Annotated in this window: 42 protein-coding genes and 3 pseudogenes (1 of these 45 running past the window's edge); 30 read left to right on the forward strand and 15 right to left on the reverse strand. The window is 67.0% G+C overall.

From position 1 onward, the window contains the following. On the reverse strand, positions 1 to 652 hold a 652-nt coding region (locus tag ACAH41_RS15785; RefSeq protein WP_370538365.1), incomplete at its 3' end, for an NADPH-dependent FMN reductase. Between the two features lie 44 nt (positions 653 to 696). Between ACAH41_RS15785 and ACAH41_RS15790 the strand changes: the two genes are divergently transcribed. Both ACAH41_RS15790 and ACAH41_RS15795 read left to right on the forward strand, forming a co-directional pair. Continuing rightward, the gene (locus tag ACAH41_RS15790) at positions 697 to 2,625 is read left to right on the forward strand and encodes a gamma-glutamyltransferase family protein (protein ID WP_325650035.1); all 1,929 of its coding nucleotides are present in this window, start codon (positions 697 to 699) and stop codon (positions 2,623 to 2,625) included. A gap of 131 nt (positions 2,626 to 2,756) precedes the next feature. After that, positions 2,757 to 3,974, forward strand: coding sequence for a hypothetical protein (locus ACAH41_RS15795; protein ID WP_325650033.1), 1,218 nt, complete (start codon positions 2,757 to 2,759; stop codon positions 3,972 to 3,974). 136 nt (positions 3,975 to 4,110) lie between these two features. Here ACAH41_RS15795 and ACAH41_RS15800 read toward each other — a convergent pair whose 3' ends face one another. From ACAH41_RS15800 to ACAH41_RS15815, 4 genes are all read right to left on the reverse strand, one after another. Continuing rightward, complete coding sequence (locus ACAH41_RS15800) at positions 4,111 to 5,841, reverse strand: methyl-accepting chemotaxis protein (protein ID WP_325650032.1); 1,731 nt, start codon at positions 5,839 to 5,841, stop codon at positions 4,111 to 4,113. A 193-nt stretch (positions 5,842 to 6,034) separates the two neighbouring features. Then, positions 6,035 to 6,925, reverse strand: coding sequence for an ABC transporter permease (locus ACAH41_RS15805; protein WP_325650031.1), 891 nt, complete (start codon positions 6,923 to 6,925; stop codon positions 6,035 to 6,037). A 23-nt stretch (positions 6,926 to 6,948) separates the two neighbouring features. Next, positions 6,949 to 7,758: an ABC transporter ATP-binding protein gene (locus ACAH41_RS15810; RefSeq protein WP_325650029.1), complete on the reverse strand. Its 810-nt coding sequence runs from the start codon at positions 7,756 to 7,758 to the stop codon at positions 6,949 to 6,951. Positions 7,759 to 7,778: 20 nt separating this feature from the next. Further along, positions 7,779 to 8,786, reverse strand: a complete 1,008-nt coding sequence (locus ACAH41_RS15815) for an ABC transporter substrate-binding protein (protein ID WP_325650028.1) — start codon at positions 8,784 to 8,786, stop codon at positions 7,779 to 7,781. A 199-nt stretch (positions 8,787 to 8,985) separates the two neighbouring features. On the opposite strand from ACAH41_RS15815, the gene ACAH41_RS15820 reads away from it, so the two are divergent. Beyond that, positions 8,986 to 9,660, forward strand: a complete 675-nt coding sequence (locus ACAH41_RS15820; protein WP_325650026.1) for a response regulator transcription factor — start codon at positions 8,986 to 8,988, stop codon at positions 9,658 to 9,660. Positions 9,661 to 9,745: 85 nt separating this feature from the next. Then, the gene (locus ACAH41_RS15825; protein ID WP_325650025.1) at positions 9,746 to 11,152 is read left to right on the forward strand and encodes a sensor histidine kinase N-terminal domain-containing protein; all 1,407 of its coding nucleotides are present in this window, start codon (positions 9,746 to 9,748) and stop codon (positions 11,150 to 11,152) included. Positions 11,153 to 11,158: 6 nt separating this feature from the next. On the opposite strand, the gene ACAH41_RS15830 is transcribed toward ACAH41_RS15825, so the two are convergent. Continuing rightward, entirely contained in the window at positions 11,159 to 12,112 is a 954-nt protein-coding gene (locus ACAH41_RS15830) for a zinc-binding alcohol dehydrogenase family protein (RefSeq protein WP_325650023.1), read from the reverse strand. A gap of 107 nt (positions 12,113 to 12,219) precedes the next feature. Between ACAH41_RS15830 and ACAH41_RS15835 the strand changes: the two genes are divergently transcribed. After that, on the forward strand, positions 12,220 to 12,687 hold the full coding sequence (locus ACAH41_RS15835; RefSeq protein WP_325650021.1) for a MarR family transcriptional regulator: 468 nt from the start codon (positions 12,220 to 12,222) through the stop codon (positions 12,685 to 12,687). Between the two features lie 25 nt (positions 12,688 to 12,712). On the opposite strand, the gene ACAH41_RS15840 is transcribed toward ACAH41_RS15835, so the two are convergent. From ACAH41_RS15840 to ACAH41_RS15855, 4 genes and pseudogenes are all read right to left on the reverse strand, one after another. Then, a complete protein-coding gene (locus tag ACAH41_RS15840; RefSeq protein ID WP_325650116.1) occupies positions 12,713 to 13,075 on the reverse strand; it encodes an FKBP-type peptidyl-prolyl cis-trans isomerase in 363 nt (120 codons plus the stop codon). Continuing rightward, positions 13,070 to 13,417 (reverse strand): annotated as a pseudogene (locus tag ACAH41_RS15845) (FKBP-type peptidyl-prolyl cis-trans isomerase); the annotation flags it as partial. The pseudogene ACAH41_RS15845 and the gene ACAH41_RS15840, both read right to left, overlap by 6 nt. Before the next feature lie 92 nt (positions 13,418 to 13,509). Next, entirely contained in the window at positions 13,510 to 14,409 is a 900-nt protein-coding gene (gene gluQRS, locus ACAH41_RS15850; RefSeq protein ID WP_325650019.1) for a tRNA glutamyl-Q(34) synthetase GluQRS, read from the reverse strand. A 109-nt stretch (positions 14,410 to 14,518) separates the two neighbouring features. After that, a complete protein-coding gene (locus ACAH41_RS15855; RefSeq protein ID WP_325650018.1) occupies positions 14,519 to 15,511 on the reverse strand; it encodes a LysR family transcriptional regulator in 993 nt (330 codons plus the stop codon). A 179-nt stretch (positions 15,512 to 15,690) separates the two neighbouring features. On the opposite strand from ACAH41_RS15855, the gene ACAH41_RS15860 reads away from it, so the two are divergent. From ACAH41_RS15860 to ACAH41_RS15885, 6 genes are all read left to right on the forward strand, one after another. Beyond that, positions 15,691 to 16,392 (forward strand): pirin family protein, encoded by a 702-nt coding sequence (locus ACAH41_RS15860; protein WP_325650017.1) that lies wholly within the window; start codon positions 15,691 to 15,693, stop codon positions 16,390 to 16,392. Between the two features lie 147 nt (positions 16,393 to 16,539). Further along, a complete protein-coding gene (locus tag ACAH41_RS15865; protein ID WP_325650016.1) occupies positions 16,540 to 17,760 on the forward strand; it encodes a glycoside hydrolase family 5 protein in 1,221 nt (406 codons plus the stop codon). A 44-nt stretch (positions 17,761 to 17,804) separates the two neighbouring features. Beyond that, entirely contained in the window at positions 17,805 to 18,515 is a 711-nt protein-coding gene (locus ACAH41_RS15870) for a DUF599 domain-containing protein (RefSeq protein WP_325650015.1), read from the forward strand. 113 nt (positions 18,516 to 18,628) lie between these two features. Continuing rightward, complete coding sequence (locus tag ACAH41_RS15875) at positions 18,629 to 19,081, forward strand: DUF305 domain-containing protein (RefSeq protein ID WP_325650014.1); 453 nt, start codon at positions 18,629 to 18,631, stop codon at positions 19,079 to 19,081. Between the two features lie 124 nt (positions 19,082 to 19,205). Beyond that, complete coding sequence (locus ACAH41_RS15880; RefSeq protein ID WP_325650013.1) at positions 19,206 to 19,418, forward strand: AbrB/MazE/SpoVT family DNA-binding domain-containing protein; 213 nt, start codon at positions 19,206 to 19,208, stop codon at positions 19,416 to 19,418. Further along, positions 19,418 to 19,804, forward strand: coding sequence for a type II toxin-antitoxin system VapC family toxin (locus ACAH41_RS15885; RefSeq protein WP_325650012.1), 387 nt, complete (start codon positions 19,418 to 19,420; stop codon positions 19,802 to 19,804). The genes ACAH41_RS15880 and ACAH41_RS15885 overlap by 1 nt, the downstream gene beginning before the upstream one ends. 12 nt (positions 19,805 to 19,816) lie before the next feature. Here ACAH41_RS15885 and ACAH41_RS15890 read toward each other — a convergent pair. Next, positions 19,817 to 20,296 (reverse strand): annotated as a pseudogene (locus ACAH41_RS15890) (AAA family ATPase). A gap of 153 nt (positions 20,297 to 20,449) precedes the next feature. Continuing rightward, the gene (locus ACAH41_RS15895; protein ID WP_325650011.1) at positions 20,450 to 20,983 is read right to left on the reverse strand and encodes a hypothetical protein; all 534 of its coding nucleotides are present in this window, start codon (positions 20,981 to 20,983) and stop codon (positions 20,450 to 20,452) included. Between the two features lie 253 nt (positions 20,984 to 21,236). Between ACAH41_RS15895 and ACAH41_RS15900 the strand changes: the two genes are divergently transcribed. The 18 genes and pseudogenes from ACAH41_RS15900 to ACAH41_RS15985 all read left to right on the forward strand — a co-directional run bounded on the left by ACAH41_RS15900 (position 21,237) and on the right by ACAH41_RS15985 (position 51,538). After that, a complete protein-coding gene (locus tag ACAH41_RS15900; protein ID WP_325650009.1) occupies positions 21,237 to 21,989 on the forward strand; it encodes a DUF4422 domain-containing protein in 753 nt (250 codons plus the stop codon). A gap of 46 nt (positions 21,990 to 22,035) precedes the next feature. After that, positions 22,036 to 22,902 (forward strand): hypothetical protein, encoded by an 867-nt coding sequence (locus ACAH41_RS15905; protein ID WP_325650007.1) that lies wholly within the window; start codon positions 22,036 to 22,038, stop codon positions 22,900 to 22,902. Positions 22,903 to 22,916: 14 nt separating this feature from the next. Next, positions 22,917 to 24,005, forward strand: a complete 1,089-nt coding sequence (locus tag ACAH41_RS15910; protein WP_325650005.1) for a GSCFA domain-containing protein — start codon at positions 22,917 to 22,919, stop codon at positions 24,003 to 24,005. Between the two features lie 347 nt (positions 24,006 to 24,352). Continuing rightward, entirely contained in the window at positions 24,353 to 38,224 is a 13,872-nt protein-coding gene (locus tag ACAH41_RS15915; RefSeq protein WP_325650004.1) for a hypothetical protein, read from the forward strand. A gap of 298 nt (positions 38,225 to 38,522) precedes the next feature. Further along, the gene (locus ACAH41_RS15920) at positions 38,523 to 40,001 is read left to right on the forward strand and encodes a serine hydrolase domain-containing protein (RefSeq protein WP_325650002.1); all 1,479 of its coding nucleotides are present in this window, start codon (positions 38,523 to 38,525) and stop codon (positions 39,999 to 40,001) included. An 85-nt stretch (positions 40,002 to 40,086) separates the two neighbouring features. After that, positions 40,087 to 41,316, forward strand: coding sequence for a serine hydrolase domain-containing protein (locus tag ACAH41_RS15925; protein ID WP_325650001.1), 1,230 nt, complete (start codon positions 40,087 to 40,089; stop codon positions 41,314 to 41,316). 66 nt (positions 41,317 to 41,382) lie between these two features. Next, positions 41,383 to 41,822 (forward strand): annotated as a pseudogene (locus tag ACAH41_RS15930) (VOC family protein). 126 nt (positions 41,823 to 41,948) lie between these two features. Continuing rightward, positions 41,949 to 42,347 (forward strand): MAPEG family protein, encoded by a 399-nt coding sequence (locus ACAH41_RS15935; RefSeq protein WP_325649999.1) that lies wholly within the window; start codon positions 41,949 to 41,951, stop codon positions 42,345 to 42,347. Between the two features lie 63 nt (positions 42,348 to 42,410). Further along, a complete protein-coding gene (locus tag ACAH41_RS15940) occupies positions 42,411 to 42,848 on the forward strand; it encodes a nuclear transport factor 2 family protein (protein ID WP_325649997.1) in 438 nt (145 codons plus the stop codon). 202 nt (positions 42,849 to 43,050) lie between these two features. Then, a complete protein-coding gene (locus ACAH41_RS15945; RefSeq protein WP_325649995.1) occupies positions 43,051 to 43,371 on the forward strand; it encodes a hypothetical protein in 321 nt (106 codons plus the stop codon). Positions 43,372 to 43,393: 22 nt separating this feature from the next. After that, on the forward strand, positions 43,394 to 43,840 hold the full coding sequence (locus tag ACAH41_RS15950) for a DUF1801 domain-containing protein (RefSeq protein WP_325649993.1): 447 nt from the start codon (positions 43,394 to 43,396) through the stop codon (positions 43,838 to 43,840). 25 nt (positions 43,841 to 43,865) lie between these two features. Then, positions 43,866 to 44,375: a GFA family protein gene (locus ACAH41_RS15955; RefSeq protein ID WP_325649991.1), complete on the forward strand. Its 510-nt coding sequence runs from the start codon at positions 43,866 to 43,868 to the stop codon at positions 44,373 to 44,375. Positions 44,376 to 44,437: 62 nt separating this feature from the next. Continuing rightward, positions 44,438 to 44,890 carry a DUF2214 family protein gene (locus tag ACAH41_RS15960; protein ID WP_325649989.1) on the forward strand — a complete coding sequence of 151 codons (453 nt, stop codon included), beginning with the start codon at positions 44,438 to 44,440 and terminating at the stop codon, positions 44,888 to 44,890. 17 nt (positions 44,891 to 44,907) lie between these two features. Further along, entirely contained in the window at positions 44,908 to 45,108 is a 201-nt protein-coding gene (locus ACAH41_RS15965; protein ID WP_325649988.1) for a VOC family protein, read from the forward strand. A 142-nt stretch (positions 45,109 to 45,250) separates the two neighbouring features. Beyond that, a complete protein-coding gene (locus tag ACAH41_RS15970) occupies positions 45,251 to 46,336 on the forward strand; it encodes a serine hydrolase domain-containing protein (protein WP_325649986.1) in 1,086 nt (361 codons plus the stop codon). A gap of 258 nt (positions 46,337 to 46,594) precedes the next feature. Next, positions 46,595 to 49,120, forward strand: a complete 2,526-nt coding sequence (gene mprF, locus ACAH41_RS15975; RefSeq protein WP_325649985.1) for a bifunctional lysylphosphatidylglycerol flippase/synthetase MprF — start codon at positions 46,595 to 46,597, stop codon at positions 49,118 to 49,120. A 47-nt stretch (positions 49,121 to 49,167) separates the two neighbouring features. Further along, complete coding sequence (locus tag ACAH41_RS15980) at positions 49,168 to 50,643, forward strand: AcvB/VirJ family lysyl-phosphatidylglycerol hydrolase (protein ID WP_325649984.1); 1,476 nt, start codon at positions 49,168 to 49,170, stop codon at positions 50,641 to 50,643. Between the two features lie 82 nt (positions 50,644 to 50,725). Further along, the gene (locus ACAH41_RS15985; RefSeq protein WP_325649983.1) at positions 50,726 to 51,538 is read left to right on the forward strand and encodes an FkbM family methyltransferase; all 813 of its coding nucleotides are present in this window, start codon (positions 50,726 to 50,728) and stop codon (positions 51,536 to 51,538) included. Positions 51,539 to 51,600: 62 nt separating this feature from the next. Here ACAH41_RS15985 and ACAH41_RS15990 read toward each other — a convergent pair whose 3' ends face one another. From ACAH41_RS15990 to cydD, 3 genes are all read right to left on the reverse strand, one after another. After that, positions 51,601 to 52,947, reverse strand: a complete 1,347-nt coding sequence (locus tag ACAH41_RS15990) for a TolC family protein (RefSeq protein WP_325649981.1) — start codon at positions 52,945 to 52,947, stop codon at positions 51,601 to 51,603. Positions 52,948 to 53,009: 62 nt separating this feature from the next. Further along, positions 53,010 to 54,779: an ATP-binding cassette domain-containing protein gene (locus ACAH41_RS15995; protein ID WP_325649979.1), complete on the reverse strand. Its 1,770-nt coding sequence runs from the start codon at positions 54,777 to 54,779 to the stop codon at positions 53,010 to 53,012. Beyond that, positions 54,776 to 56,467 (reverse strand): thiol reductant ABC exporter subunit CydD, encoded by a 1,692-nt coding sequence (gene cydD / locus ACAH41_RS16000; RefSeq protein WP_325649977.1) that lies wholly within the window; start codon positions 56,465 to 56,467, stop codon positions 54,776 to 54,778. The genes ACAH41_RS15995 and cydD overlap by 4 nt, the downstream gene beginning before the upstream one ends. A gap of 136 nt (positions 56,468 to 56,603) precedes the next feature. Here cydD and ACAH41_RS16005 point away from each other — a divergent pair, with 136 nt between their 5' ends. Continuing rightward, on the forward strand, positions 56,604 to 57,671 hold the 5' portion of the coding sequence (locus ACAH41_RS16005) for a cytochrome ubiquinol oxidase subunit I (RefSeq protein WP_325649976.1). The gene runs 507 nt beyond the window's last position; only the first 1,068 of its 1,575 coding nucleotides appear in the window; the start codon lies at positions 56,604 to 56,606; its stop codon lies off the right edge, out of view.

Below are 57,671 nucleotides of genomic sequence, written 5' to 3' on the forward strand. Positions count from 1 at the left end.
CGGCCTCGGTCCACCAGGCCAGGTCGTCGGCGAATCGCCCGAACGAGCGCTCGAGCGATTCGCCCGGGCTACCGGTGGGCTTGCCGCCCGCATCCAGCGTCTGCGAGATGGGGCCGACGGCCAGCGTGCTCGAGATGACGACCATTCCCATCTCGGACAGGATCGAATGCCACAAGGTGCCCGAGCGCACACCGGAAAAACGCCCCGCCGAATAGCTGGCCACAGCGGCGGGACGCCAGAACCATTCCTCCAGGAAGTGGTCGGTCAGGTTCTTCAAGCCGGGCTGCGGGCCCCAGTTGTATTCGCCGGTCACGAAGACGAAGGCATCGGCCGTGCGGATCTTCTCCGCCAGTGCCTCCATGGCAGCCGGTGCCTCGCCCTTGGGGTACTCCTTGTACATGCGGTCCAGCATTGGCAGGTTCACCGCCTTCGCGTCGACCAGTTCGGCGGACGCGCCACGGGCGCCCAGTTCCTTGACGAGGTAGTCCGCCAGCCGGATGCCCATGCGGTCGGAGCGGTAGGAGCCATAAAACACCAGCACTTTGTCGGCCATGCAGTTCCTCCAGAATGTTTTGACGCGGCCCATCATCTTCGGGTTTGCGGCCTGCTTGTGAATCTCCCGGACGAGCACCCGGGCATCGTCCGGATGCATGACCTGCGGCGGGCTTTGCCGCAACCACGAGCAGAATCGCCGGCATGTCTGCTTTGCCATTGCGATTTTTCGGGCGCTGCGCCGCAGGGCTGCTGCTTGGCCTGCTGAGCCATGCGGCTGCGGCGAAGGCGCCGCTTCCCATCCTGCCGGCATCGGCGGCTTCCGAAGCCGCGCCCGTGGCCATGCCAGAAGCCGCAACCGGCTTCACTGCCAAGCCCGGCTGGTACTACCCACATGCGGCGGTGGCTGCAGCCAACCCGCTGGCGGCGGACGCGGGTGCGCGCATGTTGCGCGAGGGCGGCAGCGCGGCGGATGCGGCGGTCGCGGTTCAGATGGTGCTGGGCCTGGTCGAGCCGCAGTCCAGCGGCATTGGCGGTGGTGGTTTCCTGCTGTACTGGGACGGCAAGCAGGTGCAGGCCTGGGACGGGCGAGAGACGGCGCCTGCCGCGGCCGACGAGAAACTGTTCCTGCGGCCCGACGGCCAGCCCTCGAGCCTGCCGGGCCGCCCCAAGGGCGAAGCCGAAGCGCATCAGCGCGAAGGGATTCCCATGAGCATGGGCGAGGCAGTGCCGGGTGGCCGCGCGGTGGGTGTGCCTGGCGTGCTGCGCATGCTGGAAGCGATGCATCGCGAGCACGGCAAGCTGCCCTGGGCGCGGCTGTTCCAGCCGGCCATTGAGCTGGCCGAAGCCGGTTTCGAGCTGACGCCGCGGCCGGTGGCCTTGCTGGCCGAGGCCGATGCGGCCAAGCGCGACCCCGCCGCGCGCGCCTTCTACTACCAGCCCGGCCCGCCGGGCGCGGACCCGCAACCCTGGCCCGTCGGCCACCGGCTGCGCAACCCGGCGCTGGCCGAGATCCTGCGCCGCATTGCAAAGGACGGCAGCGCGGCGTTTTACCAGGGACCGGTGGCCACCGACCTGGTGCGCCGTGTGCGCGGCCACCCGAGCAACCCCGGCCGCATCACCGAGGCAGATCTCGCGGCTTACCAGCCCATCAAGCGCGAGGCCATCTGCACCGACTGGCGCGCGGTCTGGCGCGTCTGTGGTGTGCCGCCACCGTCGTCGGGTCACATCGCGATGATGCAGATCCTCGGCATGCTGGACGAACTGCCGCCTCTGCCCGGCAAGCCGCTGGACGCTGGCGGCCTGCCATCACCGGCCTTCCTGCATCGCTACGTCGAAGCCTCGCGCCTGGCCTTTGCCGACCGCGCGCAGTTCCTCGGCGACCCGGCCTTCGTGGCCGCGCCTGCTGGCGGTTGGCAAAGCCTGCTGGCGCCAGCCTACCTGCGCCAACGTGCGCTGCTGATCGGCGAACGGGCGGCCACCTCACCCGTCGCCGCTGGCCGCCCTGGCGATGAACGCGGTGCCTACGCGCCGCAGGCCGAGCAGCCCGAATACGGCACCAGCCACATCAGCATCGTCGACGCGCAAGGCAACGCCGTGTCGTTCACCACCACGGTCGAAGCCAGCTTCGGCACTGGCCTGCTGGCCGACGGTGGCACCGGCCTGGCCGGCGGGTACATCCTGAACAACCAGCTGACCGACTTCTCGTTCCGGCCAACCGACGCGCAGGGCAGGCCTGTGGCCAACCGCGTGCAGCCTGGCAAACGCCCGCGCTCCAGCATGAGCCCCACGCTGGTCTTCGACCGGCGCGATGGCCGGCTGCAGCTCAGCACCGGCGCAGCAGGCGGCGCGGTCATCATCCACTACACCGCCAAAGTGTTGCTGGGCATGCTGGCCTGGGACCTGGACCCGCAACAAGCCGCCAACCTGCCGAACTTCGGCAACTTCAACGGCAGCAGCACGCTGCTCGAAACCGGCCGCTTCCCACCGGCCACGGTGCAGGCCCTGAGCCAGCGCGGCCAGCAGGTCCAGCGGGTCGACCTGACCAGCGGCATCCAGGCACTGCAACGCCGCAAGGACGGCTGGGTGGGCGGCGCCGATCCGCGGCGCGAAGGGGAGGTGCGCGGACATTAGAAACCTCATTGCACCTGGCCCGATCGTGAGCGATTGCCAGGAATCGACTTGTGGCCGACATTCGCCTCGCATAAAATCCGAGTCGGTAAGATGGGTAATTTGCCCGGAAACTGATGTCGAAAGAAGCGCCCATGTTTCACCTTTCCTTGCGGACGGCCTGCGGTCTTGCACTCGTGGCGGCCGCCTCGTCCCTTGCGGCACCCGCAGCGGTTGCGGGCACCTTTGCCAAGAACGAAAAGGTCGTGGCCGCCCAGTTCGATCTGATCGACCCCGAATACAACCAGCAACGGGCCCAGTTCACCTGGACCGACAGCCTGGGCAATCTATGGGTGGCCGGCATTGACCGCTCGACGGGCCTGTTCAGCCCGGCCAATGGCAAGGGCACGCTGATCGACTCCGGGGCGTTGACCTCCTCGGAGGTGCAGAACATCGTTGGCAACGGACCCGAGTGGGCCCTTCATGCCAACGGCGACTTCATCGTCTACACCAAGTTCCTGCCGAACCAGGCGCACACCATGCCGAATGCACGGATGGCGATGGCGCAACTGGACGCTGCTGGCGCCTGGAACTGGCGCTGGCTGGCGTCCAGCCTCCCCCGCAACGCGCCGTATGCCAGCAAGAACGCGGGAGACGCCAACCCCAGCGTGACCTATGTGGACCCCCAGGGCAACCACTACCTGCGTGACTTGCTCTCGGGCACCAGCGAGCAACTGGTCTCCTGGTATCCGCAGTCGTACCGCTCGATGCGCCTGGTCAAGGGCGCCCGGGCCGTCTTGTTCGTGGCACCCGTCAACGGCGTCTCCCAGATCTTCCGGTTCGACTATGACAGCCAGGCGCTGGCTCAGATCACCTTCGACGATGGCGACAAGGACATCCATTCGGTGCCCTGGTCCTGGCAGGCCCCCGAATTCGCGAACGATTTCCTGATCTCGACACTGGTCAACGACACCGAGCTGCGGGTTTATCGCCAGGTCGATGGCACCGGCCCGTACACCTTGATCTCCAGCCAGTTCACCCCCAATGCGGGCACCATGAACTCGCCCGAGCCCTTCACGTACAACGGCAAGTCGTACCTGTTCTTCGCGGTGGCGCCTGCAGGCACCAACTCGCCGACATCGATCTACCTGACCGATCTTGGTGTCAAGCCCTTGATGCGGCAACTCACCCCCACCGACAACAGCCATCTGCGGCTGGATCCGGAAGTGTTCGCCACCGCAGCGGGCCCGGTGATCTACTTCAACCGCTACAACCCCAAGGCCGCCCCCACCGACCCCAAGGGTCCGCTTGCCTCCGAGGGCATCTTTTCTTCCTACACGGGAATTGGTCCAGGGCCAGCGCCGACGAATTGAATCGCGCGGCGGGATCGTCCCGCCATGCTGGCCGCAGCGGAATTGGGACTGCACCACACCGGTTTGCCTGCAGCAGTTCACTCGCTTGCACAAACGAAAACACCCGGCCAAGGCCGGGTGTTTTGCTTTCAGCCGCTCAGAACTGCGCCCAGTCGCCATCGGCGCGCGTTGCCGTCGCGATGGCCTGGGGCTTGGCCGCGCTCGGTGCGGTGGGCGCTGCCTTCGTCGTGCGAGGGCGAACGGCCGCAGCCGGGGCCGGACGCCGCGCAGGTGCGGCCGGCGCAGCGGCTGTCACCGCAGGTGCTTCGGACGAGCGGAACACCGACACCGCCTGCAAAAGCTGGCTGGCCTGCAGCTTCAGGCTTTCGGTGGCGGCTGCCGTCTGCTCGACCAATGCTGCGTTCTGCTGCGTGGCCTGGTCCATCTGCGTGACGGCTTCGCCGACCTGGACGACGCCTGCGCTTTGTTCGCGGCTGGCCGAGCTGATCTCGCCGACGATATCGGTCACCCGGCGGATGGAGGTCACGACCTGCGACATGGTGTTGCCGGCGCGATCAACCAGCACCGTGCCGTGGGACACACGCTCCACGCTGTCGTTGATCAGCTTCTTGATCTGGCGCGCGGCCTCGGCGCTGCGCTGGGCCAGGCTGCGGACCTCGCCCGCCACCACCGCAAAGCCACGGCCCTGTTCGCCCGCCCGCGCGGCCTCCACCGCGGCATTCAGCGCGAGGATGTTGGTCTGGAAGGCAATGCCGTCGATGACGCCGATGATGTCGGCAATCTTGGCGCTGCTGGTGTGGATGCCCTTCATGGTCTCCACCACCTCGGCCACCACCTGGCCGCCATCGCTGGCCACCGAGGAGGCACTCTGGGCCAGCTGGTTGGCCGTCTGTGCGCTGTCGGCGTTCTGTTGCACGGTGGCAGACAGTTGCTCCATCGAGGCCGCCGTCTCTTCCAGCGCTGAAGCCTGGGATTCGGTGCGGCTGGACAGCTCCTGCGTGCCATCGGCGATCTCGCTGGAGGCTTGCGCAACGGCCTGGGCCGACTGCTGGACCTGCTGGATCATGCGTGCCATCTGGTCGCGCATCACCGAGAGGTGGAACAGCAGGCTGTGGGCGTCGCCGCCTGGCAGCGTGAAGCGCGAGCGCAGGTCGCCTTCGGCGATGTGGCGGGCCATGTCCACGGCCTGCTGAGGGTCGCCGCCGAGCTGGCGCGTCACCGAGCGGTGGATCATCACGCTCAGCACGATGCCCAGCACCAGCGCCGAGCCGAACAGCGCGAGGAAAGCGGTGGCCGTGCGCTCCACCGAGGTTGCCGTGGCCTCGATGTCGTCCTTGACCGACTGGTCGCACAGCGCGACCACCTTCAGGAAGGGCTCGCGCACCAGCACATGCAGGCGGTCGGTGTTGGTGCGGATTTCCTTCAGCGCAGCCTCGGTGTCGCCGGCATCGGCAGCGGCGTAGACCTTGGCCAGCGATGCTTTGTACTGCAGCCAGGCATCGTCCACTTCCTTGGACAGGGCCGTGAGGGCTGGATCGTCCTTGCGTGAGTGCAGGTAGTCGAAGGCCTGGACGATGTCCTGCTCGGCCTTTTCGTTGATGGCAATGGTGTCGCGCCGCGAGTTCGGGTTGCCGAGGTTCGGGAAGACATACGGGTAGGCGCGGCGGAAGTGGGTGGCCATCTGCCGGGCTGCCACCGTCATGGTCTGCATCGGCACCAGCGTGTCCTGGTACATCTCGCGTTCGCCGTGGCTGACCCGCCGCAGTTGGGTGATGCCCAGGGTCCCCATGCACAGAATGACGACGAGGAAAAACGCGGTCAGGACAACAAGTCGGCGTGACAGGCTGAGGCGTTGCAAGAACTGCATGGAGGTTTCCTGTTGGAAGGGCGATGCCAGGGATTGGTGATGTGCGGGTTTTCTCTGAGTGTCTCGGCCGGCCGGCGCCACCGATCTTCCGAAATGACAGGGCTTTGCATGCCTTTGTGGGCATCAACGACAACGGGGCGCCGAAGCGCCCCGTTGGACGAGGCCTGCATGGCCCCGAAGAAATGGTTTGGCGTCAGAACGCCGCCGGCCGCCACTTCAGCAGGCGCTTCTCGGCGCGGCTGAGCAGGAAGTCCGCTGCGAGCGCGACGATGGCCAGCACGATCATCGCGGCGAACACGCCGCTGGCGTTGAAGGCGCCCTGGGCTGTGGAGATCAGCAGGCCAATGCCTTCCTTGGCGCCCAGGAACTCGCCGACCACTGCACCGACCAGCGCAAAGCCGAAGCTCACGTGCAGGCTGGCCAGGATCCAGGACATCGCCGACGGAATCACCACCGCCATCGTCAGCTGGCGCGGCGAGGCGCCGAGGATCTGGGCGTTGGCAATCATGTACTTGTCCGCCTCGCGCACGCCCTGGAAGGCATTGCCGAAGACGACGAAGAACACCATCACCACCGCCAGCGCCACCTTCGAAGCCATGCCCAGGCCCAGTGCGATCACGAAGACCGAGCCCAGCACCACGCGGGGAATCGAGTTGGCGATCTGGATGTACAGGCTGAAGACGTCCGACAGCAGCTTGTTACGGCCCAGCAGGATGCCGCAGATCACACCGGCCACCGAGCCGATCAGGAAGCCCAGCACGGTTTCTTCCAGCGTCACCGCCACCTGGCGCCACAGCGAGCCTTGCGAGGTGCCCTCGGTGCTCCATTCGACCAACTGGTTCCAGATCAGCGAAGGCTGCGAGTAGAAGAACGGGTCGATCCACTTCAGGCGCGCGGCGAGTTCCCAGCCGCCCAGCGTGACGACGAGCACCGCCAGGCGCAGGCCGATGATCATCAGGCGGCGCCGTTTGATGGCGGCATGGGCGACTTCGGATTCCTTGGCCAGCGCGGCTTCGCTGAGCGCGGCGGGCAGGGCGGCAGCGCCGGGCTTGGCGCCGGCAACGGGAGAGGCGAGGGCGGTCATGATGATGTCTCCTGGTGTGCGGCTCAATGGATGTCGACTTCTTCGCGCAGGTCGGCCCAGATGCGCTTGGACAGCTCGATGAAGCGCGGGTCGTAGCGCACCTCGCTCATCACGCGCGGCCGCGGCAGGTCGATCTCATAGACTCGCTTCAAGGTGGCCGGCCGGGCCGACAGCACGAACACCCGGTCCGCCAGTGCCACGGCCTCTTCCAGGTCGTGCGTGACGAAAACCACCGAGCCGCCGGTGCTGGACCACAGCTTCAACAGTTCGTCCTGCATCAGCGTGCGGGTCTGCATGTCCAGGGCAGAGAAAGGCTCGTCCATCAGCAGGATTTCCGGCTTGTTGATGAAGGTCTGCGCCAGCGCCACGCGCTTGCGCATGCCGCCCGAGAGCTGGTGCGGGTAGTGCTTGTCGAAACCGGCCAGGCCCACCTTCTGGATCCAGTGCTGGGCCAGCGCCAGAGCTTCCTTCTTGGCCATGCCGCGGAACAGCGGGCCGGCGGCCACGTTCATCAGCACGCTGCGCCACGGGAACACCGCGTCGGCCTGGAACACGAAGCCAATGCGCGGGTCGATGCCGTCCACCGGCTGGCCCATCACCTGCACCTTGCCCACCGTGGGCTTGAGCAGGCCAGTCACCATGTTCAGCGTGGTCGACTTGCCGCAGCCGGTCGGCCCGACGATGGCGATGAACTCGCCACGCGCGACCGACATCGAGAAGTTGCGCAGCGCGACGGTGGCGTCGCCGTCCGCGGAAATGAAGCGCAAGGAGACGTTGTCGAAATCAATGGCTGGCGCCCCAGGCGCGGCATTCAAAGGCAGGACGGTGCTCATGACGGCTGCTCCTTCGTTTCTCACTTCGCCGCCAGGAAGGCGTTGGTGTAGGTCTTGGACAGGTCGATGTTCTTGCCCTTGATGGCCGGCTTGGTCGCGGCCAGCACCTTCAGCACCGTCTCCGGGCCGCCGGCGGGCATCTTGCCGTCGGCGGTGAACATCGGCAGCGAAGCCTTCAGCGCGGACACGTACAGCGGCTTGTCGTTGCCGTAGTAGTCCTTGGGCATCTTCTCGGCGATGTCTTCGGCCGAGTGGGTGCTGATGTACTGCATGGTCTTGGCGAAGGCGCGGGCCATCTTGGCGGCCAGGTCCTTGTGCTCGGCCGCCCAGCTGTTCTGCACATACAGGCTGGCCGCGGGGTACAGGCCGCCCAGCGCAGCGCGCGTGCCTTCTTCGGTGCGCAGGTCCACCATCACCTGCGCGTCGCCGGTCTTCAGCAGCTGGGCGATGGTGGGCTCGGTCGTCATGCCGCCTTCGATGCGGTCCTGCTTGATGGCGGCGATGAAGGTGTTGCCCGCGCCCACCGGCAGCAGCGAGTAGTCCTTGCTGGGCACGCCCTTGCTCTCGGCCAGATAGCGGGTCAGGAAGTCGGTGGACGAGCCCAGGCCGGTCACGCCCAGCGTCTTGCCCTTGGCATCGGCCATGCTCTTGAAGGTGGGCGCGGCCTTGGTCGAGACCATTTGCGCTTCGCCCGGTACCTTGCACAGCACAGCAATCGCCTGGATCTCCTTGCCCTTGCTCTGCAGGTCGATGGTGTGGTCGTAGAAGCCCACCACGCCTTGCACCGCACCGGCGATCAGCTGGTTCTCGGCGTCCACGCCGGCCGGCTGCGACTGCAGGTCGACCACCAGGCCTTCGTCCTTGAAGTACCCCAGCACCTCGGTCAGCTTGGCCGGCAGGTAGATGATCTTGTTGATGCCGCCGACCATGATGGTCACGGTGTTGGCATCGGCGGCGTGGGCCGGTGCGCTGGCGGCCAGCGCGGCGAACAGGCTGGCGGCGAGCAGGGTGCAGCGGGGGAAGTGCATGCGAGTCTCCTTTGTTTGATGGGTTCACTGTAGGCAGCCGCGTCCTTCTGCCAGCTTTCGGCGAGGGCGGCCAATCCTGCTGGTTTTCCCTAGCGAAGGCGGCTTCGACAGGCTCAGCCCAAGCGCAGAGCCGATGGCCTGGCCTCGATGCGAACGGCCTGCGCTCCGTAGAATCAGACGCCTCCCCGAACCCCGTCCCATGAAACTCCTGCTGGTTGAAGACAACGCCGAACTGGCGCACTGGCTCGCCAGCCTGTTGCGCGAACAGGCCTTCGTGGTCGACCATGTGGACAGCGGCGACGCGGCCGACCTGCAACTGCAGCAGCAGCGTTACGACGTGGTGCTGCTGGACCTGAACATCCCCGGCCTGCCCGGCAAGGGCGTGCTGCGTCGGCTGCGCGAGCGGCGTGACGCCGTGCCGGTCATCGTGCTCACGGCCACCGCCTCTCTGGACCAGAAGGTGCTGTGCCTGGAGATCGGCGCGGACGACTACATGGTCAAACCCATCGAGGGCCGCGAACTGGTGGCGCGCATCAAGGCCCTGGTGCGGCGGCAGATGCCGGGCAAGGCCAACGAGATTGCCTGCGGCGACCTGCTGTACGACCTGCGCACGCGCCAGTTCTCGCTGGCCGGCGCCGAGCTGGCGCTGCCGCCGCGCGAGCGCACGCTGCTCGAAACCCTGATGCTCAAGGCCGGCAGCACGGTCGACAAGCAGGCCTTGCTCGACAGCATCTACGGCCTGGACGACGAACCCAGCCTGGACGCTTTGGAGCTCTACGTGCACCGCCTGCGCAAGAAGCTGGAAACCAGCCAGGCCACCATCATCACGCTGCGCGGCCTGGGCTATTTGCTGCGCACGCGCGATGAGAGCTGAGAAGCTGCTCACAAGGAAACGCCGGGCCGCCCCAAGTTTCCTTGACCCCCTCGGGGGGCGGGTCGGGCGAAGTCCGGCCCTGGGGGTGCTCACCAGCCTTCGCGCGCGGCTGGCGGTGTGGCTGCTGCTGCCGCTGTCGTTGTTTGTCGCACTCTGCGGTTGGCTGAACTGGCGCAATGCCGCGGCGCTGGCCGACTACGTGCAGGACCGCGACCTGCTGGCCTCGGCCAAGGTGCTGGCCGAGCGGCTGATCTGGGAGGGTGATGCGATCCAGGCCACGGTGCCGCCGTCTGCGCTCAGCCTGTTCCGCTCGGAGGCGCGGGACCGGGTTTTCCTCAGTGTCACCGATGCCGATGGCCGCCTGCTCGCCGGCTCGCCCAACTTCCCGCTGCCGGCCCAGCTGCAGTTGCAGGGCGTTGATCAGGCGCAGTGGTACGACACCGAGTTCGACGGCCTGCCGCTGCGCGCCGTCATCACCCGGCGTGACATGTACGAGGTCGGCGGCGGCCATCCGGTCTCGCTGATCGTCAGCAAGACGACAGGCAGCCGCGACCACATGCTGCGCGCGCTGTTCTGGCCGGCCATGGAGTTCCTGCTGCTGGCCCTTGCGCTGGCCATCGTGCTGGCCACTTTGGCCCTGACCTGGGAACTGCGCCCGGTGCTGCGCCTGCGCGAGCAACTCGCCCAGCGCGACCCGCTGCGGCTGGACTTCAAGGTCGACACCCGCGGCCTGCACAGCGAGCTGCGCCCGGTGGCCGACACGTTGAACCGCTTCGTCGCCCAGCTGCGCGCGCACAGCGAGGCCCAGCGCCGCTTCATTGCGGATGCCGCCCACCAGCTGCGCACGCCGCTGGCGCTGCAAGCCTCGCAGATCGAGTTCGCCCGCTACACCCGCGAGCATCGCAAGAACTGGGACACCCGCCGCGAGGACATGGACACGCTGTGGCGCGAAATGCAGGCCAGCAACCGCCGGCTCATCGCCGTCACCAACAAGCTGCTGCTGCTGGCCCAGGCCGAGCACGCCGACGTGCGCACCCGGCTCGCTCCGCTGGACCTGGGCCAGGCCGCGCTGCGCTGCGTGGAGCAACTCGCTGCGCTGGCCGACCGCCGCGGCATCGATCTCGGGCTGGACCTGCCCGCAAGCGGCGCGGCCGTGCAAGTGATGGCCGAGCCGGCGCTGCTGGACGCGCTGATCAGCAACCTGCTGGACAACGCACTGCGCTACACCCAGGAAGGCGGCCGCGTGACGGTGGGTGTGCAGGCCCTGGCCGAAGGCGGCGCCGAGCTGACGGTGGAAGACAACGGCCCAGGCATCGCGCCCGAGGCCTTGCCCCGCGTTTTCGAGCGCTTCTTCCGCGCGGCGGGCGACACCGAAGGCTCGGGCCTCGGCCTGGCCATCGTGCGCGAGATCAGCGATGCGTTTGGCGCCAGCGTCGAGCTGCAGCCGGCCACGCCGCAGGGCTTGCGGGCGGTGGTGCGCTGGCCGGCCTGAGCCAGCTCAGGGCCGAAGCACGATGCGCGATGCGCTGTCATCGTCGGCCCAAACGCGCCCCACCTCGGCCAGCGGCACCACACGCGTCGCAATCTCGAAGCCTGCTGCCGGGGCCGCCGCAAGCACGCCCTGAATGGCCTTGAACAGCCGTGGCATGGGCACGCTGCCGATGCCGCTGCCCATCAGCTGCAGCGCGGTGGAACGCAGCGCGGCGGCCGGCAGCGCGATGTCCGCGCCGCTGATTGCGCCGATCTGCACGAAGCGCACCGGCAAGCCATCCGGGCTGGCCTTCGCAGCGGCGACGATCAGCGTTTCGGCGCTGGTGCCCCACAGGTAGTCCAGCACGATGTCCACGCCTTGCGCGAACTCGTGCTGGAAGGCCTGTGCCATCGTCTCGCGGTCCTGCGTCAGCGCAATCGTCACGTCCGCACCCAGCCGCCGCAGGTCGTCGAACGCGCCGGTGTTGCGAGCGGTGGCAATGACCTTTTTCGCCCCCAGGTGCTTGGCCACCTGGATCGCCAGCCGGCCGGAAGCGCCGGTGGCGCCGTTGATCCACACGGTCTCGCCAGCGCGCATCTGCGCACGTTCGGCCAGCGCCGCCCAGGACGACATCGCGGGAATGACCATCGCGGCGGCGGTTTCGTCGGCCAGGCCATCGGGCAAGCGCAACAGCCGTTTTGCGTCGACCAGGCAGTGCTCGGCCATCGCGCCGTACGGGTGCTCGGGCATCAGGAAATAGACGCGCTGGCCGTCTTCGGTCAGGCCCGTGCCGTCCACGCCCGGAATGAGGGGCAGGGCGCCGCTGGCGCTGTAGTGCTTGCCTGAGGCGCGGCCACGGGTCACATGGCTGATGGCCGAAGCCGTGACCCGGATGAGCTGTTTGCCGGGGCTGGCCACCGGAGTTTCAAAGTCGCCAAAGACCGGGGCCTGGCCCGCTTGCGTCACGATCGCTGCTTTCATATACAACTCCGTTCAGTGCGCGGCGGGCCACATGCCTCTCGCGCTGGTTAGATTTCAGAATGGGTGTATTTTGCACCCATTTGACCAAACGCTTCCACCCAAAGCCCATGAAACGAGAAATGCTGCAGCTTCGCGAGGCCTTGATGGACCTCACCGGCGTGTTGAACCGGCCCCAGCCGGACGCCGCCTTGATCGCAATGGCCGGCATCGACCTGGACCGCGCGCTGTTCCCGCTGCTGGTGCGCATCGAGCGGCACGGGCCGCTGGGCATCAAGGAACTGGCCGAGCTGTGTGGGCGGGACTACACGACGGTCAGCCGGCAGGTCACGAAGCTGGAGAGCCTGGGCCTGGCGGCCCGGCAGGTGCACGAGCAGGACGCCCGCATCAAGCAGGCGGTCATCACCGAGAGGGGCAGGGTGATGACCACGGCGCTGGACGGCGCGAGGGAGAAGATCATCACCTCGCTGCTCGCCGATTGGGACAAGCAGGAGCTTGCCGATTTGTCACGCCTGCTGCGCAAGCTGGCGGACGATGCGCTGCGCTTCGTGCAGGCGGAGAAGGCGCGGCAGGCCTGAGAGCGCCCAGACCCGCCGCCTGGGCTCAAACGCCCAGCAGTTCGACCTCGAACACCAGCGTGGCGTTCGGCGGGATCACGCCGCCTGCGCCGCGCTTGCCGTAGCCCAGGTGCGGCGGGATGACCAGCACGCGCTTGCCGCCGACCAGCATGCCTTGCACGCCTTCGTCCCAGCCGCGGATCACCATGCCGGCGCCCAGGTCGAACTCGAAGGGTTCGTTGCGGTCCTTGCTGGAGTCGAACTTGCGGCCGCGGTTGTCCGGGGCGGCAGCATCGAACAGCCAGCCGGTGTAATGAACGGTCACGCTGTTGCCTTCGACGGCCTCGGCGCCTTCGCCAATCACCAGGTCCGTCTTCTGCAGCGAAGCGAGCTCTGGCGTGGGCAGCAGTTCGACCTCGAAGACCAGCGTGGCGTTCGGCGGGATCACGCCACCGGCGCCACGCGGGCCGTAGCCAAGCTCGGGCGGAATGGTCAGGATGCGGGTGCCGCCGACCAGCATGCCCTGCACGCCTTCGTCCCAGCCGCGGATCACCATGCCGGCGCCCAGGTCGAATTCGAAGGGCTCGCCGCGGTCCTTGCTGGAGTCGAACTTGCGGCCACGGTTGCCGGGCGCCGCCGGGTCGAACAGCCAGCCGGTGTAGTGCACGGTCACGCTCTGGCCGGCCTTGGCCGCTTCGCCGCTGCCGGTGGCCACGTCTTCGTACTGCAGGCCGCTGGGGGTGGTCGTCATGGATGTTCTCTTTCGTCCCGAAGGGTCGTGAATCAGGGGCAGCATGATGCCACTGACCGATGACATCGCCAGTCCCGTGGGTGCGGCCGACTTCAGGGTGCGTGCAAAGCACGCCAGGCCGCCACGGCCTGCGCCAGCCAGTCGGCCGGCGCGGTGTTGTCGCCGTCGGCTGGCAGTAATGGCAGTTCCAGCGCATCCGCCGCCGTCCGCAGCGCCCGGCGCACGTCGGCCGGCCGCTCCAACTGCAGCGGCTGGGCGCCGTTCTGCTTGGAGAGTTTCTGCCCGTCCGCGGCCAGCACCAGCGGCGTGTGCAGGTAGCGCGGCGTGGGCAGCCCCAGCGCACGCTGCAGGTGGACCTGGCGCGGCGTGTTGTCGGCCAGGTCCTCGCCGCGCACCACGTCGCTGACCTGCTGCGCCGCATCGTCCACCACCACCGCGAGCTGGTAGGCCCACAGGCCGTCGGCGCGCTTGAGCACGAAGTCGCCGACCTCGGCGCAAAGGTCCTGTGCCTGCGCGCCCAGGCGGCGGTCGTGCCATGTGAGCAGCCCAGCCGATTCACAGCGCAGGCGCCAGGCGCGCGCCGGCTTGCCGTGCAGGCCGTTGCGGCAGGTGCCGGGGTAGACCCGCTCGCCGTGGCGCGGCGGCAGTGCGCCTTGCGCGGCCAGCGCGTTCAGGATGTCCTGCCGGCTGCAGCCGCAGGGGTAGGCCAGATCACTCGCCACCAGTTGCTGCAAGGCCGCCGCATAAGCCTCGCCGCGCCGGGACTGCCACCACACCTCGCCATCCGGCAGCAGCCCGCAGGCAGCCAGCTGCGCGAGGATGGCCTCGCCCGCACCGGCCACGCAGCGCGGCGTGTCCACGTCCTCGATGCGCACGCGCCACTGGCCGCCATGCGCGCGCGCGTCCAGCCAACTGGCCAGCGCGGCGACCAGCGAGCCGGCGTGCAGCAGGCCGGTGGGTGAGGGGGCGAAGCGACCGATGTAGTTGCTCATGTGACCGCAGGCACGTCAGGACGCAGCTGGCGCCGGGCCGCCCCAAGGCAGCTCGGCAACCCGCTCGGCGGGTGGTGAGCCGCATGTCGGCGAACCGGGTGCGCCATTCCTAGTCCACGTCTGAGACCAACCCGCTCTGGGGATTCAGCAGCGCATGTCGCGTGGCCGGGCTCTCCAGCTGCTGCAGCCACCACTGCAGTGCCAGCCCCTGCGGCGCCTTGCGCGGCTGGCTGACCGACGCGGCGCGCCAGGCGTAGGCCATGGTGGCCACGCGCTGCTGGCGCTGCACCTGCTTGACCACCAGCCGGCCCAGGCGGATGTGGTCGCGCACGAGCGGCTCGGGCACGAAGCCGCAGCCCAGGCAGCGCAGCTGGGCCTCGATCTTGGTGTGCATGGTCGGCACGGTCAGCACGTCTTGCCCGGGCAGCAGGTTGACGGTCATCGGCGACAGGCGCTGGGCCGAGTCGGCCACGGCGATGGCGCGGTGGCGCAGCAGCTCGGCATCGTCGATGGGGCCTTCGAAAGTGGCGAGCGGGTGGTGCGGCGCCACGGCGAAGACAAACGGCACCTCGCCCAGCGGCCGCAGCTCGATGCCAGGCGAAAGCACGCTGTCGCCCGGCACGCCGATGGCGAGGTCTGCCTGGCCCGAGGTCAGCGCCTCCCAGGTGCCGGCCAGCACCTCGGTGCGCAGCCGCAGCCGCGTGCCGGGGCCGTCCTGGCCGCCATTGGGGCGCACGGCGTAGAAGGCCTCGCACAGCTCCAGCACCGTCAGCCGGGACAGCACACCGTCCACCGCCACCGTCAGCTGGGTCTCCCAGCCGGTGGACACGCGCCGCACCCGGTTGGCCACCGCGTCCATCTGCGCCAGCAGGCGCCGGCCTTCCTGCAGCAGCTCCTCGCCGGCGGCGGTGAGCTGCGCCTGGCGCGAGCGGCGGTCGAACAGCAGCACGTCCAGCGCGTCTTCGAGCTGGCGCACGCTGTAGGTCAGCGCCGAAGGCACCTTGCCGAGCTCGCGCGCGGCGGCGGCAAAGCTGCCGGTGCGGGCAATGGTGTCCATCATCGACAAGGCGTCGGGCGTGAGGGCTTGGCGGCGGTCTGTCATGGGGCGGTGGCAGTTGGGGGAGGCATAAAGACTGAATGCAAAAGCGCTTGGGCATTCATCTTATTTGAAAGCTCGCTTCAAGCCACCACCGCCGCATCAGAGGGCCCCAGACCTACATTGGATTCACCGCGACGCAAGGCCTTCCGCCTCCACCGCCGCTTCACACGGAGATGCTCACCATGATCACCCTGCGCAAGTCTGAAGACCGCGGCTATGCCGACCACGGCTGGCTGAAGAGCTTCCACACCTTCTCGTTTGCCGACTATCACGACCCGGCCCACATGGGCTTTGGCAACCTGCGTGTCATCAACGAAGACCGCATCGCCCCGGGCACCGGCTTTGGCACCCATGGCCACCGCGACATGGAAATCGTCAGCTACGTGCTGGAAGGCGGCCTGGGCCACAAGGACAGCCTGGGCACCGGCGCCACCATCCAGCCTGGCGAAGTGCAGCGCATGACGGCCGGCACCGGCGTGCGCCACAGCGAGTTCAACCACGCCGAAGGCCAGACCACGCACTTCATGCAGATCTGGCTGCTGCCCAAGGCCGCCGGTCTGGCACCTGGCTACGAGCAGAAGGCTTTCAGCACCGAGGAAAAGCGCGGCAAGCTGCGCCTGGTGGCCTCGCCTGAAGGCCGCGACGGTGCGGTAACGCTGAACGCCGACGCTTCGATCCGCGCCGGTCTGTTCGACGGTGACGAATCGGCCGAGCTGGCGCTGAACCCGGCCCGCAAGACCTGGGTGCACCTGGCCCGCGGCAAGCTGACGGTCAACGGCCAGCAGCTCTCTGCCGGTGACGCCCTGGCGCTGACCGGCGAGCACCAGCTGGAAATCAGCGGCGGGCAGGGCGCCGAAGTGCTGGTGTTCGACCTGGCGGCTTGATCGCCTGAGCGCGGGCAGCGGCAGCCCCTGATGTCGCCTGGCAACAAACGCGTCTGTATGTTGCCGGGCGCCCAGAAACACCGGCTGCCGCCCAGGCCAGGCATGAGAATCCGGCTTTCGCCCCGCTGAGGGGCCGCCGGAGACCTCATGCCCCCGCTGCGTCGTTTGTCCCTCGTCCTCCTCGGTGCCTTGGCAGGCGCTGCCGCCCAAGCCGGCAACCTGCCTGCCGGCTACGCCAAGTGCGCCACGGATGGCCAGACCTGCAGCTTCAAGGGCGCGCGCCAGGTCGCCTACGGCGCGGCCGGCAAGTTCGCCTACGGCACCTATGTTGGCGGCGTGGCCTGCACGCTGGCCAGCTTCGGCGGCGTGGACCCGAACCCCGCCAAGCCCGCCAAGGTCTGCTCCTACAACAAGCAGAAGATCAACACCAGCAGCCCGGTGCCGGCCTATCGAGGCGTGAGCCTGGCCGGCGCGGAGTTTGGTTCCGCTGTGCCGGGCACCTACGGCGTCGACTACATCTATCCGACGCAAGGCGAGGTCGGCTACTTCGCCGGCAAGCAGATGAACACCGTGCGGCTGCCGTTCCGCTGGGAGCGGCTGCAGCCGGCGCTGAACACGGCGTTCGACAGCGCCGAATGGGGCCGGCTCAACGGCTTCGTGGCCGCTGCCACCGCCAGCGGCGTCACCGTGGTGCTGGACCCGCACAACTACGCCCGCTACAACGGCAACGTCGTTGGCGCCGGTGTGTCCAATGCCGCTTTTGCGGACCTCTGGTCGCGCCTGGCCACCGCCTACAAAGGCAATGACCGTGTCGTCTTCGCGCTGATGAACGAGCCGCACGACATGCCCACCGAGCAATGGCTGGCCGCGGCCAACGCCGCCATTGCCGCGATTCGCACCGCGGGCGCCGGCAACCTGGTGCTGGTGCCCGGCAATGCCTGGACCGGCGCGCACAGCTGGAGCGACAGCTGGTACGGCACGCCCAACGCCACCGTGATGCTCGGCGTGGTGGACCCGGCGGACCGATACGCCTATGAGGTGCACCAGTACCTGGACAGCGACAGCTCCGGCAACTCGGCCAGCTGCGTCAGCACCACCATCGGCGTGGAACGCCTGAGCGGCTTCACCGCCTGGCTGCGCAGCCACGGCAAGCGCGGCTTCCTCGGCGAATTCGCAGGTGGCAACAACGCTACCTGCCAGGCGGCGGTCACCGGCATGCTGGACCACCTCGGCGCCAACCGGGACGTGTGGAATGGCTGGACCTGGTGGGCGGCCGGCCCGTGGTGGGGCAGCTACATGTATTCGATCGAACCGCAGAACGGCACCGACGCGCCGCAGATGAATTGGCTCGCGCCTTACCTGCCTTGACGGCGGGCTGAAGAAGCGGTGGCTGCCCGGTACAGTCCGGGCCCATGAAGAATTCGCTGTTGGATGCGCTGAGCCTGCTGTCCGGGCTCGATTGGCTGGCCCTGCTGGTGTTCTTCGGCGGCTGGGCCGGCTACGCCAGCTTCGCCCGCCGCCGCGCCACCACCCGCGCCTCGGTGCTGGGCAGCACCAACCACGAGCGCCGGCTCTGGATGCGCCGCACCACCGAGCGTGAAAACCGCATCCTGGACGGCATGGTCACCCAGAGCATGTCCAGCAGCCCGTCCTTTTTCGCGTCCACCACCATCCTGATCATTGGCGGCCTGCTGGCCGTGATCAGCGCCGGCGTGGAACGCACCGAAGAACTGGTGCGCGACCTGCCGTTTGCCGCCCACACCAGCGCGCTGGTGCTGGAGATGAAGCTGGTGCTGCTGCTGGGCATCTTCATCTACGCCTTCTTCCGCTTCACCTGGAGCATCCGCCAGTACAGCTTCGGCGCCTTGCTCGTCGCCTCCGCCCCGCTGTTCGACGAACCCTGGAGCGAAGCCGAACGCGACGCCTTCGCCGACCGCGCCGGCGGCGTCATGGCCCTGGCCGCCGAAGCCTTCAACGACGGCCTGCGCGGCTACTACATGGCCTTCGCCGTCGTCGGCTGGTTCTTCTCACCCTGGGTCTTCGTCGCCGCGACCGTGGGCGTCATCTGGGTGCTGTTCCGCCGGGAATTCCATTCGGAGGTGCTGGCGCTGCTGGCGAGGTGAGGCCCCCCGCACGCCAGCGCAACCCTCCCAGGAGCGCAGATTGCCGGAGGACCGTCCGTGCCCATGGCGCTTGCGTCATGGGCTCCTCCCAGCAGCCACGGAGCGCGCCTGTCATGAGCCCCTATCGACGCTTCGGCGCCATGATCGCCTTGTCCACCCTGGTGATGTTCGGCCTGATGTACTTGAACACCTACGAACTCGATCACGTCTGGTTCAGCCAGACCCGCGCCTACATGGCGCTGGTGATGGGCGCCACGATGGCCGTCCTCATGCTGGCCTTCATGCTGCACATGCTGCCGAACAAGCGGGTCAACCTGGGCATCGCCATCGGCAGTGCGCTGGTCTTCGCCGTCTCGTTGTGGTTGGTGCGAAGCCAGGCCACCGTGGATCAGGTTGCGTACATGAAGGCCATGATCCCGCACCACTCCATCGCCATCATGACCTCCCGGCGAGCCGACATCCGCGACCCCCGCGTGCGCAAGCTCGCCGACGGCATCATCGATGCGCAGGTGCGCGAGATTGCCGAAATGAAGCAACTCATCGCGGAACTGGAAGCACAGCGCTGAGTGTGGTGCACCCGCGCCGCAGGCGCGCCGGCGGTCCGGCGCAGCACGTTGTTGTTGGCCTTGTGTCACGCGGCAAAGCGTCATATTCTTACCAACCAGTCATCGATCCGATGGGAGTACGAACATGACCGCTACCGCCACCTTGTCGAGCAAGTTCCAGATTTCCATTCCCAAGGTCGTGCGCGAGGAACTGCGCTGGCAGGCCGGGCAAGAGTTCGTGTTCATCCAGAAGGGCAAGGGCGTGTTGGTGATGCCTGTGCCGGAACTAGAACAGCTGGCTGGCATCGCCAAGGGCGCGCAGACAGACGGCTACCGCGACCGTGGGGATCGCTACTGATGGCAACCCCGCGCGTGGTTGACACGTCGGCATGGATCGAGTGGTTGACCGGCAGCGCGCTGGGCAAGCGGCTTGGCCTGCAGTTCCCCGACAAGTCGCAATGCATCGTTCCCACCATCGTGCAGCTCGAACTGTCGAAGTGGCTGGTGCGCGAGCTAGGCGAAGAACAGTCGGACCAAGTGATCGCCTACACGCAGAAGTGTGTGGTCGTGCCGATGGACACCACCATCGCCCTGCTCGCGGCAGACCTGCACCGCGAGCACAAGCTGGCCACCGCCGATGCCATCGTCTACGCAACGGCTCGGCACGCCGGCGCGGACTTGCTGACCTGCGACGCGCATTTCGATGGCCTGCCCGAGGTGGTCTTGTTCCCGAAGGCGGCATGAGGGCTGGCAGCCTCAGGTCGATGAGTCGATTCCCTGCGGATACTCACGCACATTGAACCCCTCGTCGGGCGACGGTGGCTGGAAATACGAGGTGACGAGATTGAACGTCGCTTCGTCGAGTTCGTGTGAACCTTCCGGGCGTTCGGTGTTGCGCTTGGCAATGCGTTGCAGGCAAAGCTGGTTGCTGGCGTCCAGATGGTGCAAGGTGTGGGCGCAATTCGCCTGCTCGAAGATCGAGCGGAACCAGTTGCGGCTCTCCCGCGTATTCGCCGGAAAGTCCAGCATCACGGATTACCTGGCCAACAGGTCCACGACCAAGGGCGCGACAACGAGTTTGATGCGTCGCGAATACTTGATGTAGTCGGCGAACGTGACGAGTTCGTCCGGAAACAGACGGGCCAGCCAGATGTCCTCGCGCAACAGAACGGCGTTGTGTTGCTGCGCGAGTGCCGCTGCCAGCGTGCTCTTTCCTGCACCTGCTTTGCCGCACATGAAGTGCAATTCGGTCTCGTGTTTCACGAACGGCTCTATGAGATTTTATGAGTGCTCGACTCCAGCACCAGGCGCTGGCGCTAGTTTGCGTCGATGTATTTACAATCGAGGTGAGGCAAATGAAATTGAAGCCACATTCTGCTGATACGTAGTTTACTTCTTTTGTATCAAGGGTATAAAGACGGCAGAGTTGGCACTGGACTTCACAAAAACTTTAACTTTCTCGCTCACGATTTCACCGGTGTCGTAATTTTCAATCCAGAAAAACGTGTCACCTCCGGCTGCATAGATTTGCTGTTGATACCAAGGCTTGTCGGTGTCCTGTGCGGCTCTGATTCGGTAGGTTGTATTGGGTGCTGCATCAAAGGAAAGAACGGTAGACCCTACGAATACTCCTGCTCGGAGCACGGTAATTAGTTTGGTTTTTCCGACTTCCAGGGAGATGGGTTCCGTGGCTGTGGCTGGAGAGTTTTTGACTGGTTTGTCATTGATCGACACAGCGAATATGCCGCCGTTCAACATGCCTCCTGCGCTTTCCCCGACAAGGACGGCTTTTGTCTGATCTGGCCGCATTGAGGGAACGGGTCGTGATGCGGCAACCGTTGACTGCGGGGGCGTGGCGCATCCCGCAAGCGTCATCACAGCAAATACCCAGGCGAGAAATCTGGACGGCAGTTGTGTTGGCATGTCAGTTGTTGGAGTGTGACGCAGCAGAGTATGCATGGAAGCCCCAACGCTCGATGCGTCGGCGGCCTGGATAAGTTGGGCTGTTGGCGAGCGGCGCTGCTGGCCTTCGCTCGTCATTAGCCCCCAAAACCCCCCTCTACTCCCCGCAATGGCGACACCTCTCGCTCGGTAAGGTCGCTGTGTCCAGATTGGTGCTCGTGTTGAGGGCTTGACCCGACCGGTTCCGAGGCTGGCGCAGCGTCAAGGAACCGAGATGAGTGACCCGCAGCAACTGACGATCTACCAGACCTTTCACAAGGACTACGTGCGCAATGCCGATTGCCCGTGGATCCAGCCTGTTGGCGTGAACGGCTACCTGGCCGATGGCTTCAAGAGTGACGGGGAAGGGGACGACAACATCTCGTCGCTGAACTCGTTCTATTGCGAGCTGACGGCCCAGTACTGGGCCTGGAAGAACGCCACGGCCGACGTGGTGGGCTTCTATCACTATCGGCGCTACCTGAACTATGTGTTCGACGCGACCTGGCAGTACCAGACGACCGTGGGCGTGCCTGGCGACCAGTTCTTCCTGAACTACCTGACGGCCGATGGCCAGCGCAGCAAGCTCGACGAGATCCTGGACGTGGCAGACGCCATCGTGCCCAAGCGAGCGGGCTCGGGCCGCTCGATCGAGGCGCATTACCTGGCGCATCACCCGGCAGAAACCTGGGAAGCCTTCCTGGAAGAGCTGCACGACCAGCACCCGGAATACCGCAAGTTCATCCCGCTGTTCAGGCTGAACAGCACGATGTCGAACTGCAACATGGTCGTCATCCGCCGCGAGCAGTTCAACGCGTACTGCGAAGAACTCTTCCCGCTGATCGACGCGGTGTATGCGCGCATCGGCGCGCCCTACGACACCTACAACAACCGCTACCCGGGCTTCCTCGCCGAACGCTTCCTGGGTTTCTGGCTGCACGCCCGCGGGCTGCGCACTTTCGAAGTGCCGCTGATCCAGCTGACCTGACCGAACACCCGCCGCCACAGGCATTCCAGAAGAGGGAGACAACCCGATGATCTACGTCATGGGCATGAGCCACATCCTGCCGGTGCTTGACGCCTGCAGCGCTGACGGGCTCAAGGCGCAGCTGGGCCGCATTTCCAACGACCAGGCGCCGCAGTTTGTCGACTGGCACACCGACCCGGCGCAGGTCGCCGTGCCGGTGCAGGTGGCCAACCTCTACATCCGCCAGATCGCCCCGCACTGGGGCCCGACGCTGGCGCTGCAAAGCTCGCCCAGCGTGATCAGCATGGCGCCGGGCTTCCAGAAGATGCTGGCGACCATGAACGGCGAAGGCGGGCAGGGTGGCAACGTGCTGTTCACCTTCATCCACGGCGAAGAACACATTCACCTGGCGCTGCGCGAACAGCCGCAGCCGCTGGACTTCTGGCTGCCCGAACGGCCGGACCTGGCGCCGCTGCCGGGCCGGCAGATCGTGCCGCTGTTCGTCATCGAACGGCAAGTGGCCGCGCAGATCGCCAAGGCCCAGGCCATCCTGCTGGCCATCCGCGCGATGCAGCCGGCCATGCCGGTCTTCAACGTGGTGTGCCCGCCCACGATTCCTGGTGACCGCTGGGACCCGGGCCCCGGCGTGGTGGACCCCGAAGCGGTGGACATGAGCCCGCTGTCGGTGCGGCTCAAGTACTACCTGGTCTACGCCCGGCAGATCCGCGAGTCGGCCCGCGCCTGCGGCATCAACAGCCTGCTGCCACCGGCCGAAGCCATTGACCCGCAGGGCTACCTGGCAGCTGAGTTCGCCGGCGATTCGGTGCATGGCAACAAGCGCTACGGCGCCTTGGTGCTGCGCCAGATGTCAGAGATCGCCGAGAAGACTGGCCAGCGCCGCGCGCCGGCCGAGTTGCTGGCGCAAGCCGCCTGAACGGAGAGATCGACATGCATCCCTATTCGAATCTCCCGCCGCGGGCCTTCTGGAAGAAGTTCGTGTCCGACGTGGCCTGGCGCGACCTGCCGCTGAACGACACGCCGAAGTTCCAGCTGCTGCGCAGCGACAAGGTCGCCACCGCCGGCAGCTGCTTCGCACAGCACATCGCCCGCTACATGAAGAACGTGGGCATGGCGCCGTACATCGCCGAGCCGGCCCATCCGCTGATGCACCAGTTCGGCGGCGAGGTGGACAGCTACCAGCAGTTCTCGGCCCGCTACGGGAACATCTACACCACGCGCCAGTGCCTGGAGCTGTTCCAGCAGGCCTTCGGCCAGCGCGCCATGATCGAAGACTTCTTCGAGCAGGAAGGCCGCTGGTACGACCTGGTGCGCCCCAGCGTGGCCAAGGCCGGTTTTGCCAGCCTGGAAGAGGCGAGAGCCGACCGCGCCTACCACCTGGGCCGCGTCAAGCACATGTTCGAGACGGCCGACGTGTTCATCTTCACGCTGGGCCTGACCGAATGCTGGGTCAACGCCGAGAGCGGCCACACCTACCCGGCCTGCCCGGGCACGGTCAAGGGCGAGTTCGATCCTGAAAAGCACGTCTTCCGCAACCTGACTTGCGCTGAGGTCGTGGCCGACCTGGAAGCCCTGGTCGCCGCGCTCACCGAGGTCAACCCGGCGCTGAAGATCATCTTCACCGTCTCGCCGGTGCCGCTGGTGGCCACGCGCAGCGAGCGCAACGTGCTGGTGGCCTCGTCCTATTCGAAGTCGGTGCTGCGCGCCGCGGTGGGCGAGGTCGAGGCGCGCCATGCGCAGGTCGCCTACTTCCCGTCCTTCGAAATCATCAGCCACGCGGCCTCGTTCGGCCAGTACCTGGCTTCGGACCTGCGCGAGGTCACCGAACGCGGTGTCTCGCACGTGATGGGCTGCTTCCTGTCGAGTTTCTATCCGGAGCTGGCAGCCGCCGCTTCGCCGTCGTCCACCGCCGCAACGCCTGCGGCTTCGGTGGCCTCTTCTTCACCGGCCGCTGCGGCCACTCCGGAGCTGGCGCCCCCGGTGGAATGCGATGAGCTGTTCAACGATGTACGCGCTTGACCACCCCTTTGCTCCGGGCTGCGGGTTAACCCTCGGCAATTTGCTGGCTCGTGAACGGCCAGTGCCCAGGAAGTCTCGATTTGCCAACTCTTCTACAAGAAGAAGGGTGTTTCGGGTCCTGTTTGCCGCCTCCAGCGGCTTAAGTCGTTTCGCCACAGGACGAAAACCGACTGAGAGATCGGAATTCCACCGACGTCGCTGCCCTGCGACCGGCTGCTGCCCTGATCTCGGCGCAAGGCGAGGAGCCTCGGTTCAGCTCCTTGCGCACCGTTTGAAGTTTTTGGGTAGCAGTCGCGCCGCGACGCCGGCTCGTTCCATTTGAGATCAAAAGTTAAAGGACATCAGTCATGGCCACCACCGTTCCGACCCTGACCACTGATCAGATCGCAGCTCTCTCGACGGCCGCTGTTGCAGCGCTGACCACCGAGGACTGGGCCGCGTTCAGCAACGCGCAGATCCAGGCCCTGAGCACCGCGCAGGCCGCCGCCATCTCCACCAGCGGCATCGCCGCCATGAGCGGCAGCCAGCTCGCAGCCTTCGGCACGGCCGACTTCTCGATGCTGAAGACGGCCGCCATCAAGGCCTTGACGGACGCGCAGCTGGCCGCCTTGACCACCGACCAGTTCATGGCCATGTCCACCGGCCAGGTGGCCGTGCTGACCAGCTCGCAGATCGCCGGCCTGGCCACCGACCAGCTCGACTCGCTGAGCACCAGCCAGTTCGCTGCGATGAGCAGCCTGCAGGTCGCCTCGATGACCGCCACCCAGGTCGCAGCGCTTGAAACCGCCGACGTGGCGGCGCTGAGCACTGCCGCCATCAAGGGCATGACGGCCGACGGCGTCACCGCGCTGACCAGCACCCAGGCCGCCGCGCTGACCACCGCGCAAGTCGCCGCGCTGAGCAGCACCCAGATCGCCGCGATGGACGTGGTCGACCTGCAGCAGCTGAGCGGCGACAAGATCCGCGCCATCGGCACCGCCGCCATCAAGGGCCTGAGCGCTGACCAGGTTGGTGGCCTGACCAGCGTCCAGGCCGCCGCGCTGGGCACCGCCCAGCTGGCCGCCATCGGCTCTGACCAGCTGAGCTCGCTGAGCACCGCCAACGTTGCCGCCCTGAGCTCGAGCCAGATCGGCGCGCTGAGCAGCGCGCAAGTCGCCGCGATGGGCAATGCGCAAGTCGCCGCCATCGAAACCGCCGACCTCGGCGCGCTGGGCACCGCTGCCGTCAAGGCCTTGAACGCCGACCAGCTCGGCGCCATGAGCACCGCGCAGTACGCCGCACTGAGCACTGCCCAGACGGCAGCGCTGAGCACCACCCAGCTGCAAAGCCTCTCCACCGACCACCTGAACGCGCTGGGCACCGCCCAGTTCGCGGCCATGAGCAGCGCCCAGGTGGCTTCGCTCTCGGCCGACCAGGTCGCCAAGCTCGAAACCGCCGACGTCGCTGCGCTGAGCACCGCCGCCGTCAAGACCCTGGGCGCTGACGCGCTGGGCGCACTGACCACCGCGCAAGTGGTGGCCATGAGCTCCGCCCAACTGGCCCAGCTGTCCAGCACCCAGCTGGCCGCGATGAGCAGCGCCGCCATTGGCGCGATCGACACCGCCGACATGGGCGCTTTGAGCGTCACCGCGCTGAAGGGCCTGTCGGCCGACCAGGTCGGTGCGTTGAAGACCGGCCAGATCGCCGCCTTGAGCACCGCCCAGGTCGCCGCGCTGACGGCCGACCAGGTCTCCGGCCTGAACACCGCCAACATCGCCGCCCTGAGCTCCACCCAGGTCGGCACGCTGACCTCGGCCCAGCTCGGCGCGCTGAGCAGCGCCCAGCTCGGTGCGATCGACACCGCCGACATCGGCGCCATCGGCACCGCGGTGCTGAAGACCTTGTCGGCCGACCAGTTCGCCACGCTGGGCACCGCCCAGCTGGCCGCGCTGAGCACCGCGCAAGTCGCCTCGCTGAGCGCCAACCAGCTGGCTGCGCTGGACACCGCGCACCTGGACGCGCTGACCACCACCCAATACGCTGCGATGGGCAGCGCCCAGGTCGCCGCCATCACGGCCACCCAGGCCGCCAAGCTCGAAACCGCCGACCTGGCCGCCATCGGCACCGCTGCCATCAAGGGCCTGAGCGTTGACGCCATCGGCGCGCTGACCACCGACCAGGTCAAGTACCTGACCTCCGCCCAGGTGGCCCAGCTGTCCAGCACCCAGCTGGGCGCGCTGACCGCTGACGACGTGGGCGCGCTGACCACCGCTGACATCAGCGCCATCGGCACCGCCGCGATGAAGGGGCTGTCGGCCGACCAGATTGGCGGGCTGAATTCCCAGCAAGCCGCTGCGCTGAGCACCGCACAAGTCGCCGCCCTGAGCAATGACCAGATCGCCGGCCTGTCGACCGCCAACGTCGCTGCGCTGGGTTCCAACCAGATCGGCACGCTGAGCAGTGGCCAGCTGGCCGCGCTGAGCAGCGCGCAGCTGGTCGCCATCGACACGGCCGACATCAAGGCCCTGTCCACCGCCGCCCTGAAGGCCCTGAGCCCGGACGTGCTGGGCAACATGACCTCGGGCCAGCTGGCCGCGCTGACCACCGCGCAAGTCGCGGTGCTGAGCAACCAGCAGCTCTCCGGCCTGGCGACTGACGACCTGAACGCGCTGACCACGCTGCAGTTCTCCTCGCTGAGCAGCGGCCAGGTTGCCGCCTTGTCGGCTGACCAGGTGGGCAAGCTGGAGACGGCCGACGTGGCCGCCATCGGCACCGCCGCGCTGAAGGGCCTGGGCAACGATGCGATGGCCGCGTTGACGGCCGTGCAAGTCACCGCAATGGGATCGGCCCAGCTCGCAGCGCTGAGCAGCGGCCAGCTGGCCCAGATGAGCACCGCGGCTGTCGCGGCCATCGAAACCGCCGACCTGAAGAACATGGGCACGGCCACGCTGGCCGGCCTGACGGCTGACCAGCTGTCGCACCTGACGACCGCCCAGGTCGCCGCGCTGACCGCCGGCCAGATCGGCGCCCTGAAGGCGGACCAGGTGGCCAACCTGACCGCAGGCGACGTGACCGCGCTGAGTTCCACGCAAGTGGGCGCGCTGACCAGCGCCCAACTGGGCGCGATGAGCACCGCGCAGCTGGTGGCCATCGACTCGGCCGACATGAAGGCCCTCACGACCGCCGCGCTGAAGGGCCTGAGCGCTGACCAGGTCAGCGCCCTGACTACCGCGCAGCTGGCCGCGATGACGACCGCCCAGAGCGCCGCCCTCGGCAGCGCCCAGCTCGGCAGCCTGAGCAGTGACAACCTGAACTCGCTGAGCACCTCGACCTTCGCCAACCTGACCAGCGCGCAAGTCGCCGGCCTGACCGTCAGCCAGGTCGCCAACCTCGCGACCAAGGACCTGGCCGCCATCGGCACCGCCGCGCTGAAGGGCCTGAACAACGACGACATGGCGGCGCTGACCACCGGCCAGGTCGCCGCCATGACCAGCAACCAGATCGCCGCGCTGAGCACCGGCCAGCTGGCCGCGCTGAACACGGCCGACATTGCGGCCATCGAGACCATCGACATCAAGGCGCTGGCCACCGGCGCCCTGGCCGGCCTCACGGCAGACCAGGTCGGCGCGCTGACCGGCGCGCAAGTGGGCGTGCTGAGCACCAACCAGATCGCCGCGCTGACGCCGAACCAGATGTCCGGCATGAGCACCGCCGGCATGGTCGGCCTCACCTCGGCGCAGGTCGCCGTGCTGACGACCGCGCAAGTCGCCGCGATGGGCACGGCCCAGGTGGCGGCCATCGAGAGCGGTGACCTGAAGGCCTTGTCTACCGCCGCCATCAAGGTGATGAGCGTCGACCAGGTCAGCCACCTCACCAGCGGCCAGCTCGGCGCGCTGACGACCGACCAGGTCGCCGTGCTGAGCGCCGACCAGCTCGGCTCGCTGGCCTCCACCGCGCTGAACGCGATGGGCACCAGCCAGTTCGCCACCCTCACCAGCGCCCAGGTTGCAGGCCTCACCGCCGCGCAAGTGGCCAAGCTGGAAACGGCCGACCTGGCCGCACTGAACACCACCGCGCTGAAGGGCCTGAGCGCTGACGGCATGGCCGGCCTGTCGGCCGCCCAGGTCGCCGGCCTGACCAGCACCCAGGTGGGCGCGCTGAGCAGCACCCAGCTGGCCGCGCTGACGCCCGCCAACATCGCGATCATCGAAACCATCGACATCAAGGCCCTGAGCACCGCCGCCCTGGCCGGCCTCAGCTCGGCCCAGGTCGACGCGCTGACTTCCACCCAGCTGGCCGTGCTGAGCTCGGCCCAGATCGCCGCGCTGACGGTGGACCCGTCCTCGCTGGGCGGCCTGTCGACCGCCGACATCGTCGCCATGACCTCGACCCAGGTCGGTGGCCTGACCTCGGCCCAGGTGGCCGCGATGAGCACCGCCCAGTTGGCGGCCATCGAGACCGCCGACATCAAGGCCCTCTCGACCGCCGCGCTGCACGCGCTCAGCGCCGACCAGCTGAACAACCTGACGACCGCGCAGATGGCTGCGCTGAGCACCGGCCAGATCGCCGGCTTCAGCAACGACCAGCTGGCCGCCTTGTCCACTGCCAACCTGAACGCGCTGGGTACCGCCCAGTTCGCCGCGCTGACCAGCGCCCAGGTGGGCGCGCTGACGGCCGCGCAAGTGGCCAAGCTGGAGACCGCCGACCTGGCGGCCATCGGCACGGCTGCGCTGAAGGGCCTGAACATCGACGACATGGCTGCGCTGACGACGGCGCAAGTCGCCGGCTTGAGCAGCGCCCAGGTGGCTGCACTGAGCAGCGCCCAGGTCAATGCACTGACGACCGCTGACGTGGCGGCCATCGAAACCGTGGACCTGAAGGCCATGGGCTCGGCCCAGCTGAAGGGCTTCTCGGCCGACCAGGTCGCTGCGCTGACCAGCACCCAGGTGGGCGCCCTGGCCACCAGCCAGCTGACCGCGCTGAGCTCCGACCAAGTCGCCGGCCTGTCGGCCGCCAGCCTGGCCGGGCTGACCTCCACGCAGGCTGCTGCGCTCTCCGGCGCGCAACTGGCCGCGATGAGCTCGACCCAGCTCGACGCGATCCCGACCGGCGACATGAAGTCGCTGAGCACCGCTGCGCTGAAGGCACTGAGTGCCGACCAGGTCGGCTCGCTGACGACGGCCCAGCTGGCCGCGCTGAGCACCGACCAGATCGCCGTGCTGGGCACCGCCGCACTGGCAGGCTTGTCGACGAGCAACCTCGACGCGATGAGCACCGCGCAGTTCGCCACGCTGAACAGCGCCCAGATCGCTGCGCTGACGCCTGACCAGGTGGGCAAGCTGAGCACGGCCGACCTGGCCGCGATCAACTCCGCCGCCATCAAGGGCCTGAGCGCCGACGGCGTCGCTGCACTGAGCAGCCAGCAAGTCGTGGCCATGACCTCCAACCAGATGGGCTCGCTGAGCAGCGCCCAGCTGGCCGCGATGTCGACCGACGGCGTGCACGCCATCGAGACCGTCGACCTGAAGAACCTGACCACCGCCGCGCTGAAGGGCCTCACGGCCGCCCAGGCCGGCGCCTTCACCAGCGCCCAGACGCTGGCGATGACGACCGCCCAGGTCGCCGCGCTGAGCAGCGACCAGGTGGCTGGCCTGTCCACCGCCGGTGTCGTGGGCCTGACCTCGACCCAGTTCGCCACGCTGGGCAGCGCCCAGCTGGCTGCGATGAGCACCGCGCAATTGGCCGCCATCGAAACCAGCGACATCAAGGGCATCTCGATCGCCGCGATCAAGGGCCTGAGCGCTGACCAGCTCAACGGCTTCGGCACCGGCCAACTGGCCGTGCTGACGACCGACCAGGTCGGCGCACTGACCACCGCCCAGCTCAATGGCCTGAACTCCGCCCACCTGAACGCGCTGACCACGGCCCAGTTCGCTGCGATGAGCAGCGGCCAGGTCGCCGCGCTGACGGCCGACCAGGTGAGCAAGATGGAGAGCGCCGACCTGGCCGCTCTGAACACCGCCGCGCTGAAGGGCCTGAGCGCCGACGCGATGGCCTCGCTGACCACCGCTGAAGTGGCCGGCCTGACCTCCAACCAGGTCAACGCACTGGGCAGCGGCCAGGTGGCTGCACTGACCACCGCCGGCATCGCCGCCATCGAAACCGTCGACCTGAAGGCGCTGGGCACCGCGGCGCTGAAGGGCCTGTCGGCCGACCAGATGGGCGCGCTGACCAGCGTGCAGGTCGCCGCCTTGACCACCGGCCAGCTGGCCGCGCTGGGCAGCGACCAGGTCGCAGGCCTGTCGGCCGCCGGCATCGCCGGCCTCACCTCGACCCAGGCCGCGGCGCTGACCGGCGCGCAACTGGCCGCGATGAACAGCGCCCAGCTGGACGCCATCGCCACCGGCGACATCAAGTCCATCACCACCGCCGCGCTGCGTGCGCTCAGCGCCGACCAGGTCGCCACGCTGACGACCGCACAACTCGCCGCGCTGAGCACCGACCAGATCGCCTCGATGGGCTCGGCCGCCTTGGCCAACCTGTCGACCGCCAGCCTCAACGCACTGGGCAGCAACCAGTTCGCCGTGCTGACCAGCGCCCAGGTCGCCACCATGTCGGCCGACCAGGTCGCCAAGCTCACCACCGGTGACCTGGCCTCGATCAACTCGGCGGCCATCAAGGGCCTGAGCGCAGACGGCATGGCCGCGCTGAGCACCGACCAGGTCGTGGCCATGACCTCGGGCCAGATGAGCGCGCTGGGCAGTGCCCAGCTGGCCGCAATGACCACCGCCGGCATCCACGCGATCGAGACCGTGGACCTGAAGAACCTGTCGACCGCCGCGCTGAAGGGCCTGTCTGCCGACCAGATGGGCGCGCTGACGGGGGCACAAGCCACCGCGATGACGACCGCCCAAGTGGCCGCGCTGAGCGCTGACCAGGTCTCCGGCCTGGGCACCGCCGCAGTCGTGGGCCTGACCTCGGCCCAGATCAACACGCTGGGCAGTGCCCAGCTGGCTGCGATGAGCACCGCCCAACTGGCGGCCATCGAAACCGGCGACATGAAGGGCATTTCCACCGCTGCGCTGAAGGCCTTGAACGCCGACCAGCTCGGCGGCCTGGGCACCGCCCAGATGGCTGCGCTGTCGACCGACCAGGTCGCCGCGCTGACGACCGCCCAGCTGAACGGCCTGAGCTCGACCAACCTGAACGCCCTGACCAGCGCGCAATTCGCCACGCTGAGCAGCGCCCAGGTCGCCGCGCTGACGCCGGACCAGGTCGCCAAGATGGAGAGCGCCGACCTTGCCGCCCTCAGCACCGCCGCACTGAAGGGCCTGAGCGCTGACGCGATGGCCATGCTGACCACCGCCGAAGTGGCCGGCCTGACCTCCAACCAGGTCGCCGCGCTGAGCACCGCCCAAGTGGCGGCGCTGACGACGGCTGACGTGGCTGTCATCGAGACGGTGGACATCAAGGCCCTGAGCACCGGCGCCTTTGCCGCGCTGAGCGCCGAACAGGTCGGTGCGCTGACGGCTGGCCAGATCGGTGCGCTGAGCACCGGCCAGATCGCTGCCATCGGTGCCAACCAGTTCGCGGGCATGAGCACCGCCGGCATCGTCGGCCTGAGTTCCAACCAGGTTGCCGCGCTGTCCACCGCGCAAGTCGCGGCACTGAGCACCGCGCAGCTGGCCGCGATTGAGTCGGGCGACATCAAGGCCCTGTCCACCGGCGCTTTGAAGGCGCTGAGCGTGGACCAGTTCGGCGCCTTGACCAGCACCCAGCTGGGCGCGCTGACCTCCGCGCAAACCGCAGTCCTGAGCTCTGACCAGCTCGGCGTGCTGGGCACGGCCGCGCTGAACGCGATTGGCAGCGCACAGTTCGCCGGCATGACCAGCGCCCAGGTGGCCGGGCTGACCGCCAGCCAGGTCGCCAAGATGGAGACCGCCGACCTTGCCGCCATCGGCACCGCCGCCCTGAAGGGCCTGGGTGTGGACCAGATGGCCGTGCTGACGACCGCCCAGGTCGCAGGCCTGAGCTCTGGCCAGGTCTCTGCCTTGAGCAGCGCCCAGATCGGCGCCTTGAGCACCGCCAACATTGCCGCCATCGAGACGGTCGACCTGAAGGCGATGAGCACCGCCGCACTGGCCGGCCTGAGCTCGGCGCAAGTGGATGCGCTGACCTCTTCGCAACTGGCGGTGCTGAGCTCCGCCCAGATTGCCGCGCTGCCGTTCGACCCGGTGGCCTCGCTGGCCGGCCTGAGCACGACCGACATCGTCAACCTGACCTCGACCCAAGTGGGCGCGCTGACCTCCGGCCAGATCGCCTCGCTGACCAGCACCCAGCTGGACGCCATCGAGACGGCCGACATCAAGGCCTTGTCCACCGCCGTGCTGCGCGCCATGAGCGCTGACCAGCTGAACACGCTGACGACGGCCCAGATGGCCGCGTTGACGACCACCCAGGTCGGCGCGCTGAGCACCGACCAGCTGGCCAACCTGAGCTCGACCAACCTCAATGCGCTGACCACCGCCGACTTCGCGAACATGGGCAGCGCCCAGGTCGCTGCACTCTCTGGCGACCAGATCGCCAAGCTGGAGACGGCAGACCTGGCGGCCCTCACGACGGCTGCGCTCAAGGGCCTGGCTGCCGACGACATCAACCAGCTGTCCACCGCACAAGTGGCCGGCCTGACCAGCACGCAAGTGGGCGCGCTGAGCTCGGCCCAGCTGAGCGGCCTGACGACGGCTTCCGTGGCCGCCATCGAGACCGTGGACATCAAGGCGCTGACCACCGGCGCACTGGCCGGCCTGTCGGCTGACCAGGTCGGTGCCCTGACGTCGACGCAAGTCGGCGTGATGGCCACCGAGCAAGTGGCGGCGCTGTCGCCCGGCGTGTTCGCCGGCTTGAGCACGGCCGCCATCGTCGGCCTGACCTCGAACCAGGTCGGCGCGCTGAGCACTGCGCAAGTCGCAGCGCTGAGCAACGCCCAACTGGCCGCGATTGAAACCGCGGACCTGAAGGCCATGTCCACCGCCGCGGTCAAGGCCTTGACGGCTGACCAGTTCGGCAACCTGACCAGCAACCAGCTGGCCGCGCTGACGACCGCCCAGGTCGCCGTGCTGGGCACCGCCCAGCTGTCCAACCTGAGCAGCACCAGCCTCAACGCGATGGGCACCGCCCAGTTCGCCGCCATGGGCAGCGCCCAGGTGGCCGGGCTGACGGGCGACCAGGTCGCCAAGATGGAGTCCCAGGACCTGGCTGCCCTGAGCACCGCCGCGATGAAGGGCCTGTCGGCCGACGCGATGGCCATGCTGGGCACGGCACAGGTCGCAGGCCTCAGCTCGCTGCAGGTCTCGGCGCTGACCAGCACCCAGCTGGGCGCGCTGACCACCGCCGGCATCGCTGCGATGGAAACGGTTGACCTGAAGCAGCTCGGCACCGCCGCGCTGGATGGCCTGTCGGCCGACCAGGTCGGTGCGCTGACCTCGGGCCAGATGGCCGCGCTGGGCACCGCCCAGATCGCCTCGCTGGACAGCAGCCAGCTGGCTGGCCTGAGCACCGCGGCCGTGGCCGGCATGAACTCGGCCCAGATCGGCACGCTGAGCAGCACCCAGATCGCCGGCCTGGGCACCGCCCAGATCGCCGCGATTGAAACCGCCGACATCAAGGCCCTGGGCACCGCCGCACTGCATTCGCTGAACGTTGACCAGATCGGCGCGATGACCAGCGGCCAGTTCGCTGCGCTGACGACCGACCAGGCCACCGCGCTGACCTCCGAGCAGCTGAACGTGCTCGGCACCGCCGTGCTGAACGCCCTGGGCAGCGCGCAGTTCGCTGCGATGAACAGCGCGCAGATCAGCGGCCTGAGCGCTGCGCAGGTGGCCAAGATGGAGACCGCCGACCTGGCCGCCATCGGCACCGCCGCGCTGAAGGGCCTGGGCGTTGACGCGATGGCTGCGCTGACCTCGGCGCAGGTCGTGGCGATGAACACCGCCCAGTTCGGCGCGCTGAGCAGCGTGCAGCTGGCAGCCCTGACCACCGGTGACGTGGCCGCCATCGAGACCGTGGACCTGAAGAGCATCGGCACCGCCGCGCTGCGCGGGCTGACGGCCGACCAGATCGGCGGCCTGACCGCAGGCCAGGCGGCCGCGCTGACGACCGCGCAGGTCAACTCGCTGACGGCTGACCAGATTGCCGGCATGAGCACTGCTGCAGTGAATGGCCTGACCTCGACGCAGCTGGGCGTGCTGACCAGCGACCAGATCGCCGCGATGAGCTCGGCACAGCTGGCCGCGATGGACACCAGCGACATGAAGTCGCTGAGCACCGCCGCGCTGCATGCGATGTCGCCGGACCAGATCGCCCAGTTCTCCAGCTCGCAGATGGCCAGCCTGAGCACGGCGCAAGCCGCGGCGCTGACCTCCGACCAGCTGGCCGCCCTCGGCACCGCCAACCTGAACGCGCTCGGCACGGGGCAGTTCGCTGCGCTGAACAGCGCCCAGGTCTCGGCACTGACCGGCGCCCAGGTGGCCAAGATGGAGACCGCCGACCTGGCGGCCCTGTCGACCGCCGCGGTCAAGGGCCTGAGCGCCGACGCGATGGCCGCACTGACCACCGACCAGACCGTGGCGCTCACCAGCGCCCAGGTCTCGGCACTGGGCAGCGCGCAGATCGCCGCCATCACCACGGCCGACATCGCCAAGATGGAAGCGGTGGACTTCAAGGCCATCGGCACCGCCGCGATTGCCGGGCTGACGCCTGAACAGGTCGGCGCGCTGACGACCGCCCAGGTCGCCGGCATGACGACCGACCAGGTCAAGGTGCTGAGCGCTGACCAGCTGGCCGGCCTGACGACGGCCAACCTGGCTGTCCTCGGCTCGGCCCAGTTCAACGCCATCCCGACCGCCCAGCTCGTCACGCTGACGACTGCGCAGATCGCCGCCATCACCACCGCCGACGTGAAAGCCATGACCACCGCCGCGGTGCATGCGCTGGACCCGTCGCAAGTGGCCGCGATGACCACCGCGCAGATCGACGCGATCACCACGGCGCAAGCCGCGGCGCTGACCGCCGACCAGCTGAGCGGCCTGGCCACGGCCAAGCTGAACGCCTTGGGCTCGGCCCAGTTCGGCGCGCTCAACAGCGACCAGGTCGCTGCCCTGTCGGCCGCCCAGGTTGGCAAGCTCGAAACGGCTGACCTGGCTGCGCTGAGCACCACCGCGCTGAAGGGCCTGTCCGACGTGAGCTTCGCAGCGATGAGCAGCGACCAGATCGTCGGCCTGAGCTCCATCCAGGTGGCTTCGCTGAGCAGCACCCAGCTGGGCGGCATCACCAGCGCCGCCATCGCGAAGATGGAAATCGTCGACGTCAAGGCCCTGAGCACCGCTGCCATGGCCGGCCTGCTGGCCGCCCAGGTCGGCGCGCTGAGCTCCGACCAGGTTGCCGCGCTGAGCACGGCCCAGGTGCATGCCCTGAGCGTGGACCAGTTCGCCGGCCTGAGCACCGCCGGTGTGGCCTCGCTGACCTCGGCCCAGTCTGCCGTGCTGACCAGCGACCAGATCGACGCGCTGGGCACCGCACAGCTGCACGCCCTGAGCACCAACGCCATCAAGACCCTGACCACGGCCGCGCTGACCGCGCTGGTGGCAGGCGACGTGGGCGCCCTGTCCACCGACCAGGTGCAGGCGCTGACGACCGCGCAGCTGCACAGCATGGGCAGCGACCAGGTCGCCGGCCTGACGACCGCCGGTGTTGTGGCCCTGACGTCTGCGCAAGTGGGCGCCATGACCTCGGATCAGCTCAACGGGCTGTCCACCACCCAGCTGACCAAGCTGGAAGTGGGTGACATCAAGGCGATTGCCACCGAAGCCATCGCCGGCCTCGCCGTGGCCTCGGTTGCCGCGCTGACGACCGACCAGGTCGTCGGCCTGAGCACCCAGCAAGCCTACGCGCTGACCAGCGACCAACTCGGCGGCATGACCTCGACCCAGCTGGGCGCGATCGAAACCGCCGATGTCAAGGCACTCAGCGTGGGCGCACTGGCAGGGCTCAGCTCGGCCGACGTGGCCGCCCTGGGGGCCAGCCAGGTCGCCGCGATGACCACCGCGCAGATCCATGCGCTGACCGATGCCCAGGTCCCTGGCCTGAGCACCGCCGCCCTGGTGGCCATGACCTCCAGCCAGTTCGCCGCGATGACCAGCGAGCAGCTGAACGCGTTGACCAGCACCCAGATCAGCAAGATCGAGGCAGCGGACATCAAGTCCATCGCCACCGATGCGCTGCACGGCCTGGGCAGCACCGCGATCAGCGGCCTGACGACCGACCAGATCGTCGCCATCAGCACGGTGCAAGCGGCAGCGCTGACCAGCGACCAGCTGGGCGTGATGAGCTCGGCGCAACTGGCTGCCATCGAATCGGCGGACTTCAAGGCCATCGACGCCGGTGCACTGGCAGGCCTCAGCTCCGCCGACCTGTCGGCCCTGACGGCCGGCCAGGTTGGCGCGATGACCACCACGCAGATCGACGCCATCGGCACCGCGCAGATTGCCGGCCTGAGCAGCGACGCGATCATTGCGCTCACGTCGACCCAGATCGCCGTGCTGAGCAGCGACCAGGTCAACGCGATGAGCACCGCGCAGATCGCCAAGATCGAGCTGGGCGACATCAAGGCCCTGAGCGCCGACACGCTCAACGGCCTGGACGCCACCCACCTGCACGCATTGACGACCGACCAGATCGTCGCCCTGAGCAGCACGCAAGCCGCGGCCCTGACCGGTGCCCAGCTGCATGCCATGAGCTCGAACCAACTCGCCGCCATTGAAACGGTGGACCTGAAGGCCATGGTCGGTGGCTCGCTGGACGGCCTCAGCTCGGCCGACGTGGCAGCCCTTGGCACCCACGCCGCCTCGCTGAGCACCGCCCAGTTCGCTGGCCTGGACTCGGTGCAGATCGCCGGTCTCACGACCGACGCCATCGTCGCCTTGAACACCGCGCAGCTCAATACGCTGGACGCCGCCCACATCAACGCCCTGAGCACCGCTCAGCTGGCCGCGATCGAAGCCGGCGACATGCGCGGCCTGTCGGTGGACGCGATTGGTGCGCTGACATCGGGTGACCTCACGGCGCTGAGCAATGCCCAGATCACCGGCATGACCTCGGTGCAGATCCATGAACTGAACTCGCAGCAGATTGCCGGCTTCACCAGCAGCCAGATCTCGGCCATCGACGTGGCCGACCTGAAGACGGTGGACGCAGGCACCCTGGACGGCCTCAGCTCGACCCAGGTCTCCGGCTTCAACGCGGCGCAGATTGCCGGTCTCACCACCGACCAGTTCGCATCGCTGTCCGCGGGCCAGATCGCCGGCCTGACCACAGACCAGGCGCAGGCCCTGACCAATGCGCAGATCCATGCGATGACCTCCGACCAGATCGCCGGTCTGTCCTCGGCAGACATCGCGGCGATGAGCGCCAGCCAGGCCTCGGCCTTCACCCAGGCGGCCAAGGACGCCATGGACGCCGGCCAGACCACGGCACTGGCCTCGACCCCGATCGTCTTTGACCTGAACGGCGACGGCGTGCACACCACTGCCGCTGCCAACGGTGTCAACTTCGACCTGGACGCAACCGGCACCGCGCACAAGGTGGGCTGGGTGGATTCCACCGACGGTCTGCTGGCCATGGACCGCAACGGGGACGGCACCATCAACAATGGCTCCGAACTGTTCGGCTCGGCCACGCAGACGGCGACCGGCAAGGCCACCGATGGCTTCGCCGCCATGTCCTCGATGGACAGCAACAGCGACGGCGTGCTGAACGCGTCCGACATCAACTTCGACAAGCTGAAGCTGTGGGTCGACGCCAACCACGACGGCGTGAGCGAAGCGGGTGAACTGAAGAGCCTGTCCGACTACGGCATCGTCTCGATCAACCTGCATGCGCAAACCGGCACGGTGACCGACAACGGCAACTTCCTCGGCCTGACCTCCAGCTACACCACCACCGACGGCAGCAAGCACGACGTGGCCGACGTCTGGTTCAACAAGGACAACGGCAAGAGCACCACGGGCACGGCGTCCACCACGCCCACCCTGAACGACCTGCTCGCGTCCCCGGCCGATGCACTGCCCGGCGGTGTGGGCGACGCTGGCACCAGCCACGCCGCCACCACCAACGTGGCCGCCAGCGTCCTGCACCACAAGTCGCTGGAAGACGAACTGCGCGCCAACAGCACCCCGCTGATCTAAGGCACAAGCCCGGCGGGCAAAGGCAGGGCAGGGCACAAGCCCCGTCCTCCACTTGCCCACCAGACCTCACCCGCAGACCCCAAAACCCGCCGCTGGCGGGTTTTGTTTTTTTGGGCTCGCGCGGCGCGTTGGCCGGCGAGCGTTTTAAAAAAAAGCCAGCGGCCAGGCGTCCGGAATCCTCAGCGAGAATCCAATGGCTTTTCAGATGTTGGGGCAGGCGCCGCCTCGTCAGGCACTTTGGCGATGTCTGAAGCGTGATTTATAGTTAAGCTTCAAGCTCGAACGGCAATGGATATAAATGCACGTAGCAGCTCAGAAACGCGTTGTTGGCGCAATCATCGGTTCGGCTTTGTCGGGCTGTGCATTTGTTCAGGTTCCTTCCGTCAGCCCACACACGCGCTACGACAACGCCTTGCGGCAGGCGGTTGCGTTCGAAGGTGCGGCGGAAGCAAAGATGTCGCTGGCCGACCGGATGGCACGCTGGAAGGTGCCGGGGGTGAGTGTCGCCATCATCGACGACTGCCGCATCGTTGAAATCAAAGGCTTCGGGGTCGCTGGTGCCAATGGGCGTGCAGTCAGGACACAAACCATATTTCAGGCAGCTTCCGTCACCAAACCCGTGGCGGCCTTCGCCGCATTACGTTTGGTCGATAAAGGCGTCCTCTCGCTCGACGAAGATGTGAATCTCCATCTGCAAGCGTGGAAGGTTCCGCACACCCCGCTGCTGACTGGCCATCCAGTCACCCTGCGGAGCATCCTCAGTCACAGTGCCGGCCTCGTTCCCGGTGGCTATGGTGGCTATAGAAAGGGGTCACCGATACCGACACTGCTCCAGACCCTGGACGGAATCGAACCGGCACGCCCCAAACCGGTCGAGGTTGCCTATACGCCAGGTTCCGAGTGGCGCTACGCTGGCGGCGGCTACCTTGTCGCACAGCTTCTCATGACTGAGAAGACGGGTAAGAGCTTCGATAGCCTCATGCGAGACGAGGTGTTCTTGCCCACCGGCATGCAACACAGCGGCTTCGAGGCCCCAGACGGGCAGGATGTGGCGGTCGGCCATGTCGCGGATGGATCGGAAGTCCCGGGGGGCTGGCATATCTATCCCGAGCTAGCGGCGGCAAGCCTGTGGACCACCGCGCCCGATCTCGCCCTGTTCGGCGTGGTGGCAATGAAGGCCTCGCGCCACGACCGCCACGCTCTTCTATCACCGGGGATTGCCGACCTGATGACGACGGCGCAGATCGGCTCACGCAGTCTCGGCTTTGTTGTCGGCGGCGAAGGCCAAAATCGCCATTTCGGACATGACGGCACGAACGTAGGGTACAACTCCTCACTGATCCTCTACCCCGCGACCTGCCAAGGGGCCGCGATACTGACCAATTCCGACAATGCCAAACCCCTGATCGCCGAACTGCTGCGCGGGATCGCCGACGCGTATAGCTGGCCAGACGCCATGGCCACGCCGGTCGTGGTGCGCACAGAAATCACTGCCTCAGTTTCCGAGAGGTTTGTTGGGACCTATGCGTTCGCCGACATTCAGGGCGTCGATCCATTCAGGATCATTCACGGCAAGGCAGGCGAAGACCTGATCTTCGACCGCGGCGACGGCCACCGTGAACCTCTTTACGCCACAGCGGAAGGTCTGGTGGGCCCGGACAGCGGCATCACCATCAAGGCGGTCACCACCGGAGAAGGCCCGGCTCGGACGATCACCTACGCCCGCATCGGCAGGAGCGGTAGCGCGAAAGCGAACCGGCTTCCGACGCCGAACTGATGCAGGCGAGATGATTTCTATAGGCCAGGGTACCAATCGGGACGGCGAAGTCCCTTTCATTCGTTAGCCAGCCCTGGAAGTTCACATGCGCTTCAACAAAATACTTGCAAGTATCCCAATCGTTGCAATTATTCTGCTTTCTGGAATAGTTGCGGCTGGAAGTCAGGCGCAATCGTTGGCCGTCGATGCAAATCATGCGCTTGACAACATTGTCGAGCAGCAAATGAAAGAAGCTGGAATGGTGGGGCTTGGGGCAGCCATTATCGCGGACAACAAAATCGCCTGGATGAAGGGGTACGGCTTTTCCAACAAGGAACGTGCCGTTCCCTTCACTCCCAATACGATCATGAACATTGGATCGATCAGCAAGACGTTCACTGGCGTTGCGTTGATGCAGGCTGTTCAAGAGAGAAAACTCTCTCTTGATGAAGATATCAATGCCTACCTGCCGTTCAAAGTCATCAATCCATATTTTCCAAAAAAAGCAATTACATTGAGGCAGCTGGCGACGCACACCTCTGGCATCACAGACCGGTGGGCGATCTACGAAGGTACATACCACTACGATGGCGATTCCAGGGAATCCTTGGAGGAATTCTTGAAGAGCTACTTCACGCCCAGCGGTAAGTACTACTCAAAAGAGAATTTCCTGGATGCTCAACCGGGTACACACCGCGAGTACTCGAATATTGGGGCAGGGTTGGCAGGTTACATCGTCGAGATCGCCGTTGGCGAAAAGCTGAACACCTACACCAAGCGCCATATCTTCGCTCCCCTACAGATGAACAACACGGGCTGGTTCCTGGCTGAGATTGACCCGGCAAACCACTCGAAGCTGTACGTTGCACAAGGAGGGCTCACCATCCCGATTCCGCTCTACGGGATTACCACCTACCCGGATGGAGGGATCCGCACGTCGGTCGCTGACCTGTCCAAGTTCTTCATCGCCTTGCTGAATGATGGCGAATATGAGGGCGCACGCATCTTGAAGAAGGAGCCTGCCGAAGAGATGCTGAGGTTCCAGTACACGGAATCCAACAAGCCGGACAATGTGAATCTGAATGGTGAAGATTCGGTGAACTCTGGAATCTTCTGGGCGACGAAATTCGATGCCACCAAAATCGGGCATAACGGATCGGATCCCGGCATAAGGACGATGATGCTCTCCAGTCTTGCCAGGGATGTCGGCGTGATTCTCTTCACGAACACCTCGCTGTGTGACGAAGAGACGGGAAAGTACGACGCCATCTTCAGTGCGCTCTGGAAGCATGCTGTTGAATTGAAGCAAGGTACGCAACAATTCACTGGTAAGTGAATCGGCATCGACTTTCCCTTCCGATGCCAAAAGCAAGTCTGCCAACATGAAAATCAGGATGGAGACATGACGCTCAAACGGATGGACAACGTTCTAATTGTTGTCGACAACCTCGAAGCTGTGAAATCTTTCTTCATCGAGCTTGGCCTCACGCTTGAGGGGAAACCACGGTAGAGGGACCGGCGGTCGGCAAGCTGATCGGGCTCAATGACGTTCGCGCCACCCTTGCAATGCTCCGTACGCCTGACGGCCAAGGGGTTGAATTGGATAAATTCCACACTCCCGAAGCAACAAGGCATGGGCCTGTGGAAGCGCCCGTCAATACGCTGGGTCTTCGCCGAATTATGTTCAACGTCAGCAACATCGGCGAAATGGTCGGCCGAATGCGAGCGTTCGGGGCAGAGATCATCGGGGAAATGCAGTACGAGAGTTCGTACCAGTTGGCATACATCCGCGGGCCTGAGGGCATCATCGTTGCACTCGCCGAACAACGAGGTCAGCCTTGATGCACCACCGCATCTTCGCGCCGCAGTCCAACGGGTCGTCCAACAGGGACGGATCGTGCTTCGCATGCGCCGTCCTTTAACTTTTGCCGGGCGGCACATAAGCCCACAACCCTCCTGCACAAATCTATGAACAACACCGTCGTTCTCTGCGTCGCCGTCCTCGTTCTGTTCTACGGTGCGCTCAGCTTGAATGTTTCAAGAGTGCGACGCAAGCGCCGCAGCGATCCCGCCGTCACGGAGGCAGCGCTGACGAAGGCAATTCGAGCGCATGGAAACGCCTCGGAGTACATCCCTTTGTTTGCTGCAGGGCTCTTGTACCTCAACACCGTTTCTCCAGGCCTTTTTGTCACTGGCCTTGCGGTCGCAGTTCTGGTCTGCAGGTTATTTCATGCTGCAGGCACGCTTCTCGTTCCCTCCGTCAATGAGCGCCACCCACTCAAGTTCGTGGGTGCTTTAGGCACATACTTTTGCTTGTTCGCGCTGGCCGGCGCATTGCTCTGGCACTGGGCTCGCAGCGGTGCATGAAGTACCGCATGGCTGCGGCCCGTCACCAGCCGCAACGATCAATCGTCAATGGAAGGACTCACCATGAGTGATCCCGAGAAGCAGGTTTTGCAAAAGCTCGACACCTACAAGTCCGCTGTCCTGGCGAAGAACGCCGAGACCTTCATCCAACTCTATGACGCCGAGGTCAGGGTATTCGACACTTGGGGAACCTGGTCATACGAAGGCGCCGCGGCTTGGCGAATCGCCGTGGAGGGCTGGTTCTCTTCGCTTGGCGATGAGACCGTCAAGGTGACGTTCGAAGACGTGAAAATCATGGCAGAGCCCAGCTTCGCCTCCATGACCGCCTTCGCCAGGTACGCTGCTTTTTCGGCTCAAGGCGAAGAGCTTCGGGCCATGCAAAACCGGATCACCTGGGTGCTCAAGACCCGCGGCCATGTTTTACGCATCGTCCACGAGCACACATCCTCCCCAATCGGGTTCGAAGACACGAAAGCGATGTTCCAACGAGAAGGCAAGTGATCAGCGCACGGGGCGAGCGTCGTTGAGCAAATCGTCAGCGAAGCGGTCGAGTTGCTGTCCCGAGGCCAACGCTGAGACGAGATTCGCCGGCAGGTTTTGCCAGAGAATGGCAAGGCGTCCTTGTCCTCGTGCAGTAGAGTCTTGCATCTGAGGCAGATGAGCGTGGTTCGTTTCTGGAGGCTTTTCTTCTGGCGGGCAAGACATGCATGACATCAGCTGGTCAAACTCGGAGAAGCAGGTCGCGCGAGCGGTCTTTGAATGTGCGTTGCAGAAGGAACTCTCGGACATCATCATTGAGTTCAAGCGTGCGGCTGCATCCATCTCTGAACCTGATGAACTGTGGTCACTCACCAAGCGCACCGATCAGAAGCGCCGAGAGATTGATTTCAAGTACGACTACCGGTACTCGCAGCTGCTGCACGTTTTTGGGCGTCTGCTGCGGGAAGGTCGCATTGCCGAAGAAGATCTTCAGGGCCTCGGCGAGAAGAAAGTTGCCATCATTCGGACCATTGCGGAGCTTTGAAAGCCCCGCCTGGATTCCCGCCATGCCAGAAGCCAAGACCAAGCCGACAGATGCAAGCGTTGATGACCACATCGCCGCGAAGGCAAGTGTGGCGCAGCAAGCAGATTGCAAGACCCTGATGGCGCTGCTCAAGAAGGTCACCAGGCAAGGCCCGAAGATGTGGGGACCGAGCATCGTGGGCTACGGCGCCTACCAGTACAACTATGCATCCGGAAGGACCGGCACTTCATGTCTGGTCGGCTTCGCGATTCGAGGTCGGGAGATCGTGCTCTATCTGGCGCCGTCCTGGGATGGCGCAGCCGAGCTGCTGTCCAGGCTGGGTCCGCACAAGATGGGCAAGGGTTGCCTCTACTTCAAGCGTCTCGCGGAACTGGACGCGTCCGTGCTGGCGCAACTTGTCATCGGTTCCGTCGCCGAAATCGAACGCCGCCATGGCCCTCCGGCAAGCGTTCACACAAGCGGTGAATGACGTTTCTTGTCCATCCTGACCCACCATGTACCCCATTGAAGGCGGCTGTGATTGCCGCACGATCCGTTACCGGTTGAACCTTGCGCCCCTGTTCGTGCACTGCTGCCATTGCCGCTGGTGCCAGCGGGAATCGGGCGCTTCGTTCGCGCTGAACGCGATGATCGAGAGCGATGCGGTGGATTCGCTGGGTGGCGAAGTTGCGCTGGTGCACACGCCGTCCGAGAGTGGCGAGGGTCAGCAGATCGCGCGCTGTCCGCGGTGCCAGGTGGCGGTGTGGAGCCACTACGCGGGCGCGGGGCCGCTGGTGATGTTTGTGCGCGTCGGCACGCTGGACAACCCCGACCTGCTGCCGCCGGACATCCACATCTTCACGGCTTCGAAGCAGCCTTGGGTGCTGCTGTCCGGCGACGTGCCGGCGGTGCCCGAGTATTACGACCGGGCGCAGCACTGGCCTGCGTCAAGCCTGCAGCGCCGGGAATTGCTGCTGCCGAGGATTCAGGCTTATCAGGCCTCGCTCGAGCATGGTGGCGCCTGAGATTCAAACGCCGCCGTCGGGCTTGGGCGGGGCATGACCGAAGATCGTTGAAGAGGACGTCCATGACCATCAGCGCGTTGTTTGCCTTCCTCCATTTCCTCGCCGTCTTCGGCATCGTGAGCGCCGTCTTCCTGGAGTGGCAGACCATGAGCCCCGCGCCGACCTTGGCGGAGGCGAAGCGACTTCAGGCCTGCGACCGGTGGTATGGCATTTTTGCCGGGCTGGTGCTGATCATTGGCCTGGTGCGCGTGTTCTATTTCGAGAAGGGCAGCGGCTTATATCTCGCCAACCCGTTTTTCCACGCCAAGCTCACGTTGTTCGTGCTGGCGGGCCTGCTGTCGATCTACCCGACGGTGCGCTTTCTCAAGTGGCGCCCGCAGACCAGCCAGGGTTTGGCGCCTTCGGTTTCAGCGCAGGAGTACCGGCGCATCATGCTGACCCTGCGCTTGGAAATCGTCCTGCTGCTGGGGGTGGCCTTGTGCGCCAGCCTGATGGCGCATGGCGTGGGCATGTGATCCGGAGGACTGCACGAATGGCCACACTCGACCACATCATCCTGAAGGTCAACGACCTGGCGGCCAGCGTTGCGTTTTACACGCAGGTGCTGGGCTTCGCCTTGCAGGGCCAGGACGGGCCGTTCACGGTTCTCAGGGTGGGCTTCGAGCACTGCGCGTTTGCGGTGACCAGCGAAGAGTTCGAGCAGATCTTCGCGCGCATCAAGGCGGCCCGCTGACAAGTAACTGCGGCCGAGCTTGCCTCGGGCGTCTTCAACGGAGCCAGCAACGATGAAGCCAGGTTGGCGGTGGACGGGGGCTTGTGCGTGGGCTGCGGTGGCCATGCTGTTGGGCGCATGCGCCAGCCCTGCGTCCGCTCCGTTGGCCAGCGTTTCGCTGGACGAAGCGGTGCGCCAGTTGATGCAGCGCGAGCAGGTGAACGGGCTGGCGCTGGCGGTGATCGAACACGGCCAGGTGGCCAAGGTGGCCGCCTACGGGCAGCGCAATGTGGCCAAGGCTTTGCCGCTCACGCCGGACACGGTGATGTATGGCGCGTCGCTGACCAAGGCGGCCTTTGGCTACATGGTGATGCAGCTGGCGGACGAGGGCCGGCTGTCGCTGGACGCACCGCTGGCGCAACTGCTGCCGCAGCCTTTGCCGAGCTACGGCGACGCCAAGCGCGGCTACGCCGACCTGGCTGGCGACGAGCGCTGGCGCCAGCTCACGCCGCGCATGCTGCTCACGCACAGCAGCGGCTTTGCAAATTTCCGCTGGATCGAGGCGGATCAGCGGCTGCAGTTTCACTTCGATCCCGGCAGCCGTTATGCGTATTCCGGCGAAGGCATCAACCTGCTGCAGTTCGTGCTGGAAAAAGGCCTGGGCTTGGACGTGGGCCAGGAAATGCAGCACCGCGTCTTCGACCGTTTCGGCATGACCCGCACCAGCATGCGTTGGCGGCCAGACTTTGCCGGCAACCTGGCCGACGGCTACCAACTGGACGGCAGCGAACTGCCGCATGACGAGCGCAGCAATGTGCGCGCCGCCGGTTCGATGGACACGACGATTGCCGACCAGGCACGCATGTGGGCCGGCTTCATGCGTGGCGAGGGCCTGAGCCCGGCGGCGCGCGCCGAGTGGATCAAGGCTCAGCTGCCCATCACCACCGCGCACCAGTTCCCCACCTTGCTGCCGCCCACCGAAACCCGCTACCAGGGCATTGGCCTGTCGGCAGGCCTGGGTGTTGTGCGCTTTGACGATGCCGGCGGGCCGGCTTGGTTCAAGGGCGGCCATGACGACGGCACTGCCAACATGGCGGTGTGCCTGGAAGCCGGCCAGCGCTGCGTGCTGCTGCTGTCCAACGATGTGCGAGCCGAGCGCTTCTACCCCGCGCTGGTCGAGCGCGTGCTCGGCCCCACCCGCCTGCCATGGCAGTGGGAATACGGCTGGTGGCAGCCGTCTGCGCCTTGAGCCCGGGCCCCTCAGCTTGCCTGGTTGAGACTGGTGCGAGGCTTGCGTGGCGGTGTGCACCGTGGCGAGTGCAGCGGCGTTCAGCTTTGCCACCGTTGAATCCATTCGCAACAATGGATTCAAAACCGACAGAATGGGCGAGACCCGGCAAACCAGAAAGCATTCAGACCTGTGTCCGTTTCCGAACCCCCGTTGATTGCGCAGCCCCAACCGCCTGTGGCACGGCTCGGTGAGTGGTGGCCTCGGCTTCGGCCCTGGATGCTGGCCCTGGTGGGGCTGGGGCTGGCGGGAGCGGTGGGCTTTGCGCTGCACGCGCTGCTGCGTGACGTGCGCTATGCCAGCGTGATGGCCGCCGTCTCGACCACGCCGCAGATCGACATCTTCGCCGCGCTGCTCGCCACCGCCGCCAGCTACCTCGCGCTGACCCAGTACGACGCCTCGGCGCTGCGCTACGCCGGTGCCAAGGTGCCGCGCAGCACCGTGCTGCTGACATCGTTTGTTGCTTATGCGCTGTCCAACACCATCGGCCTCGGGCCTTTGTCGGGCGGTGCGGTGCGCATGCGGCTGTATGCCGCGGCCGGGCTGGAGCCGCCGCAGATCGCGCGGGTCATCGGCTTCAATGCGGCGGCGTTTGCGCTGGGCATGATGGTGTTTGGCGCCATGGGCCTGCTGTGGGGGGCGGCGGACGTGGCGCCGCTGCTGCACAGCCGGGCCTGGTGGCTGCGCGTGCTGGCGCTGGCCATGCTGGTGGCGCTGGCCGGTTTCCTGTGGCTGTGCAGCCGCCAGCACCTGCTGCAGGTGGGCATGGGCCGCGGCCGGCGCTGGACGCTGCGCCTGCCGACGCTGAACCTGGCGCTGCGCCAGCTGCTCATTTCCGCGGTGGAACTGGCCGCTTCGGCCGCCGCGCTGTGGTTCCTGCTGCCGACCAACCACATCGGCCTGCCGACCTTCATCGCCTTCTACGCGATCGCGATTGCCGCCAGCATCATCAGCCATGTGCCCGGTGGCGTCGGCGTGTTCGAGGCGGTCATGCTGCTGGCCAGCGGTGGGGACGTGCCGAGCGAAGCAATGCTGGGCGCGCTGCTGCTGAACCGCGGCATCTACTACGTGCTGCCGCTGCTGCTGGCCACCGGCACCTTGATCGCCTACGAACTGCGCTCCGGCGTGGCTGCCCCAGTGGGCCGCATGGCCGTGCACCTGAGCCCGCGCTTGATGGCGGCACTGACGATGGTTGCCGGGCTGTGGCTGCTGGTCTCGGGCGTCACCCCGTTCACCGAAGACGCCCGCGAGGTACTGGCCACGCTGCGCGTGCCGCTGCCGTTGATCGAGGCCTCGCACTTCCTGGGCAGCGTGGCCGGCCTGGGCCTGCTGATGGTGGCGCGCGGGCTCCTGCACCGGCTGGACGCGGCCTGGTGGGCCGCGCTGGGCCTGTCGCTGGTGGCGGCGATGCTGGCCCTGCCCAAGGGCATTGCGCTGAACGAGGCGGCCTACCTCAGCGTGCTGGTGCTGCTGCTGGTCATTTCGCGCAAGCAGTTCAACCGGCCGTCCTCGCTGTTTGCCCAGCGGCTGGAGCCCGAGTGGCTGCTGGCGCTGCTGGGCGTGGTGATCGCCTGCGTGTGGGTGCTGTTCTTCGCCTACCAGGAGGTGGAATACAGCAACCACCTGTGGTGGCAGTTCGAGCTGGACGGGCAGGCCCCGCGCTCGCTGCGCGCGCTGATGGGCGTGGCCTTGATCGCCCTGGCGTTTTTCCTCTGGCAGCTGATGCGCCAGCCGGCCGGCGTGGTCGCCCGCACCACGCCCGAGCAGATCGCCCGCGCCGCGGCCATCATCCGCGCCAACCCGTCGTCCGACGGCTGCTACGCGCTGGTCGGCGACAAGCAGCTGATGTTCTCGCCGTCCGGCAGGAGCTTCCTGATGTACGGCAAGCAGGCGCGCAGCTGGGTGTCCTTGTATGGCCCGTTTGGCGACAGCCGCGAGTGGGCCGACCTGGTGTGGCAGTTCATCGAGCTGGCCAATGCCCATGGCGGCCGCGCAGCCTTCTACCAGGTGCGGCCAGTGGCCCTGCCGCTGTACCTGGATTGCGGCCTGCAAGCGCTGAAGCTGGGCGAATATGCGCATGTGAACCTGCCTGACTTCAGCCTCAAGGGCGCCAAGCGTGCCAACCTTCGCTCCGGCGTGAACCGCGGCGAGCGTGAAGGCCTGAGCTTCGAGGTGCTGCCGCCTGCGCGCGTGGCCGAGCTGCTGCCTCAGCTGCGCGAGGTTTCGCAGGCCTGGCTCACGCACCAGCGTGGCCGCGAAAAAGGCTTTTCCGTTGGCCGCTTCGACGACGCTTACCTGCAGCAGCTGCCCATGGCCGTGGTCTTGCGCGAGGGCCAGGTCATTGCCTTTGCCAACCTGCTGAGCACCGCCGCGAAGCAGGAGGCCAGCGTGGACCTGATGCGCTACCTGCCTGGCGCGCCGCCCGGCACCATGGACTTCCTGTTCGCCAAGGTCATGCTGCATCTGCAGGCCGAGGGTTACCAGCGCTTCGGGCTGGGCATGTCGCCCATGGCGGGCATGGCCGAACGCCGCAAGGCGCCGCGCTGGCAGCAGCTCGGCCGGCTGCTCTACAAGTACGGGGACCGCTTCTACAACTTCCGCGGCCTGCACAGTTTCAAGGACAAGTTCGAGCCCGAATGGGAAGCCCGCTACCTGGCGGCACCCGGCGGGCTGGCGCCGTTTTTCGTGCTGGCCGATGTGGCCGCGCTGATTGGCGGTGGCGTGAAAGGCGTGGTGACGAAGTGAGTGTGTGTACCTGGGCAACGCGGGCGCGGGTTGGCCTGCCTCTGCTGATGGCTGTGTTGCCGGGGCTGCTGCTGGCGCAGACGGCCAAGCCGGCTCCTTTGGCGCCTCCCGCGGCGGCGGGCAGCGCGCCGCCCCTGGCACCAGCGCTAGCGCTGGTGCTGCCAGCCGTGCCGCCGCCGCTGCCCATTCCCGGCACCAGCTTCCCGCGGCTGCTGTCGCATGGCTTGTTCAATGACGTGGCGCTGTACCGCCCGGCCGGCGTGCCGCAGCAGTTCGTGATGCTGCCGTTCACCGGCATGGATGGTGCCAACGACAGCGAGCGGCTGATGATCCAGAAGATGGTCACAGCCGGCGCGATGGTGGCCACCATTCCGCTGACCAACTTCTACCGCCGGCTGGAGGTGCAGGACGGCAAGTGCACCTATGCCGGTGGCGCCTTCGAGAACCTCTCGCGCCAGCTGCAGGCCTCCGAAAAGCTGGGCGCCTACATGGAGCCGATGCTGGTGGGCACCGGCAGCGCGGGCGCGTTTGCCTACGCGCTGGTGGCCCAGGCGCCGGCCGGGACTTTTGCCTCTGCGCTGTCGGTCGGGTTCTGCCCGCGGCTGCCGATGAGCAAGCCCATGTGCGCACAAAACGCCTTGCGCTGGCAGCCTGCGGCCGACGGCATTGGCGTGGACCTTCTGCCGCCTTCCACCGCCTTGCCCGAGCCGTGGACTGCGATGCAGGCCGGTAGCAGCATTGCCGCGTGCCCCGCCGCGCAAGACTTCGTGCAGCGCATGCCGCAAGCCGTCTGGCAGCCTGCGCCCGCCACCGGCCCCGAGTTGCCGGCCGGCTTCGACAGTGCCTATGCCTCGCTGGCCGCGCGCCAGGTCACGCTGGGCCCGCCACCGGCCCAGTTGGCCGACCTGCCGGTGATCGAAGTGCCGGCCACCGCCGAAGCCGCCGGCGGGCCGAATGCGGATCGCTTCGCGGTGCTGCTGTCAGGCGACGGCGGCTGGGCCAGCATCGACAAGGGCATTGCCGCCGCGATGGCCGCCAAAGGCATTCCGCTGGTGGGCGTGGATTCGCTGCGCTACTTCTGGAGCGCCCGCACGCCCGAAGGCCTGGCCACCGACCTGGACCGCCTGATCCGCTTCTACTCGCACCGCTGGAAGCGCAGCGAGGTGATCCTGATCGGCTACTCGCAAGGTGCCGACGTGCTGCCGTTTGCCGTCAACCGCATGCCGTCGGCTGTGCGCAGCCGCGTGCGCCTCACCGCGCTACTCGGCCTGGGGCAGAAGGCCTCGTTCGAATTCCACCTGTCCAACTGGATCGGCCCCAGCGGCGACCGGCCGATTGCGCCCGAAGCCCAGCAACTCGTGGCCGCACGCACGCTGTGCATCTACGGCCAGGACGAGAAAAACTCGCTGTGCCCGACGCTGGCGCCGCTGCACGCCCGCCCGCTGCCGCTGGCCGGCGGGCATCACTTCGGGGGTGACTATGATGCCCTCGCCGGCCACATTCTCGCTTCGATCGAGCGCTGATGCGAGGCTGGCTGCGGTGTCTGGCACTGGCGGTACGCAGGCGCCATGATCGCAATGATTCCACTGCCAGCGAACCAGGCGAATGAAGTCCAATCCGTTCAAGCTCTTTTCATCGAGAAAGCCAGCCACAGAGAGCCTGCTGGCCGTGCCTTTACCTGCGGCCATGGAGGCCAGCGAGCCGTCGATGCCGACGTTCCCGGAGCCGCCCTCCGCGGAAATGCGCATACGGCTGGCTGACGTCGGAAGTGCTGGCGGGCTGCAGGCAAAGTGGCGGCCACACATGGCGTGGCTAGAGCCCGTCCTGTTCGAGCCCAGCCCGCAGTCTGCGCAGAACCTTCGCGCCAAATTCCCTGAGGCACATGTGGTGCAGGCCGGTTTGTCCAATGCGGTGGAGTCTCGGAAGCTGCACATCACGAAAAATCCGTTCTGCATTTCCGTTCTGGAACCCAACGAGGTGCTGCTTGCGGAATATCCCAACATGCAGCCACATTTTGTGGTGCAGCGTTCGATTGACATCGCTTGCACCCGTTATGACGCATTGCATCGAGAAGGAAAAGCACCTCAGCCGGATCTCGTGAAGATCGACGTACAAGGTTTCGAGTACGAAGTGCTGCAGGGCTTCGGTGATCTCTTGCATGGATGTCTCGGCATCGAGCTTGAAGCGCACTTCTATCCGCTCTACAAGCAGCAGAAGCTGCTGCCGGACCTTATTTCACTGCTGGAGCCTTTCGGGCTGGTTTTGCGCAAAATCGAATACGTTCCGCACTTCCTCGGCGAAGTGGTGGAGGTCAACGCTTTTTTCACCAAACGGCGCTCTAAGCTGAAATCGTTTGATGCGCGCCAGCGTTGGATTCATCGGGTGGCCGAGCAGGTATGGCAGCTGCCCTCAAGATGAGGTGATGATTCAGCGCGGATAAAAAAGCCGCTCCGAGGAGCGGCTTTTACTTGCGTACAGGTTCAGTTCAGCGGCAACTTCACGCTGCCCGCCAGCGAATAGAGCAGGGCGATCGATTCCTGGCCGTCGTGCAGCGCATCCACGTAGGCAATGCGCAGGTTGAAGTGGTCGCCTTCGGCGGAGATCACGTCGAACAGCGAGCGTTTGCCGAGTTGCTGCCATTGGGCGATGGTGTCGTCGCGCACCCGTTCGCTGCTCTTCAGCACGGTGACGGTGTCGCGCGCTCGGACCAATGCGGCACCGGCTTGTTCATGGACTTCGGCCAGGCGGTTCTGCAGCGCGTCCAGCGATTCGGCGCGTTGCACGCGGGCGGCTTCGGCGCGCAGGCGGGCGGAGGTTGAGGCTGGGGCGGCGGCGGGGTTCAGCAGCGGCACGTTGATGGTGATGCCGGCGTTCCAGTTGCCGGCCCGGTCGCCGGTGGCGTTTTTGGCCACGCTGAGCAGCCAGTTGGCCTGTACCTTGTTGCCGGCATCGGTGGCCCTGGCCAGGCTGTCGGCAGCGTCGGCCTGCGCGGCCAGCTGGGCAATGCTGGCGGCGCCTGCGGCTTGGGATTGCAGCTCGGGCAGCGCGGGCGGCTGCAGCATCAGCGCGGACAGGCCATTGGCCTCCGGCAACGTGTCGCCCACCAGGCGGCGCAGCCGGGTTTCGGTGAGGCGCAGCTGGGTCATGGACTGGGCGCGCGACAGCAGCACCTGCTGGAGTGTCTTGCGGGCCTGCACCAGCTCGCTGCCACGGCCGCGGTCGGTGGCGACGATCTGCTCCAGCGAGTCCACCAGCGTGCAGACCTTGGCGGCGTACTGGCTCCAGACCTGGGCGTGCAGTCGATAGCGGTCGCGCTCGAAGGACAGGATGACGGTTTGCAGCGCGACCTGTTCGGTGGTGCTGATCTGGCCCTGGTTGGCAGCCTCGGCGAGGCTGGTGCGCCACTGCGTCAGGTGCGAATTGCGGCCGGAGTCGTACAGCATCGCGCTGACGGTGAGGCCGGGCCGCACCTGGAACTGGTTGCGCGTCTTCTGGCCTTCCATCTGGTCGCCAGACGGGCCGATGGCGGCGCTCAGCGTGGCGGTGGGCAGCGCGCCGGCCTTGGTTTCTTCGACGTCGCTGCGCGCGGCGTCGGCCAGCAGCTTGGCGGCGCCCACGGCCTTGCTGCGCTGCTCGGCCGCCTGGATCAGGTTCAGCAGCGTGAGCCGCGGTGCGCTGGCGTCGCCCGAAGGCGTGTCGCGCTGGGCCAGCGGCGTCAGGCCCTCGGCGCAGGCGGCGTGGGCCATGCCGGTGCCGGCCAGCGTCAGCGCGGAGGCTGCCAGCAGGGCGCGGGTGATCAGGGAGAGCGCAGAAATGCGAGTGGACATGGCCGTCGACCCAGGAGGAGACATGCCCGCCAGTAGACCGCCCGGGCGGCCTTCACATCGCTTCAATAAACAACCTCAATACCGGCCTGTTCCAGGCCCTTGGCTGCAGTGGCAGCGGTGCAGAGCGGCAGTTCCCGGCTGCACAAGGCCAGCGGCGCAGGCCGGTGGCTCACCAGCAGCAAGCCCTGGAGGGTGACTGCCAGGCGGCGGCGCAGGCCGGCCACCACGACCGCTTCGGTGGCGGCGTCCAGGCCCTCGGTCGGCTCGTCCAGCAGCAGCCACGGCGCGGGCACCAGGTAGGCCCGGGCCAGCGCCAGGCGGCGCCGCTCGCCGCCGGAAAGGCCGGTGCCGTCTTCGCCCAGCCAGCCGTCCAGCCCGCCGGGCAGGGCCTGGATGCGCGAGGCCAGGCCGGCGTCCTGCAGCGCGGCCCAGAGCTGTTCGTCACTGGCATGACCGCAGCCCAGGGTGAGGTTGTCGCGCACGCTGCCGGCCAGCAGCGCGGCGTCCTGCGGCAGCCAGGCGAACTGGGCGCGCAGCGTGGAGACCGGCAGGTCTGCCAGGTCGTGACCCGCCAGCTCCGCCGTGCCGCGCACGGCAGGGCGCAGCCCCAGGAGGGTTTCGAGCAGCGTGCTCTTGCCGCAGCCGGACGGGCCGCGCAGCGCGACGTGTTCACCGGGCTGCAGCGGCGAGGCGGTCAGCGCGGGCAGGCGCAGCGCGGCGGCGGTGCTGGTGTGCGTGCTGATGGGCGTGCTGGCGGCCGGCGCAGGCGAGGGCAACGCTTGCACATCGCCCAGCAGCGCATCGAGCCGGCGCTCGGCTTCGTGGGCACTGGCCTGCTGCAGTGCATGGCGCAGCAGCGGCGCCAGTGATTCGACCGTCATGACCGCCGCCAGCGCGCACAGCGCCGCCACCGGCGCGCCGGCGTCCCGTGCCAACGCAAGGGCCAGCGCGGCGGCGAGGCCGCTGGCCAGTGCGAGTACCGCGTCCAGCCCGGCCATCAGGCGCAGCTGGCGGCGCTGAGCCTTGGCCAGGGCCTGGTCCTGGGCCGCCACGCGTTGGCCGGCCCAGGCGGCCAGATCGTGGCAATGCAGCTCGGCGTCGTGGGCCGACAGCCAGGCCAGCTCGTCTTTCAGCGCGCCCATCGCGGCGCGGCTGGCCTGCGCTGCGCGGCGCACCCGCCGTGCACCTTGCCAGCCCGCCACTGCCAGCAGCGCACAGCAGGCCAGCGTGGCCAGCAAGGGCGGCCAGCCGCCGAAGGCCAGCAGCGCCAGGCCAGTCAACACGCCGGCTGCAGCCGTCCACGGCACCGAGCGGCGCACCAGTTGCGCCTCGATGGCTTCCACGTCCTGCACCATCGCCGTGACGGCCTCGCCGGTGCTGACCGCCAGCGAGCGCTCGGCCGGGGCGGCGCAGAGGGCGCCGAAGATCGCCGGCCGCACGCGGGCCAGGCTGCGCAGCGCCGCCTCGTGGCTGCACAGCCGCTCGCCGTAGCGCGCGCCGGTGCGGGCAATCGCCAGCAGGCGGATCGCGGCGCTGGGCAGCAGGTAATTGAAGGCCTGGGCTGCAGCCAACCCGCCCACGCCTGCAGCCGCCGCCGCGGTGATGAACCAGCCCGACACGCCCAGCAAGCCCACCGAGGCCAGGCCCAGCAGTGCTGCACAGGCGGCAGCGGCCTGGAACAGGCCGCTGTGCCGTCGGCGCTCGGTGGCGAGCAACTGGCGCAACGGGGATCCGGCGGGGCGGGTGCGATCTTGCTGGCGGACGCTGCCGGACTCGCGCTGCGCCAAGGCCGGCGGGGCCGGCACGGCATTCGCATGCAAGTGATTCGTCATGCCGTGGTTCCCAGCCGCAGCACCTGGTGCGCGCAGGCGGCGAGCCGCTCGCTGTGGGTGGCGATCAAGGTGGTGCGGCCTTCGCAGGCGCGGGCCAGCGTGTCGACCAGCGCGGCTTCGGCCTCGGCGTCGAGGTGGGCCGTGGGCTCGTCCAGCAGCCACAGCCAGGCGCCGGGCTTCAGCAGCGCCCTGGCCAGTGCCAGCCGCCGCCGCTCGCCGCCTGAGAGGCCGCCGCCACGTGCATCGAGCAGCGTGTCCAGCCCCAGTGGGCGGCCGGCCAGCATGGCTTGCAGCCCTGCCTGTTCGACGGCTTCAGCCAGCACCTGCGCCGAGGCTTCCGGCGCCCCGAGCAACAGGTTCTCGCGCAGCGTGCCCGGCACGATCAGCGGCTGCTGGCCGATCCACACGGCGTTGGCGGCCAGCGAGCCCGCGGCGGCCAGCGGCAGGCCGTTGAGCAGGACGCTGCCTTCGCGGAGCTGCGCCAGGCCCAGCAGCGAGCGCAGCACGGTGGTCTTGCCGCTCCCCGATGGGCCCATCAGCGCCAGGCTCCGGCCAGCGGGCAGATCGAAGCTCAGCTTTTGCAGCACGGCTGGCGTGTCGCCGTGCGACAGGCTGACGTTCTGGAAACACAGGCTGGGCGGGCCCTGGAGGCTGGCTGCTGCGGTTGATGCCAGCGCCGGCGTGGCGGCGTTCTCGCAGGCCAGAAGACGCTCGGCCGCCGCCTGCGCGGCCTGCCGGTCGTGATACGCCGCGGCCAGGCGACGCATTGGCAGGTAGAACTCCGGCGCCAGCGCCAGCACGAAAAACGCCGGGCCGAGTGCAAAGCGCTCCGGGGCAGGGAAGGGCAGCAGCCCCAGCAGGCCGAAGCCGCAATACACGGCCACCAGCGCCACGCACAAGGCCGCGAAGAACTCCAGCACTGCCGAGGACAGGAAGGCCAGCCGCAGCACCCGCAGCGTGCGCTGCGCCACGTCCTCGGCGGCCGTTGCCAGGCGGGCGCGCTCGCGGCCTTCGGCCCGCATCGCCAGCACCACCGGCAGCGCGCGCACCCGGTCGGCCAGCAGGCCTGAGAGCCGGGCCAGCGCGGCCAGCTGGCGGTGCGACTCGTCGGCCGAGGCCCGGCCCGCAAACGCCATCAGCACGATGAATGGCAGCAGCGTGACGGCCAGGATCGCAGCCGTCACCGGGCTGGCGAGGGCCACCGCTGCCAGCACCAGCAGCGGCGCCAGCGTGGCGGCCTGCCGCGCCGGCAGGAAGCGGGCCACCCAGGCTTCGAGGGCTTCGATCTCTTCGGCCGCGAGGCTGGCCAAGCGGGCCGGGCCGGCTTCGCCGCCGGCCGTGTCCTGCCGGCGCGCGGCAGCGGTCCCGGCAGCCCCGCCCAACGCGGCCTGCACCAGCCGGGCGCGCCAGCTTTGCTTGACCGCCTGCGCCGCTTGCTGCCCGGCCAGCGCGGCTTGCCGGCCCAGCAGCCCGCGCAGCGCTGCCGCCAGCACCAGCAGCGCCAGCCAGCCCCAGGGTGGCTGCTGCGCGGCCAGCGCGGCCACGGCGCCGGCCAGGCCGGCTGCAAAGCCGATGCCGGCAACGGCGTCCAGCACCAGGCAGGCGCTGGCGGCGTGCCGGCCAGGTGCGGCGCGGGCGTGTGCCTTCAGTTGTTGCTCGGCCAGGTCGGAGAGGAGAGATGAAGCCATGTTCCCCACGATCCTATATCGCCTCCTCCCTTCGCATGATTTGGATCAAGCGCATCGCCAGTACGATGGATACGCTGTGGGTCTTCGGGTTAACCCACCCCTTCCCATTCCGTTCGCTCAAAAAAGAGAACCCGACATGGATTCAGGCGTCATCGACCTTTCGCGCTTGCAGTTCGCACTCACCGCGCTGTACCACTTCCTCTTTGTCCCGCTCACGCTGGGGCTGTCCTTCATGCTGGTCATCATGGAGGCGATCTATGTGATGACCGACAGGCCGATCTGGCGCACCATCACCCGCTTCTGGGCCAAGCTGTTTGGCATCAACTTCGTGCTGGGCGTGGCCACCGGCCTGACGATGGAGTTCCAGTTCGGCACCAACTGGTCCTACTTCTCGCACTACGTGGGCGACATCTTCGGCGCGCCGCTGGCCATCGAAGGCCTGATGGCGTTTTTCCTCGAAGCCACCTTCGTCGGCGTGATGTTCTTCGGCTGGGACCGGCTCTCCAAGCTCGGCCACCTGGTCGTGACCTTCCTGGTCGCGCTGGGCACCAACCTCTCGGCGCTGTGGATCCTGATTGCCAACGGCTGGATGCAGAACCCGATCGGCGCCGCGTTCAACCCCGAGACCATGCGCATGGAGGTGACCGACTTCGCCGCGGTGCTGTTCAACCCCATCGCCCAGGCCAAGTTCGTGCACACCGTGAGCGCCGGCTATGTGCTGGCGTCCGTCTTCGTGCTGGGCATCTCCAGCTTCTACCTGCTGCGTGGCCGCTTCCCCGAAGTGGCGCGCCGCTCGATGACGGTGGCCGCCGCGTTCGGCCTGGCTTCGTCGCTCTCGGTCGTGGTGCTGGGTGACGAAAGCGGCTATGCGCTGACCGACAACCAGAAGATGAAGCTGGCCGCCATCGAGGCCGCGTGGCACACCGAGAAGGCGCCTGCCGGCCTCACGCTGTTCGGCCTGCCCGACACCGAGGCCAAGGTCACGCGCTACGCCGTCGAGATCCCCTGGGTGCTGGGCCTGATCTCCACCCGCAGCCTGCACGGCGAGGTGGCCGGCATGTCCGAGCTGGTGCGGCGCGCGGAAGAGCGCATCACCTCCGGCGTGGTCGCCTACGACGCGGTGCAGAAGCTGAAGCTGGACCCGAAGGACACCAGTGCGCGTGCCGCTTTCGAGCAGCACAAGCACGACCTCGGCTACGCGCTG

It is taken from the genome of Ideonella sp. (assembly GCF_041287625.1).
Classification (GTDB): domain Bacteria; phylum Pseudomonadota; class Gammaproteobacteria; order Burkholderiales; family Burkholderiaceae_C; genus Ideonella.

What these genes read in the sequence shown, in the direction of transcription:
- ACAH41_RS15790 (WP_325650035.1), top strand. Translation starts at nt 697, where the DNA reads ATGTCTGCTTTGCCATTGCGATTTTTCGGGCGCTGCGCCGCAGGGCTG.
- ACAH41_RS15795 (WP_325650033.1), top strand. Translation starts at nt 2,757, where the DNA reads ATGTTTCACCTTTCCTTGCGGACGGCCTGCGGTCTTGCACTCGTGGCG.
- ACAH41_RS15800 (WP_325650032.1), bottom strand. Translation starts at nt 5,841, where the DNA reads ATGCAGTTCTTGCAACGCCTCAGCCTGTCACGCCGACTTGTTGTCCTG.
- ACAH41_RS15805 (WP_325650031.1), bottom strand. Translation starts at nt 6,925, where the DNA reads ATGACCGCCCTCGCCTCTCCCGTTGCCGGCGCCAAGCCCGGCGCTGCC.
- ACAH41_RS15810 (WP_325650029.1), bottom strand. Translation starts at nt 7,758, where the DNA reads ATGAGCACCGTCCTGCCTTTGAATGCCGCGCCTGGGGCGCCAGCCATT.
- ACAH41_RS15815 (WP_325650028.1), bottom strand. Translation starts at nt 8,786, where the DNA reads ATGCACTTCCCCCGCTGCACCCTGCTCGCCGCCAGCCTGTTCGCCGCG.
- ACAH41_RS15820 (WP_325650026.1), top strand. Translation starts at nt 8,986, where the DNA reads ATGAAACTCCTGCTGGTTGAAGACAACGCCGAACTGGCGCACTGGCTC.
- ACAH41_RS15830 (WP_325650023.1), bottom strand. Translation starts at nt 12,112, where the DNA reads ATGAAAGCAGCGATCGTGACGCAAGCGGGCCAGGCCCCGGTCTTTGGC.
- ACAH41_RS15835 (WP_325650021.1), top strand. Translation starts at nt 12,220, where the DNA reads ATGAAACGAGAAATGCTGCAGCTTCGCGAGGCCTTGATGGACCTCACC.
- gluQRS (WP_325650019.1), bottom strand. Translation starts at nt 14,409, where the DNA reads ATGAGCAACTACATCGGTCGCTTCGCCCCCTCACCCACCGGCCTGCTG.
- ACAH41_RS15855 (WP_325650018.1), bottom strand. Translation starts at nt 15,511, where the DNA reads ATGACAGACCGCCGCCAAGCCCTCACGCCCGACGCCTTGTCGATGATG.
- ACAH41_RS15860 (WP_325650017.1), top strand. Translation starts at nt 15,691, where the DNA reads ATGATCACCCTGCGCAAGTCTGAAGACCGCGGCTATGCCGACCACGGC.
- ACAH41_RS15865 (WP_325650016.1), top strand. Translation starts at nt 16,540, where the DNA reads ATGCCCCCGCTGCGTCGTTTGTCCCTCGTCCTCCTCGGTGCCTTGGCA.
- ACAH41_RS15870 (WP_325650015.1), top strand. Translation starts at nt 17,805, where the DNA reads ATGAAGAATTCGCTGTTGGATGCGCTGAGCCTGCTGTCCGGGCTCGAT.
- ACAH41_RS15875 (WP_325650014.1), top strand. Translation starts at nt 18,629, where the DNA reads ATGAGCCCCTATCGACGCTTCGGCGCCATGATCGCCTTGTCCACCCTG.
- ACAH41_RS15880 (WP_325650013.1), top strand. Translation starts at nt 19,206, where the DNA reads ATGACCGCTACCGCCACCTTGTCGAGCAAGTTCCAGATTTCCATTCCC.
- ACAH41_RS15885 (WP_325650012.1), top strand. Translation starts at nt 19,418, where the DNA reads ATGGCAACCCCGCGCGTGGTTGACACGTCGGCATGGATCGAGTGGTTG.
- ACAH41_RS15895 (WP_325650011.1), bottom strand. Translation starts at nt 20,983, where the DNA reads ATGCCAACACAACTGCCGTCCAGATTTCTCGCCTGGGTATTTGCTGTG.
- ACAH41_RS15900 (WP_325650009.1), top strand. Translation starts at nt 21,237, where the DNA reads ATGAGTGACCCGCAGCAACTGACGATCTACCAGACCTTTCACAAGGAC.
- ACAH41_RS15905 (WP_325650007.1), top strand. Translation starts at nt 22,036, where the DNA reads ATGATCTACGTCATGGGCATGAGCCACATCCTGCCGGTGCTTGACGCC.
- ACAH41_RS15910 (WP_325650005.1), top strand. Translation starts at nt 22,917, where the DNA reads ATGCATCCCTATTCGAATCTCCCGCCGCGGGCCTTCTGGAAGAAGTTC.
- ACAH41_RS15915 (WP_325650004.1), top strand. Translation starts at nt 24,353, where the DNA reads ATGGCCACCACCGTTCCGACCCTGACCACTGATCAGATCGCAGCTCTC.
- ACAH41_RS15920 (WP_325650002.1), top strand. Translation starts at nt 38,523, where the DNA reads ATGCACGTAGCAGCTCAGAAACGCGTTGTTGGCGCAATCATCGGTTCG.
- ACAH41_RS15925 (WP_325650001.1), top strand. Translation starts at nt 40,087, where the DNA reads ATGCGCTTCAACAAAATACTTGCAAGTATCCCAATCGTTGCAATTATT.
- ACAH41_RS15935 (WP_325649999.1), top strand. Translation starts at nt 41,949, where the DNA reads ATGAACAACACCGTCGTTCTCTGCGTCGCCGTCCTCGTTCTGTTCTAC.
- ACAH41_RS15940 (WP_325649997.1), top strand. Translation starts at nt 42,411, where the DNA reads ATGAGTGATCCCGAGAAGCAGGTTTTGCAAAAGCTCGACACCTACAAG.
- ACAH41_RS15945 (WP_325649995.1), top strand. Translation starts at nt 43,051, where the DNA reads ATGCATGACATCAGCTGGTCAAACTCGGAGAAGCAGGTCGCGCGAGCG.
- ACAH41_RS15950 (WP_325649993.1), top strand. Translation starts at nt 43,394, where the DNA reads ATGCCAGAAGCCAAGACCAAGCCGACAGATGCAAGCGTTGATGACCAC.
- ACAH41_RS15955 (WP_325649991.1), top strand. Translation starts at nt 43,866, where the DNA reads ATGTACCCCATTGAAGGCGGCTGTGATTGCCGCACGATCCGTTACCGG.
- ACAH41_RS15960 (WP_325649989.1), top strand. Translation starts at nt 44,438, where the DNA reads ATGACCATCAGCGCGTTGTTTGCCTTCCTCCATTTCCTCGCCGTCTTC.
- ACAH41_RS15965 (WP_325649988.1), top strand. Translation starts at nt 44,908, where the DNA reads ATGGCCACACTCGACCACATCATCCTGAAGGTCAACGACCTGGCGGCC.
- mprF (WP_325649985.1), top strand. Translation starts at nt 46,595, where the DNA reads ATGCTGGCCCTGGTGGGGCTGGGGCTGGCGGGAGCGGTGGGCTTTGCG.
- ACAH41_RS15980 (WP_325649984.1), top strand. Translation starts at nt 49,168, where the DNA reads ATGGCTGTGTTGCCGGGGCTGCTGCTGGCGCAGACGGCCAAGCCGGCT.
- ACAH41_RS15985 (WP_325649983.1), top strand. Translation starts at nt 50,726, where the DNA reads ATGAAGTCCAATCCGTTCAAGCTCTTTTCATCGAGAAAGCCAGCCACA.
- ACAH41_RS15990 (WP_325649981.1), bottom strand. Translation starts at nt 52,947, where the DNA reads ATGTCCACTCGCATTTCTGCGCTCTCCCTGATCACCCGCGCCCTGCTG.
- ACAH41_RS15995 (WP_325649979.1), bottom strand. Translation starts at nt 54,779, where the DNA reads ATGACGAATCACTTGCATGCGAATGCCGTGCCGGCCCCGCCGGCCTTG.
- cydD (WP_325649977.1), bottom strand. Translation starts at nt 56,467, where the DNA reads ATGGCTTCATCTCTCCTCTCCGACCTGGCCGAGCAACAACTGAAGGCA.